General features: G+C 33.6%; 42 protein-coding genes and 1 pseudogene (1 of these 43 running past the window's edge). 34 read left to right on the top strand and 9 right to left on the bottom strand.

From position 1 onward, the window contains the following. Window positions 1–184: 184 nt before the first annotated feature. Window positions 185–1,657, bottom strand: coding sequence for a methyl-accepting chemotaxis protein (locus DW1_RS00160; protein ID WP_074348400.1), 1,473 nt, complete (start codon window positions 1,655–1,657; stop codon window positions 185–187). A gap of 227 nt (window positions 1,658–1,884) precedes the next feature. On the opposite strand from DW1_RS00160, the gene DW1_RS00165 reads away from it, so the two are divergent. The 7 genes from DW1_RS00165 (at window position 1,885) to DW1_RS00195 (ending at window position 12,131) form a co-directional block, all read left to right on the top strand. Then, window positions 1,885–3,627: an ABC transporter ATP-binding protein gene (locus DW1_RS00165; protein ID WP_074348402.1), complete on the top strand. Its 1,743-nt coding sequence runs from the start codon at window positions 1,885–1,887 to the stop codon at window positions 3,625–3,627. After that, the gene (locus DW1_RS00170; protein ID WP_074348637.1) at window positions 3,620–5,461 is read left to right on the top strand and encodes an ABC transporter ATP-binding protein; all 1,842 of its coding nucleotides are present in this window, start codon (window positions 3,620–3,622) and stop codon (window positions 5,459–5,461) included. Before DW1_RS00165 ends, DW1_RS00170 begins: the two co-directional genes overlap by 8 nt. 318 nt (window positions 5,462–5,779) lie before the next feature. Continuing rightward, window positions 5,780–7,186 carry an MATE family efflux transporter gene (locus tag DW1_RS00175; RefSeq protein ID WP_074348404.1) on the top strand — a complete coding sequence of 469 codons (1,407 nt, stop codon included), beginning with the start codon at window positions 5,780–5,782 and terminating at the stop codon, window positions 7,184–7,186. A gap of 201 nt (window positions 7,187–7,387) precedes the next feature. After that, window positions 7,388–8,611: a GGDEF domain-containing protein gene (locus DW1_RS00180; RefSeq protein ID WP_074348406.1), complete on the top strand. Its 1,224-nt coding sequence runs from the start codon at window positions 7,388–7,390 to the stop codon at window positions 8,609–8,611. A 266-nt stretch (window positions 8,612–8,877) separates the two neighbouring features. After that, on the top strand, window positions 8,878–10,212 hold the full coding sequence (locus DW1_RS00185) for an SPFH domain-containing protein (protein ID WP_074348407.1): 1,335 nt from the start codon (window positions 8,878–8,880) through the stop codon (window positions 10,210–10,212). A gap of 21 nt (window positions 10,213–10,233) precedes the next feature. Then, window positions 10,234–11,295: a TFIIB-type zinc ribbon-containing protein gene (locus DW1_RS00190; RefSeq protein WP_074348409.1), complete on the top strand. Its 1,062-nt coding sequence runs from the start codon at window positions 10,234–10,236 to the stop codon at window positions 11,293–11,295. After that, window positions 11,292–12,131, top strand: coding sequence for a TPM domain-containing protein (locus DW1_RS00195; RefSeq protein ID WP_074348411.1), 840 nt, complete (start codon window positions 11,292–11,294; stop codon window positions 12,129–12,131). The genes DW1_RS00190 and DW1_RS00195 overlap by 4 nt, the downstream gene beginning before the upstream one ends. Before the next feature lie 53 nt (window positions 12,132–12,184). Here the strand turns inward: DW1_RS00195 and DW1_RS00200 are convergent, their stop codons facing one another. After that, on the bottom strand, window positions 12,185–13,402 hold the full coding sequence (locus DW1_RS00200) for an NAD(P)/FAD-dependent oxidoreductase (RefSeq protein WP_074348413.1): 1,218 nt from the start codon (window positions 13,400–13,402) through the stop codon (window positions 12,185–12,187). A gap of 358 nt (window positions 13,403–13,760) precedes the next feature. Between DW1_RS00200 and DW1_RS00205 the strand changes: the two genes are divergently transcribed. Then, on the top strand, window positions 13,761–13,958 hold the full coding sequence (locus tag DW1_RS00205) for a cold-shock protein (RefSeq protein WP_074348415.1): 198 nt from the start codon (window positions 13,761–13,763) through the stop codon (window positions 13,956–13,958). 384 nt (window positions 13,959–14,342) lie between these two features. Further along, on the top strand, window positions 14,343–15,614 hold the full coding sequence (locus DW1_RS00215) for a M14 family metallopeptidase (protein ID WP_074348419.1): 1,272 nt from the start codon (window positions 14,343–14,345) through the stop codon (window positions 15,612–15,614). A gap of 210 nt (window positions 15,615–15,824) precedes the next feature. On the opposite strand, the gene DW1_RS00220 is transcribed toward DW1_RS00215, so the two are convergent. The 3 genes from DW1_RS00220 to DW1_RS00230 form a co-directional block, all read right to left on the bottom strand. Beyond that, window positions 15,825–17,003 (bottom strand): cation:proton antiporter, encoded by a 1,179-nt coding sequence (locus DW1_RS00220; RefSeq protein ID WP_074348421.1) that lies wholly within the window; start codon window positions 17,001–17,003, stop codon window positions 15,825–15,827. A gap of 19 nt (window positions 17,004–17,022) precedes the next feature. After that, on the bottom strand, window positions 17,023–17,361 hold the full coding sequence (locus DW1_RS00225; protein WP_074348422.1) for a hypothetical protein: 339 nt from the start codon (window positions 17,359–17,361) through the stop codon (window positions 17,023–17,025). A gap of 318 nt (window positions 17,362–17,679) precedes the next feature. Next, window positions 17,680–18,288: an FMN-dependent NADH-azoreductase gene (locus DW1_RS00230; protein WP_074348424.1), complete on the bottom strand. Its 609-nt coding sequence runs from the start codon at window positions 18,286–18,288 to the stop codon at window positions 17,680–17,682. Window positions 18,289–18,622: 334 nt separating this feature from the next. Here DW1_RS00230 and DW1_RS00235 point away from each other — a divergent pair, with 334 nt between their 5' ends. The 10 genes from DW1_RS00235 (at window position 18,623) to polC (ending at window position 34,841) form a co-directional block, all read left to right on the top strand. Continuing rightward, window positions 18,623–19,954, top strand: a complete 1,332-nt coding sequence (locus DW1_RS00235) for a tetratricopeptide repeat protein (RefSeq protein ID WP_159433526.1) — start codon at window positions 18,623–18,625, stop codon at window positions 19,952–19,954. 3 nt (window positions 19,955–19,957) lie between these two features. Next, on the top strand, window positions 19,958–20,092 hold the full coding sequence (locus DW1_RS15855) for a hypothetical protein (protein ID WP_278335710.1): 135 nt from the start codon (window positions 19,958–19,960) through the stop codon (window positions 20,090–20,092). Window positions 20,093–20,372: 280 nt separating this feature from the next. After that, the gene (locus DW1_RS00240) at window positions 20,373–22,145 is read left to right on the top strand and encodes an ABC transporter ATP-binding protein (protein WP_074348437.1); all 1,773 of its coding nucleotides are present in this window, start codon (window positions 20,373–20,375) and stop codon (window positions 22,143–22,145) included. Next, window positions 22,132–23,865, top strand: a complete 1,734-nt coding sequence (locus tag DW1_RS00245; protein ID WP_074348438.1) for an ABC transporter ATP-binding protein — start codon at window positions 22,132–22,134, stop codon at window positions 23,863–23,865. The genes DW1_RS00240 and DW1_RS00245 overlap by 14 nt, the downstream gene beginning before the upstream one ends. A gap of 206 nt (window positions 23,866–24,071) precedes the next feature. Then, window positions 24,072–25,679, top strand: a complete 1,608-nt coding sequence (locus tag DW1_RS00250; protein WP_074348439.1) for a potassium/proton antiporter — start codon at window positions 24,072–24,074, stop codon at window positions 25,677–25,679. A 201-nt stretch (window positions 25,680–25,880) separates the two neighbouring features. Then, on the top strand, window positions 25,881–27,353 hold the full coding sequence (locus DW1_RS00255; protein WP_074348440.1) for a DUF1538 domain-containing protein: 1,473 nt from the start codon (window positions 25,881–25,883) through the stop codon (window positions 27,351–27,353). Window positions 27,354–27,359: 6 nt separating this feature from the next. Then, on the top strand, window positions 27,360–28,037 hold the full coding sequence (locus DW1_RS00260) for a P-II family nitrogen regulator (protein WP_083605427.1): 678 nt from the start codon (window positions 27,360–27,362) through the stop codon (window positions 28,035–28,037). A 141-nt stretch (window positions 28,038–28,178) separates the two neighbouring features. After that, window positions 28,179–29,516 carry a D-serine ammonia-lyase gene (gene dsdA, locus DW1_RS00265; RefSeq protein WP_074348441.1) on the top strand — a complete coding sequence of 446 codons (1,338 nt, stop codon included), beginning with the start codon at window positions 28,179–28,181 and terminating at the stop codon, window positions 29,514–29,516. Between the two features lie 199 nt (window positions 29,517–29,715). After that, entirely contained in the window at window positions 29,716–30,459 is a 744-nt protein-coding gene (locus tag DW1_RS00270) for a SagB/ThcOx family dehydrogenase (RefSeq protein WP_074348442.1), read from the top strand. Window positions 30,460–30,485: 26 nt separating this feature from the next. Beyond that, window positions 30,486–34,841, top strand: coding sequence for a DNA polymerase III subunit alpha (gene polC / locus DW1_RS00275; RefSeq protein ID WP_278335711.1), 4,356 nt, complete (start codon window positions 30,486–30,488; stop codon window positions 34,839–34,841). A 71-nt stretch (window positions 34,842–34,912) separates the two neighbouring features. Here polC and grxC read toward each other — a convergent pair whose 3' ends face one another. Continuing rightward, entirely contained in the window at window positions 34,913–35,170 is a 258-nt protein-coding gene (grxC, locus tag DW1_RS00280; protein ID WP_074348446.1) for a glutaredoxin 3, read from the bottom strand. Window positions 35,171–35,790: 620 nt separating this feature from the next. Between grxC and DW1_RS00285 the strand changes: the two genes are divergently transcribed. Both DW1_RS00285 and recQ read left to right on the top strand, forming a co-directional pair. Next, entirely contained in the window at window positions 35,791–37,749 is a 1,959-nt protein-coding gene (locus tag DW1_RS00285; protein ID WP_074348448.1) for an HD domain-containing phosphohydrolase, read from the top strand. A 154-nt stretch (window positions 37,750–37,903) separates the two neighbouring features. Then, window positions 37,904–40,090: a DNA helicase RecQ gene (gene recQ, locus DW1_RS00290; RefSeq protein WP_074348450.1), complete on the top strand. Its 2,187-nt coding sequence runs from the start codon at window positions 37,904–37,906 to the stop codon at window positions 40,088–40,090. 115 nt (window positions 40,091–40,205) lie between these two features. Here recQ and DW1_RS00295 read toward each other — a convergent pair whose 3' ends face one another. Together DW1_RS00295 and DW1_RS00300 are read right to left on the bottom strand one after the other, a co-directional pair. Next, the gene (locus tag DW1_RS00295; RefSeq protein WP_074348452.1) at window positions 40,206–41,006 is read right to left on the bottom strand and encodes an ABC transporter permease subunit; all 801 of its coding nucleotides are present in this window, start codon (window positions 41,004–41,006) and stop codon (window positions 40,206–40,208) included. A 1-nt stretch (window position 41,007) separates the two neighbouring features. Continuing rightward, the gene (locus DW1_RS00300; RefSeq protein WP_074348453.1) at window positions 41,008–41,889 is read right to left on the bottom strand and encodes an ABC transporter ATP-binding protein; all 882 of its coding nucleotides are present in this window, start codon (window positions 41,887–41,889) and stop codon (window positions 41,008–41,010) included. A 324-nt stretch (window positions 41,890–42,213) separates the two neighbouring features. Between DW1_RS00300 and DW1_RS15715 the strand changes: the two are divergent. The 12 genes and pseudogenes from DW1_RS15715 (at window position 42,214) to DW1_RS00360 (ending at window position 56,195) form a co-directional block, all read left to right on the top strand. Further along, window positions 42,214–42,669, top strand: a pseudogene (locus DW1_RS15715) (ABC transporter ATP-binding protein). Window positions 42,670–43,470: 801 nt separating this feature from the next. Next, window positions 43,471–44,817, top strand: coding sequence for a uracil-xanthine permease family protein (locus DW1_RS00310; protein ID WP_074348455.1), 1,347 nt, complete (start codon window positions 43,471–43,473; stop codon window positions 44,815–44,817). A gap of 137 nt (window positions 44,818–44,954) precedes the next feature. Continuing rightward, window positions 44,955–45,713 (top strand): GntR family transcriptional regulator, encoded by a 759-nt coding sequence (locus tag DW1_RS00315; protein ID WP_074348457.1) that lies wholly within the window; start codon window positions 44,955–44,957, stop codon window positions 45,711–45,713. 39 nt (window positions 45,714–45,752) lie between these two features. Further along, window positions 45,753–46,547: an FAD binding domain-containing protein gene (locus DW1_RS00320; RefSeq protein WP_074348459.1), complete on the top strand. Its 795-nt coding sequence runs from the start codon at window positions 45,753–45,755 to the stop codon at window positions 46,545–46,547. Continuing rightward, complete coding sequence (locus DW1_RS00325; RefSeq protein ID WP_074348461.1) at window positions 46,544–46,993, top strand: (2Fe-2S)-binding protein; 450 nt, start codon at window positions 46,544–46,546, stop codon at window positions 46,991–46,993. Before DW1_RS00320 ends, DW1_RS00325 begins: the two co-directional genes overlap by 4 nt. Further along, on the top strand, window positions 46,993–49,317 hold the full coding sequence (locus DW1_RS00330) for a xanthine dehydrogenase family protein molybdopterin-binding subunit (protein WP_074348463.1): 2,325 nt from the start codon (window positions 46,993–46,995) through the stop codon (window positions 49,315–49,317). The genes DW1_RS00325 and DW1_RS00330 overlap by 1 nt, the downstream gene beginning before the upstream one ends. A gap of 250 nt (window positions 49,318–49,567) precedes the next feature. After that, on the top strand, window positions 49,568–51,094 hold the full coding sequence (locus DW1_RS00335) for an ABC transporter ATP-binding protein (protein WP_074348465.1): 1,527 nt from the start codon (window positions 49,568–49,570) through the stop codon (window positions 51,092–51,094). Window positions 51,095–51,134: 40 nt separating this feature from the next. Next, window positions 51,135–52,238, top strand: coding sequence for an ABC transporter permease (locus DW1_RS00340; protein ID WP_159433527.1), 1,104 nt, complete (start codon window positions 51,135–51,137; stop codon window positions 52,236–52,238). A gap of 1 nt (window position 52,239) precedes the next feature. Continuing rightward, entirely contained in the window at window positions 52,240–53,172 is a 933-nt protein-coding gene (locus tag DW1_RS00345) for an ABC transporter permease (RefSeq protein WP_074348466.1), read from the top strand. A gap of 98 nt (window positions 53,173–53,270) precedes the next feature. Continuing rightward, window positions 53,271–54,329: a BMP family protein gene (locus tag DW1_RS00350; RefSeq protein WP_074348468.1), complete on the top strand. Its 1,059-nt coding sequence runs from the start codon at window positions 53,271–53,273 to the stop codon at window positions 54,327–54,329. 258 nt (window positions 54,330–54,587) lie between these two features. Then, window positions 54,588–55,139 carry a sigma-70 family RNA polymerase sigma factor gene (locus DW1_RS00355; protein WP_074348470.1) on the top strand — a complete coding sequence of 184 codons (552 nt, stop codon included), beginning with the start codon at window positions 54,588–54,590 and terminating at the stop codon, window positions 55,137–55,139. Further along, complete coding sequence (locus tag DW1_RS00360) at window positions 55,140–56,195, top strand: DUF4179 domain-containing protein (RefSeq protein WP_074348471.1); 1,056 nt, start codon at window positions 55,140–55,142, stop codon at window positions 56,193–56,195. It begins immediately after the preceding gene. A 56-nt stretch (window positions 56,196–56,251) separates the two neighbouring features. Here the strand turns inward: DW1_RS00360 and DW1_RS00365 are convergent, their stop codons facing one another. Continuing rightward, window positions 56,252–56,884 (bottom strand): glycerol-3-phosphate acyltransferase, encoded by a 633-nt coding sequence (locus DW1_RS00365; protein WP_074348473.1) that lies wholly within the window; start codon window positions 56,882–56,884, stop codon window positions 56,252–56,254. A 309-nt stretch (window positions 56,885–57,193) separates the two neighbouring features. Here DW1_RS00365 and DW1_RS00370 point away from each other — a divergent pair, with 309 nt between their 5' ends. Further along, on the top strand, window positions 57,194–57,671 hold the 5' portion of the coding sequence (locus tag DW1_RS00370; protein WP_074348475.1) for a glycosyltransferase family 4 protein. It continues 704 nt past the right edge of the window; 478 of the gene's 1,182 nt are visible here — the first part of the coding sequence; the start codon lies at window positions 57,194–57,196; the stop codon falls past the right edge of the window.

The raw sequence follows: 57,671 nt of genomic DNA on the forward strand, positions 1-57,671 counted from the left end.
AACCAATAAGAAAGCTTTACTTTGAAGTCCTTATAATCAATAATTTGACCTAATAAATTTTAGGCAGATTGGCGAGAACTTTTATTTCGTGCAAGTCACTTATATAGTAGCTCAAGAAAATTTCCTTTACTCTAATTCTTCATATAGAAGACATTCTTAGCAAAAGTAAGCACAACTTATGCTATTATACAAATATTTTTTCGCCTTGTCTTGATAAGTCGATGATCTTACTATTAACTTTTTCTAATAAACCAAGCATTTGTCTTGAAAGGTCTTCAGCTTCACTATAAAACTTTTGTGCTCTAGCTTTATCATTTTGCTTAACTGCATCAATAACCTTATCTCCAATACTATGGAAGTTATGATGTACGCTGTGTATTTGTTGCCATTCTTCCACTAATGAAGGATGATTTATTTGAATAGCATTATAAAAATGTCCAAAGGCACATCTATTGGAGTCTGTTTGAATAGGATATATACGCATTTCATCTACTATTTTCTTAAGAGCATCCATCCACTTTACATGAGCTCCCATTGCTTTTTTTATGGCATCCATTAATTCGTCATTTGTAATGGCATGGATAGTGCCATCAAGGCTTTCGATCATATTTTGAACTATTAAAGAAAGCTGATTGTCAATTTCAGATATCTGGCCTGCATAATTTATGCTATCTACTGCATTTTTATGTATGTTTTGAGTCATATAACTAAGCTTTTCTGCATCACTACTTGATGCTTCCATAGCTTGGGTGATTTCATTAGCTGATATTTTAATACCTTCCATAGAATTGCGAATTACACCTACATTTGAAATTACACTATTAAGCATTCCAACATTTTTAGAAACTGTTTCAGACACCATTTCAATCATTTCACTCATATGACTAGTTGATGATATGGTATTATTCAAACTTTCTTTTCCGTCATTGGCAGCTGAATGAATACTGCCTACAAAATTTCTCATTCCTTCTAGATTTTGCTTTGTGTCATCAGCTAATTTTCGTACCTCTTGAGCTACGACAGCAAATCCACGACCATGCTCCCCTGCTCTTGCTGCTTCTATTGCTGCATTTAGTGCCAGAAGATTTGTTTGTTCAGCAATAGCTTGTACACTATCAACTATTTTTCCAACCTCCTCTGCAAGCTCAACTAATTGCTGAATTTTTTTACTCATGTCCTCAGTGTCTTGTATAACATTATCCTTAATTAATTGCACTTCTTTAAGCAGTTCTATACTCTCATCATTTTTATGTACTAATAATTCGGATTCTTTTGTCAAGCTATTTAAGGTTTCCGCAGTTGTTTCTATAGTTTCACTTACCTGACTCATACTTGCAGATGTCTGTTCAACAACAGCAAGGTTTGACTCACTTACAATTGACATTTCCGCTGCAAAATCCTTTAATTGATGTGACATATGGGTCATGCCTACATCAAAGCTACTTAGAGAGCTAGCAATATCGAGTATTTCCTTTGCAGATGAAGACATTATTGCTTCATTATCAAGTAGTTTTTCAAAATGAGAAAGTAACTTATTGTGAATAGGATATTTCACATTAAGTCCAGCGACTCTTTTGCCTTTTAATGCATCTTCTACATACTTTATTATACATTCTGCCTCTTCACATGGTGCCTTACGAAAAAAATTATTAATCATTAGAGTTCACTCCCTTAACTGTAAGTTTTATATGACAGTTCCTAAATATAATATACTTCAAATTATAATAAAAGTTAGGCCTTTTAGGCAATAGCTAATAAAATTCTAAACAGTTTTGCAATACAAATTACTTGCTTCTATGAATATAATAGTTTATGATGCCACTTGTATTTCGGGTGTCTAAATAATATAATAATATTATATATTATAGTAAGGAGAGCCTAAGTATGAACTTTAGCTATTTAAGTAAATACATAAGTAGATATAAAAAACAGTTCTTAACAGCGCTTATCTTTTTAACCCTTGAAGCCATAGGAGATTTAATCCAACCAACTATCATGTCTAAGATAATCGACAATGGAGTAACTAAGGGAGATATGAATTATGTGCTTAAGCTAGGAGGACTTATGCTTTTAATGACTGGCTTTGGTGCTACTTGTGCCGTCATTAGAAATGTAGTGTCTTCTAAGGTATCCCAAAGCTTTGGAGCAGACTTAAGGGAAGATTTATATATTAAGATTCAGGGATTTTCCTTCGATAATATTGATCAGTTTCAAGATGCATCACTGATTACCAGACTTACAAATGATATTAATCAAATCCAAAACTTTTCCCATGGAATGATGAGAGTATTTGTAAAGGCTCCTATATTAGGAGTAGGAGCTATAATAATGGCATTTATATTAAATCCTAAAATGTCACTGATACTTTTAGGAGTAGTTCCAGTAGTAGGTACAATCATAGGTTTAAATCTTAAAATATCCTACCCTATTTTTACAAGTATTCAAAAGGCATTAGATAGAGTCAATAGCGTAATGAGAGAATACTTGGCCGGTATTAGAGTAGTGAAGGCTTTTAATAGATTTAAATATGAAAGAGAACGCTTTAAAATAGTAAATAGAGATTTAAAAGATGTTACTCTAAAAGGTATGAAAATAGTTGCTGTCTTTCATCCATTAGTGGCATTATCAGTAAATATTGGCATAGTATTAGTTTTATGGATTGGAGGATTAAATGTTAATATAGGTGACATGGAAGTTGGTAAAATCATGGCATTTATTAACTATATGACTCAGGTTTTATTTGCTCTCATGATAATGACTAGGGTATTAAATATGTTTATTAGAGCAAAGGCATCAGCAGAGAGAATAGGAGAAGTTTTTGAAGCAGAGAATACCCTTTTAATAAAGGATGAACCTGTTCAAATAGATAAAGCAAAGGGACACATAGAGTTTGAAAATGTATACTTCAAATATCATTCTGACAGCGGATATGTACTAGAGGATATTTGTTTTTCTATTAACCCTGGGGAAACTTTAGCAGTTATAGGCTCTACAGGCTCAGGTAAGTCTACTTTAGTCAATCTAATACCAAGATTTTATGATGTAGTTAAAGGGAAAGTAAAGATTGATGGTATAGATGTGAAAGATGTTAGTCTTAGTAATTTAAGAGAAAAAATAGCCATAGTTCCCCAAAAGGTTCTACTGTTTACAGGTAGCATCAAAGATAATATAAGATGGGGAGATGAAAATGCAACAGATAAAGAAATAGAAAGAGTTGCTAAAATAGCTCAAGCCCATGACTTTATTATATCATTCAATGAAGGTTATGATACTTACTTAGGACAAGGTGGGGTAAATTTATCAGGGGGTCAAAAGCAAAGAGTGTCCATAGCCAGAGCTCTTATAAAGAGGCCAGCAATACTTATTTTAGATGATAGCACATCTGCAGTAGACTTAATAACTGAGAAGAAAATAAGAAAAGGCTTAAAGGAATTTTTAAAAGATACTACAACTATATTAATAGCTCAAAGAATTACCTCTGTAATGGATGCAGATAAAATTATTGTGATGGATAAAGGAAGAATAGTAGGCATGGGAACTCATGAAAAGCTTCTAAAGACCTGTGAAGTATATCAGGACATCTACCATTCTCAGATAGGAAAGGGGGTAGTAAGCCTTGATGCCTAGACAAACGCAAAGAGGACCAACAGGTATTGCAGGAGGAAGAGGCATTATCATGCCTGCAAAGAAAGCAAAGGATGTTAGACATACTATAAAAAGGTTATGGGAATTGTTTAAGAGTGAAAAAAGACAACTTATTTTAGCTTTTTTATTAATATTGACATCAGGATTATTGGGGCTGTCTGTGCCATTCCTTATTGGTAAAGCAATAGATGCCATATCCATATATCCTGGGAAGGCTCTAGTTGAATTTGACAGGCTAAGATTTATAGTGTTGGTGTTATTAACAGTGTATATATCAGATAACATTCTGGTTTTTTTACAAGAGTACACTGTAGCAGGAATTGCTCAAAGAGTAGTATTTAATTTAAGGGAGAAGCTATTTGAAAAGCTTCAGTCCTTGCCAATTATATTTTTTGATAGACACACTCATGGAGAGATAATGAGCAGAGTATCTAATGATATAGATAATGTAAGCACTACTATATCTCAATCAACTGTACAGTTCATGTCGTCAGCAGTGAATATTTTAGGCTCATTGGTAATGATGCTGTATTTAAGCCCACTTATGACTTTGGCAAGTATGATTACCATTCCTATGGTGTTCTTTTTGACTAGATTTATAGCAAAGAAGACGAGACTATTATTTAGAGAGCAGCAAAAGACTTTAGGGAGGTTAAATGGACACATTGAGGAATCAATAGCAGGAATACATGTAGTAAAAGCATTCAATAATGAAGAAAAGGTAATAGCTGAATTTAAAGCTCAAAACGATATACTAAGAGATGTGGGAGTAAAGGCTCAGATTTGGTCTGGATTCATAATGCCTCTTATGAATGTAATTAACAACTTTGGGTTTGGTGTTATAGCTGTTTTCGGAGGAAGCTTAGCAGTAAAAGGTATTATTTCAGTAGGAGTGATTGCCAGCTTTATATCTTATTCAAAGCAATTTACAAGACCATTAAATGAGCTTGCAAATACATTTAATACATTGCAGTCAGGTGTAGCAGGAGCAGAGAGGGTATTTGAAATACTGGATGAAGTGGAAGAAAGAAAAGACAGCCATAATGCCATAGCTAAGGATAACGTTAGGGGAGAAGTGGAGTTTAAGGATGTAACTTTTGAATACAAGAAAGATGAGCCAGTACTAAAAGACATATCATTTAAAGTAGCTCCTGGAACTAACATAGCTTTAGTAGGACCTACTGGGGCAGGAAAAACTACTATAGTAAACTTACTGACTGGATTTTATGAGATAAACAAAGGAGAAATATTAATAGATGCAATCAATATAAAGGACTATCAGAAAAATAGTTTGAGGAAAATATTTGGAATGGTGCTCCAAGATACCTATCTATTTTCCGGAACTGTAAAAGAAAACATAAAGTATGGAAATCTAGAGGCAACAGATGAAGACATAGTTAAAGCAGCTATTTTAGCAAGAGCAGATGATTTTATAAATAAGCTACCTCAAGGCTATGATACATTTTTAACTGAAGGAGGAACTAATCTGAGCCAAGGGCAAAGACAGCTATTAGCTATATCTAGAGCAATTTTAGCTAATCCATCTATACTAATATTAGATGAAGCTACTTCCTCAGTAGATACTAGAACAGAATTGAAAATCCAAGAAGCCATGGTAAAGCTTATGGAGAATAGAACGACATTCATCATTGCTCATAGGCTATCTACTATTAAGGATGCAGATGTTATTATGGTAATAGATCATGGTGAAATAGTTGAAAAAGGTAGTCATGAAGAACTTCTAGATAAGAAAGGTCATTATTATAATCTTCATCAAAGTCAATTTGCTAATGTGGATATACCTTTGCAAAAATGAAAACCGCCTATTAGAGTATTCTACTTTTATGAAAACACACAGAAAATGAATTTAAATTATCTAAAATGTAATAGCGAAAGGTGCTGTTGCACTAGCAAGTTTTATTTTCTAGTGTAACAGCACCTTTTTATTGTTATATGAGTATGAGGCTATAAAACTTAAAGTACTTAGATATCTAAAGAAATAATTAGATAATTTGGTCTATTCATTAATTAACCGAGTTGATTAATATAAAAGGGACTTACTCTTTGTTAAAAATAATAAAAGTTATGATATAATATTTAGTGTCCCTAAATTATTATAGAAAGAAGAGATATAATGACTAGTACTGAATACGAAAAAAATGATAAGAAAACAAAAGTACTTAATTGGTTTAAAAACCCCACGAGATCTAGCGTTATTAATATTGCCTGGCCTGTTCTTGTGGAGCTACTTCTAGGCTCACTTTTTGGTATGATAGATATGATGATGCTTGGAAGAATGAGAGATAATTCATTGTCAGCTGCTTCTGTTGCTGCAGTCGGTATGACAAACCAACCCTTATTCATAGGCCTATCCTTGGTTCAAGCTTTAAATGTTGGCGGAACTGCTATGGTTGCCAGGTATTATGGTTCTGGTCAGAAGGACAAAATAGAGACTACATTAAAGCATGTAATGTTGCTGAGTCTGTTCATGCTTGCAATTCCTTTATCAACACTTGGAATAATATTTACAGATTCTATTTTAAGCTTTATGGGGGCAGAAGCGGATGCACTGCAGGCAGGAAGAATGTATTTTAAAGTTATTATGGTTGGATTTATATTCCAGTCCTTAAATATGTCTATATCTGCAGCCTTAAGAGGCATAGGACAGACTAAAATACCTATGAGAATTAACTTATTTTCTAATCTTTTTAATGTTTTTGGAAATGCGATTCTTATATATGGACTTTTAGGTTTTCCTGAACTTGGGGTCACTGGTGCTGGTATATCAACTGCTATTTCAAATGTAATTGCATGTGTGCTTTTATTTTGTTATGTAATAAAAGGTAAAAGTGTTGTTAGGTTAAATCTTAAAAACAGGTTTAAGTTTCAGAAGGATATCATATATAATTTGATAAAAATTGGACTACCCGCATCACTGGAACAAATGGCTATGAGAACAGGAGTGCTTATTTTTGTGAAAATAGTAGCAGGCTTAGGTACTGTTGTATATGCATCACATCAGATAGCTTTAAATATATTGGGACTATCATTTCAACCAGGTCAAGCCTTTGGTATTGCAGCTTCATCGCTAGTTGGAAGAAGTTTGGGAGCTCATGAGCATTCGAAGGCTGAAGACTATGCAAAAGAGACACGAAAGATTGGTTCAATGATATCTACTTTAATGGCAGTAGTATTTTTCTTTTTTGGACCACAGCTTGTAGGTTTATATTCTAATGATCCGATTGTTATTGAAAATGCTTCGCTAGCATTGAAGATAATTGCCCTAGTTCAACCCTTTCAATCCTCTCAGCTTATTTTAGCAGGAGGACTAAGAGGAGCGGGAGATACCTTTTGGCCTTTGGTGAGTACATTTACTGGTGTTCTAATGATTAGAGTTGGTTTAGCACACATATTTGTTAGAGTTCTAGGATATGGGTTAGCAGGAGCATGGATGGCAGTATTTGTAGACCAGTTTGTCAGATGGATCTTCGTATATGCAAGATTTAGAACAGGAAAATGGAAGTATGCAAAACTAAGATAGTAGTGGATTTTTATAGAGAATCTTTTCTGTATGCACAGAAGAGATTTTTTATGCAAATTACTAAGTCTATGTCCTTTAGCGACAGTTTCCATATATTTATGATAATATTGACTAAGACTACTTCTTTAGATACTACTTAACTATAGTTAAGTTATAGTCGATAACATTTTTAGACATCAAAGTTAGGAGGGGTCATGAACATTGAAGAACAGATTCAAAGCAATTTTTAACATTTCTATACCATTTATAATAATTATTTTAGGATATTTTCTTTATAAAAAGGCTATAGTGATGACCGCTCAACAATTGCAGATAATTGAGATTATCCCTTATTTTACTTTCCTTATTGGGCTGATTATCTCATTTAAATTTAATCGCAGTCGTGAATTTTTTATGTTTATCATCCTTGCATTGTCATTTGTTTTGCTTAATTATATCCGTAAAAACACTGGAGAATCAGGAAGTGCTTTAGATTTATACCTAGTCATATGTCTATTGATTCCTACAAATATCCTTGTATTTTCGATATTAAGTGAAAGAGGAGTATTGAGTTTATGGGGTGGAATTCGAATAGGTCTTATAGCTTTGCAATTATTATTCGCAAACTGGATAATTAATGCTGAGGGAAGAGAACTACTTGTTTTATTTAAAAAAGATTTAATACCAATAGAGCTGGAGAAAATGACTCCCATAACTGAAATTGCTCTATTAGTTTTTCTGATAGCCTTTATTTTGCTCATAATCAGGCAAGCTTTACGCAAAACAATGCATGATGTCTACTATGTAGGAGTACTATTTTCACTATTTCTTATTCTCCACAATTATAAAAACCAAATATTTTATTTAGTATTTTTCTTCACTTCAGGAGTTATTCTAGTAGTTTCAGTAATTCAGTACTCATATTCAGTTGCTTTTTATGATGAGCTTACAGGTTTACCATCTCGTAGAGCTTTAAAGCAAGATATGATGAAACTAGGAATTAACTATTCAATTGCTATGCTAGACATTGACTTTTTTAAAAAATTCAATGATACATATGGGCATGATACAGGAGATGAAGTCTTAAAGCTAGTAGCTTCTATTATAAAGGATGTTACTGGAGGGGGAAAATCATATAGATATGGAGGAGAAGAATTTACAATACTCTTTCCAAGTAGGAGCATAGGTGAGGTGTTACCACATCTGGAAGAGCTTAGGGAAAAAATATCAAAACGTGGATTCTATGTACGTAGCAAAAACAGACCAAAAAAGAAGCCTAGAAAGTCTACTAGCAGTTCTAGAGCCTCAAAGCCTATTCGTATTACAGTGAGCATAGGGGTAGCACAAAAAAATGAAAAGAATAAAACCCCAGATGCTGTTTTAAAATCTGCTGATTCAGCCTTGTATCGTGCAAAGAAAAAGGGGAGAAATTGTGTTAGTAAGTAGATAATCTGTCAAACTAGTCAAAATGGTTTCTAAATTTAATAAAAATACACTTGAAAAAGTACAAAAATGTTATAAAATCAAAATATCTAAGATTGCTGAGTCTATTTAAAATTGCTTAGGGTAAATTTAATTTAATATGAAGGGTTAAAGAACAGAATAGGACTCTAATAATTATGAATTTTGCTTTTGCTGAACTAAATATATTAGTCTAAACACAATTGCTTTGAAATAAGTATAAAATACAATATTCTTTGAGGAGGGATTCCATGGGAATTATTAAAGCAGCCTTTAATTCTATAGGTGGAGGGTTTGCAGATCAGTGGTTAGAGGTTATTGAGCCTCAGGAAATGAGTGACACTACAGTTATGACACCTGGCGTCAAAGTAAGAGCAAAGGACAAACGTAATTCTAATAGAAAGGGCACTGATAACACAGTTTCAAATGGTTCTATTATTCATGTTTATCCTAATCAATTTATGATACTAGTTGATGGTGGTAGAATAGTAGATTATACAGCAGAAGAGGGATATTACCAAGTAAATAATTCAACTCTGCCTTCAATGTTTAATGGTCAATTTGAAGATTCATTAGTAGAGACATTTAATCGTGTAAAGTTTGGAGGAGTGACACCTTCTGCGCAAAAGGTGTACTACATAAACCTTCAGGAAATTAAGGGAATAAAGTTTGGTACACGTAATCCTGTTAACTACTTTGATAGCTTTTATAATGCTGAACTCTTCCTAAGGGCACATGGGACATATTCTATTAAGATTATAGATCCACTTAAGTTCTATATGGAGGCAATTCCAAGAGACAAGTCTCAAGTGAATATTAATGATATAAATGAACAATATTTATCAGAATTTCTTACAGCATTGCAGGCAGCTATTAATCAGATGTCTGCTGATGGGATGAGAATCTCTCTTGTGACTTCAAGAAGCATGGAACTAGCAAAATACATGGCAAATGTCCTTGACAATGATTGGAGCCAAATGCGTGGTATGGAAATTCAGTCTGTAGGTATTTCTAGTATTTCCTATGACGAAGAATCCCAGAAGCTAATAAACATGAGAAATCAAGGTGCCATGCTGTCAGATGCTACTATTAGAGAAGGTTATGTTCAAGGTTCTATTGCAAGAGGAATAGAGGCTGCTGGTTCCAACGCAAATGGTGCCATGACAGGTTTTATGGGAGTTGGCATGGGCATGCAAGGAGCAGGAGGTTTTATGGAGGCTGCTTCTCAAACTAATAGACAACAGATGCAGCAACAAGAGCAGAATAGAGCTCAAAGCAAACAAGAAATAACATCTACTGGTACTCCTTTAGGACAAGGCTGGAAATGTGAATGTGGTCATCACAACACAAGTCGCTTTTGTTCAGAATGTGGCAAGCCTAAGCCAAGTGAAGAGAAAAATACTTGGAACTGCAAATGTGGCTCAGTAAACACAGGAAACTTCTGTCCTGAATGTGGTTCAAAAAGACCAGAAGCTCCAAAAAAATTTAAATGCAACAAATGCGGTTTTGAACCTAAAGACTTTGACCAATTACCGAAGTTTTGTCCTGAATGCGGAGATCCTTTTAACGAGGACGATATAATTTAATTTTAGAAGAAGGTGACATTGGTGGCGGCCATAACATATAAATGTCCAAACTGTGGAGGAGCGCTGGAGTTTAATGCCGAATCCCAAGATTGGAAATGTGAGTTTTGCTTAAGCAATTTCAATAATGAAGATGTAAAATCCTTTGAAGACAATTTGAATACTAATGACAACTCTTTTGACCAAGATACAATTAAAGAAGATGCTGAATTTGCAGAAAAAGCGAGAGTATACACCTGTAATAGCTGTGGTGCAGAGATAGTAACTGATGATACAACCGCTGCAACCTTTTGCTACTATTGTCACAATCCTGCTATTATACCTGGTCAGCTATCAGGGGAATATAGGCCTGCCAAGGTAATTCCTTTTAAGTTTAACAAGGAAGCTGCTAGGGATATGTTCGTAAAATGGTGTAAAAAGAAACCCCTATTATCAAGGCAATTTACATCTAACTCCCAGTTAGAGCTACTATCAGGTGTATATATTCCATTCTGGTTATTTGATTGTGATACAAGAGGAAGAATAATTGCAGAGGGAAGAAAGATTCGTACATGGGTAAGCGGAAATAAGAAATACACAGAAACTAAGTATTATGATATTACTAGGGCTGCTACTGCCAGCTTCAATGGAATACCAGCAGATGGATCAAAAAAGGCAGATGATAGACTTATGGAAACCTTAGAGCCCTATGATTATAGTCAAATGGTGGACTTTTCTATGTCTTATCTATCAGGATACATGGCAGAGAAGTATGATGTAGATAAAGGGGATGTGTTTGGAAGAATATCAGAAAGGGTCAATGAATATACTAGTACACTGCTTCGCAATACCATACAAGGCTATAGTAGTATAACAGTAAGAAACAGCGATATAGATATATATAAATCTCAAGCAACCTATGTACTTTTGCCTGCTTGGATATTTACTTATAATTATAGGGGTAAGACATATATGTTTGCAATGAATGGTCAGACAGGAAAAATTGCAGGAAGTCTTCCTATAAGTATGGGCAGAATGGCTGCATGGTTTGGAATTATTTCTGGGATTACATTTGGTATTCTTTCTATAGGAGGTATGCTCCTATGAGAAAAGAGTTAAAAACTATTACTATAATTACAATGGTGTTAATAATCCTGATTGGTGTAAATGTCTATGCTATAGACCAAAAGATTTATGATGAAGCAGATTTGTTTACTCAAACTGAAGAAGACGCATTACAAGCTAAAGCCTTTGAACTAAGTGAAAGATTAAATCTAGATACAGTTATCCTTACAATTCAGGACAGTAAAGGAAAATCTTCTCGTGCCTATGCTGATGACTTCTATGATGAAAATGGTTTTGGCTACGGAGAAAGCTACGATGGCTTGATTCTACTTATAAACATGGATGACCGTGAAGTATATATTTCTACATGTGGTAAAGCAATCGATTATTTTACAGATGCAAGAATAGAAAGTATTTTAGATAAGGTTTATATTTATCTTACAGAGGGGAATTATAGCTTAGGAGCAGAAGCCTTTCTAACTGAGGTAGAGTATTATTTTCAAAAGGGTATTCCTTCTAACCAATATACCTATGATGAGGATACTGGGATTTCAAGCAAAGGAAATGCAGAAGTTTTCCAAAAAAAGGATTTAGCAAGTAGATTATTAATTTTTTTCCTAATTTCTATTGGAGTAGGAGGAATATCAGTAGGAATTATGGCTATTAATAACAAAGGAAGAGTCTCTACTAATCAAGGCACCTATTTAGATAGAAACTCATTTAATCTTATAAATAGTCAGGACCGCCATGTAAATACAAGAGTAACTTTTGTGAATATTAATACTGAATCCAAATCTAGTGCAGGTAAAGCTGGGAGAAGTACTGTTCATAGATCAAGTAGCGGCAGAAGCCATGGTGGTGGCGGACGTAAGTTTTAACTATGTAGTCCCTGTGACGTAAATTAGGTCACAGGGACCTTTTCATATAAAGGTTATCTGTTGCTTTTTAATACTTGAATAAGCTCGTCAAATGAGGTGTTTTTATAATCCATACCCTTAAGGCTAGTTTCTTTTTCAATTGCAGACTTTAGAGCTGGAGATACCTTTATATTTCCTACAACAATGGCTCCTATTATTTTATCGTTGCTAATAAGGACTTTATTGTAAATACCTTCTTGTGACCTATCATCAATAATAATGTTTGTTGCCTTACTTTCGTCTACTATTCCCATAGAAAATAATGAGAGATTAAATGCATTTAGTGTTGTCACTGGGATAATATGCTCATATATACTATCCTTGCCTATGATATTATAACCAGCAACTTTTCCCTGTCCAATTGCAATATTCCATAATCCATAAGTTTGATTATTATATTCGGCTACATCTCCTGCAGCATAAATACCGTCAATATTTGTTTCCATTTTCTTATTTACAATAATTCCATTATTAGTTTTGATAGGAGTATTATCTAAAATATCAATATTGGGCTTCGTTCCAACTGAATATATTATAGTGTCACATTCATATGAATTCCCGTTTGTAGTCATAAAACCTTCCACATTGCCATTGCCTTTAATTTCACTTACCTGAGTACTGAAAAGAATTTGAATGTTACTTGCTAAAACAGCCTTTTCTAATATCTTTGCAGCTTTTTCATCTAATTGTGCTCTCATAAATCTTGGCGACCTATGTGAAAGGATAACTTTTTTGCCAGCTTGAGCCATTATCCAAGCTGTTTCTAGCCCCTGTATTCCTCCTCCAATGATTAAAACTACCTGAGCATCCTTAAGTCTATCTATGATATCCCAGGCGTCCTGCAGTGTCTTTAAGGTATATACTCCATGCTTTTTGATTCCAGATATGAGCGGTGTAACATTATGAGATCCATTTGCCAATAATAACTTTGTGTAGTCTATTATATTTCCATCTGATAATCCTATGACTTTTTTATTTGTATCAACAGAGATTACCTTCTTATCTAAGTACAAAATTACATCATTTTCCTTATACCATTCCTTTTTTTGAAGCAAAATTTTATTTTCCTCAAGTCCGCTAAGCAAACCCTTTGATAGACGAACACGATTATAAGGATAGAACCTTTCTTCTCCAATTAAATGTATTTTACTTGCTTTGTCTATTTCTCTTATGGATTTTATAGCACTAATTGCAGCTATGCCATTGCCAACGATTACTATGCTTTCAGTCATTCTAATGCTCCTTTCGTAGGTATTATTCTTAGTTTTTTACAAAGTTAATCTAATAATACATCCTTATAGATAATACATATTTAAGGGAAAAACAGGAAATTACGAAGAAAAAATTGCTTATAAATAAAAAAAATTGCAAAATTATTAAAAAATAATTAAAAAAACACTTGTAATATTTTTTATATAGGATATACTAATAGAGAACCTTAATTCAAAAGTAAAATGATTAGTATGAATATTTTTCGAATTATCTAACTTAACAAGTTTTTAATATATAGATTTTCGAAATTTTTATTAGTATTTAATTTATCATTTTTTACGGAGAATTAAAGGAATAAAAATTTCGGAGGTATATAACATGAATGGTACAGTAAAATGGTTTAATTCAGAAAAAGGATTTGGATTCATCACTACAGAAGAAGGAAATGACGTATTTGCTCATTTTTCACAAATCAACAAAGAAGGATTCAAAACTTTAGAAGAAGGCCAAAAAGTAACTTTTGATGTTGTTAATGGAGCAAAAGGCCCACAAGCTGAAAACATTACAATATTATAATTACTAAGCTAACAAGAAACCTAGAGATAACTCTCTAGGTTTTTTTATGACCTAACCCGATTCTTTCGGATGCTTTTCCGAAAGAATCGCAGGTAGGTCAAACGCAACGAGAACCAAATCTGCACGACCGAGGGGAGTGAGCAGATTTGTGTTTCGAGACTGCGGCGAATGGTCTAACCCGATTCTTTCGGATGCTTTTCCGAAAGAATCGCAGGTAGGTCAAACTGGGCGAGTACCAAATTTATGCGAGGGATGGCGAGCAAATAAATTTGTATGGCTGATGCTAAGCGTAAGCGTATATTTCCATTATATTTCCCTATGGACAGCCACTTTTTTATTATAAAGCAATAAAATGTTAGTAAAAGATAAAAAGGTGGGATAAAAATGGAGACTTTAAGACTAGGTTCAAGAGGTCCAAACGTAAAACTAATACAGAGTCTTTTAAATAGAATTGGTTACAATGCAGGGACAGTAGATGGGGTATTTGGAGCACAGACTCAGCGGGCAGTTATTGCATTCCAAAGGGATAATGGACTAACTCCTGATGGAATAGTGGGGCTTGCAACATGGAGAGAATTTAATAGGCTTCTTTCAGGTTATGATACCTATACTATTAGGGCAGGAGACACCTTATACAGCATAGCTACTAGATATTATACAACAGTTAATGCCATACTAACTGCTAATCCAGGCATTGATCCTAATGCACTGGCCATAGGTCAGCAAATAGTAGTTCCCTATGGAATTGATATAGTTTTTACTGATATAGACTATACTTACGAAATCATGGAAAGACAGATAACTGGATTAAAGGTAAGATATCCATTTCTTGAAGTAGGCACTATTGGAAGTAGCGTCATGGGTAAGGACTTATATTATATAAGGCTTGGGATAGGTCCTAATGAAGTTACCTATAATGCATCTCATCATGCGAATGAATGGATTACTACACCTTTATTAATGAAATTCATAGAAAACTTTTCTAAGGCATATGCAAATAGAACAAGTATAAGAGGATATAATGTCCCAAGTATATGGGAAAGTAGCAGTATATATATTATTCCAATGGTTAACCCCGACGGAGTGGATTTGGTGACATATTGGCCTAATTATCCTAATCCAATCTACCAGCAAGCTTCTCGTATAAACACAACAGGCTTGCCATTGCCTAGAGTATGGAAGGCTAATATTAGAGGAGTTGATTTGAACTCCAATTATCCAGCAGATTGGGAGCTAGATAGACAACTGAAAGCTGCAATGGGTATAACAGGACCTACTCCTAGAGACTGGGGGGGACCTGCGCCATTATCTGAACCAGAATCAAGAGCTATGGCAAACTTCACTTCGCAGCATAATTTTAGGCTAGTTATTGCATATCACACACAAGGGCAGGTAATATTTTATCAATATCAAAACTTGGCTCCACCTGTATCACGAACAATTGCAGAGATGTTTTCAAGAGCCAGTGGATATAGCATAGCAGAAGGACCAGCAGAAGTATCATATGCAGGATATAAGGATTGGTTTATCCAAGATTTTAGAAGACCAGGCTATACAATAGAAGCTGGTATTGGAGTGAATCCATTGCCGCTATCTCAGTTTCCAGCTATATATAATCAGAATGAAGAGATAATGCTATTGGCTGCTATAGTATAGAGATTAATTTAGAAAAGAGATATATTTAGCTGCAAATTATTTAAATATGCTTATCTTTTTAAAAGAAGAAGAGGATGAGATTATGCTCTTAAACTAAGTAATAGTAAAATATATGAACATATTAAATACTGATTTAATAGCAAAGGAGCTATCAGTTTAAACTAATAGCTCCTAATATATTGATACCAGTGGTTCTAAAGTGGTATAAAACTAAGCTGTCTTAATTTCACCTGCAAGAATCAAAGCTTTTTTAGTAATTAATGGGCCTATAAGCTCATAGATAAAAGTTGCTGCAAGTACTATGGTTCTAATTCGTGTACCATAAGAAGCAGGTAAAATATTTTGAGCGATTATAGATAAACCAATAGCTACCCCTGCCTGTGGTATTAAGGTATATCCTAAATATTTTCTAATTGTTTCTGGAGCGCCTGATATTTTTGCTCCTAAATAAGAACCAAATACCTTTCCGATAACTCTAGATATAACATAGGCTATTCCTATTAATCCAACGCTTTTTAATATAGAAAGGTCTAGCTCAATGCCGGCTATTGTAAAGAAAGCAACATATATAGCAGGAGTAAATCTTTCTACAGAAGAAAAAACCTTCTTATTATTTGGAATAATATTTGTCAATGTAGAGCCTACCATCATACATGATAAAAGAGATGATAGATTAAACTTAATAGAAATTGCGGCAGTTGCAAAGATAGCAGCAATAACTATACATAATAGCTCATCTTCACCCTTAATTCTCTTAGTTATTAAAACAAGGATTATGCCCATAAATAGTCCTAGAACTAGCGCGCCTAGAATTTCTACTATAGGAAGTAGAATTAAGTTAGTAATAGAGATAGTGCCTGTGCTATTGATTAAGGTTGATGCGATAGAAGTAGATATACCAAAAGCCATTATACAAACTGCATCATCCATAGCTACTACTGGTAAAAGAGTATCTACTAAAGGCCCCTTAGCTTTATATTGTCTAACTACCATTAAAGTAGCAGCTGGAGCTGTGGCAGCTCCTATAGCACCTAAAATAATACTAAATGTAAAAGGCTGTTTGAAAAAAAGTATCATAGTTAGGACCACAAATAACATAGCCATTAGAGCCTGTACAAAGGTAATTACTATAATGCCTTTACTCATTTGCTTTAAATGTGCAAAGTTTAATTCGCTACCTATGTTGTATGCTATGAAGGCTAAGGCAACCTCTGAAACTACTGAAAAATCGCCTACTATTTCTTTAGGAATTATTCCTAAAATTGAAGGACCGATTAACAGGCCTGCTACAAGATATCCTGTTACGTTTGGCAACTTAACTTTATCTAGTATTCTTGCCATGAATAGTCCTGAAGCTATTATAATGGCTAAGTAAAATAATATACTCATTTTGACAATTCCATCTCCTTTATTTTGTTAAACCTTCCACATGATTTACTGGTAATGTAAACATAATGCCAACGCCTTCTTCGTTAATGTTACCCACTACTTTTCTTACACAATTCATTGCTATAGGTACCTTTTCATCTGATAAAACCATAAAAATAGTTTTGTTAAGAGGTCTATTCTCGCCTAATAAAGCTTTTAACGAGCCAAACAATGGTATATCAGAATGTTCGTCTGCCAGGGCCCTAACCATACCCATGCTATCTATAATAGTTCCACCTCTAATACCATTGCTATTGAGCTCCATTAATAAATTATCCAGCTTTTCAATCTTATTAAGAACAACAACTAATATTTGCATTAAAGTCACCTCCACTATTAATAATACTCCTATAAATTTTGATTTTCAATCGGCTTCAAAAGTAACAGTAAAAATAATTGAATAATTTAGGGTAGATGAGGTTTTGAAAATATACTTGTCTATATAAAGAATATTTAAATTTTTAAATTACAGAAATATGTCAATATTAGGTGGACTGATTAGTGCATCAAGAAATGAAGAAGTAACATTATTGGTTGCTGTAGTATAAGAATTTAATTTTAATATAAATGAGGATTATGAAGGGTGAAACCTTTAACTTTAAATGTTTCACCCTTCATTAATATATATCATAATTTTCTAGAAACTTTTAGCCTTCTCTTGTACATCTTTTATTGCATTAGCAACCACTGCTTCAACATCTGTTCCACTGCGATCCATGTTATCTACTGCAAATGTACTAGTATCATATACTCCAAAGAGGCCTAGGATTGTTTTTATATATCTTTCACCCAATTCATACTCTGAAAGAGGTGGTGCAGAATAATCTCCACCTCTTGTAGTGATATGAATTGCTTTTTTACCTTCTAGCATTCCCTCTACACCGCCGCCTGAAGTATATCTAAATGTTATTCCAACTACGCTGACATAATCAAAGTATAACTTAACAATTCCCGGGACACTTAAATTCCATAATGGTGTGGCAATAACATACTTATCAGCTTCTGCAAATTGATAAGCGTACTTTAAAACTGGATGTTTTCTACTACTTTCAGTTTTAGGACTATAGATAGCACCTATATCATCTTTTGTTATTGGAGCTATGTTCTCTTTATATAAGTCTAGGGTTATTATTTGATCATTGGGGTGGTTTTGCCTATAGGCATCAATAAAACTATCAGAGATTCTAAAGGTTCTAGAAGCTCCTTCAGGCTTTGCATTTGCTTTAATATAAAGAATAGTACTCATCTTATGTTCCTCCTGTAACTGTTTATTTTATAACTAACAAGTTTTCTCATATTCATTATTTGCAAAATATCATTAAATTATTTTGATAATCATTTTACCGAAACAGTGCTTCTGATAATTCTGTAATATCCAGTTGATTGATTATTGTTTGTCATATCTAATGCAATCTGTTATTTTGTAAGATTAAATGCAACCACCTTGACTCAATAAGGTTGCATTTAACTTGTCAATTGACCTAATATTAAAAATCAAAAACTATTGTAAAGTCCTTTACAATTATTTCTATATATGATATTATTATCTATAGAAAAGTAAATATATTTAATTTGAAAGGTTGATTGTTTTGGAAGAGCATTTTGAAATTACTGTAGGTCAAAATCTAAAAAGAATAAGAAAGGATTTGAATCTAAGACAACATCAGATTGCTGGTGACGATATTACTAGAAACCTAATTAGTCTTATTGAAAACGATAAGGCTACATTATATGATACTGCAGCTAATATAATGGCTAGAAATATTAATAAAATCATGAGTGAAAGAAACTTAAATATTTTCATTAAGCCAGAAGATTTACTTAACCCTGAAAGATACGATGCAAGAAAAAAGGCAGATACATATATTGAAAGACTAAAAAATGACTTAGCTAATAAAAAATTTGACATTGAATTGGACGAGCTTAATGAAATCGAAGCTTTTTTAAATGAGTGGGATTTAACTGATAAAAAAGTAAAAATATATGAATTATTAGGCAATATCTTCTATGAGTCTAATAACTTAAGCAAGGAATACTACTACTATTTTAAAGCACTAGAAGCTTCTTATGATTTGCCAAATATGAAAAAACGATATAAGATTGCTTTGAAATTAGTAAGTAATTGCATAGTTACAGGTAAATGTGAAGAGGCTATTAGTTTGTGTAAATATATGTTAATTAGTCAAGATGATTTATCTACTAAATCAAAAGGTATTTTCTATTATAACATTGCTTTAGCTCTTAAAAAACTAAAGAATTTTGATAAATGTCTTAGAACTTTAAATAAAGCAAAACTCTTTTTTGATAAAAGTGATCATAAAAACTTAAAAAGTATTTTTATGTTAGAAGGAGTTTGTTTTTATAGGCTTGGTGATTATAATAATGCATTACAGTCTTATAGCAAAATAATAGAAATTTCAGATAAAAAAAATAACCTTGATGAGATATGTGTTACATACATTAATATAATCTTGATTTACATGAAGAGAAATGATAAGGAAAGCGTAATAAAATATCTTGATAAGGTCATGGACAAGCTACCTTATGTCAATGAAGATTCTTTCTACCTAACTGAAATTTATTTTGAAATTTCAAATGTTTTACTATATTTAAAAAGATATGATGCCTGTGAGGAATATTTAAATATTGCTTTAGTTTTAGCAAATAAAAATAGTAAACAGGGTTCATATAGAAAGTATCTAGGCAACTTAATGGAACTATACATTGAAGCGAACTATACTGATAAGCTATCAAGCCTACTAAAAACTATAGAGGATGAAATTAGCAACATTAAGTTAAACGAAGAGTCTTTACTAGTGCTTAAGCTTCTACACTACTTCATAAAACAAAATAGAATTGAAGTTGCAGCAGACTTTATGGAAAGTTTAATTCATAATGAAAAGGGGGTATAGTGAATGAAAAAGAAAATATTAGTCCTAATATTAGCTTTAACTATCTTTACAAGCATAAGCAACATAGCATTTGCTGAAATTGATCCAGCACCAATTAGAGAAGAAACTTATAGTATTGTTAATATTTTAGAATATTAAGGAATTCGTTAAAGAAAGCACCTTATTTTTTAATTTATTTCTCGAGATTATGAAATAGTACACCTACCTACATTGAAGCAAGAGATTTTAATTTCACTTGGAGTGAGCCTAGTATATTAGGCTCATTCCTTTTTATTTGTGGTTCTTTATCAATAGTTGGAATGAGTATTAGCTATTCTGCTTTTTATCTACTGTAAGTTGTAGTAAAATACAAGTAATTATGCTATAATATTTAGGGCGTCTAAATATTGTCTGACGGAAGGTGTGAGAATAGGACAGAATGAATAGGAAAGATAAGGTTAGAGTAATAAGTGATTTTTTGAAAAAACACTGGATTCATTATATAGTAGGAGTTGTATTTTTAGTACTTACAACATTTGTGCAGAATCTGGCTCCTAGACTTTTGGGGATGATTATAGACGCATTAAGGATAGAAAATGTAGATAAAGAAAAGATATTAATTTATCTAGGGATGATGATAGGAGTTGCCATAGTAGCATTTATTACAAGATACATTTGGAGGTATTTTATTATAGGAAATTCTAGAAATCTTGAGTGTTACTTAAGGGAGAGGCTATTTCAACACTTTCAGACTCTCCCAGTGCAATTCTACCACCAAAGAAAAACTGGGGACTTGCTAGCCTACGCTATTAACGATATATCTGCAGTGAGGATGTCATTTGGCCCAGGCCTGGCTCATATTGTAAATGCCATTGGAGTGTGTACAGTATCTATTTTAGCTATGGCTCAAACAGTTAGCTTTAAGCTTACTACACTGTCTCTTTTACCTATTCCAATAATTATTTTCCTTATGATTAAAATAGGAGGCTTAGTCAGAAAAAGATTCAGAATTGTTCAAGAAAATTTTGCAGCTATATCGGATAGGGTGCAGGAAAACATTTCAGGGATTAGAGTTATAAAATCCTATGTACAGGAAAAGGAAGAAGTTCTTAAATTTGATGAATTAAATGAGAAGATGAGAGAATCAAACATTAGAATGATAAGAGTATCTTCAATGCTCTCTCCTATGATTGAGTTATGCTTTGGAGTGAGCTTTATGATTAGTCTTATCTATGGCAGTAGCTTGGTGAAAAATAATGTGATAACATTAGGGGACTTTGTAGCATTTAACGGATATCTTACTATGATTATAAAGCCTGTGACCTCTATTGGTAGAGTTATTAACATTATTCAAAAGGGAATGGCTTCTTTTAGGAGATTAGGAGAGATTTTTAAAGTTCGTTCTGATATAACAGATGAGTCAAGTGATAGCTCTTTAACTGCTATAAATGGCGACATAGAACTAAAGGATTTAACCTTTAGTTATCCAGGTTCAGAAGAGGCTGCCCTAAAGAATATAAACATAAAACTTAGTAAAGGAAAGACACTAGGCATCATTGGAAAAACTGGCAGTGGAAAGACTACATTAGTTAATCTTCTTTTAAGATTATATAATGTGGAAAGAGGAAAGATTCTCATTGATGGAAGAGACATTAATGACTATCCCTTAAAAACCCTGAGAGAACACATAGGATATGTTCCCCAGGATAACTTCCTGTTTTCAGCTACAGTTAGAGAGAATATACACTTTTTTAATGATATGTATTCAGATGAAGAAATTGAAAAGTCTGCTAAGCTAAGTTGTATCTATGATAATATAATGGACTTTACTCAGGGCTTTGACACCATGGTTGGAGAGAGGGGAACTAATCTTTCAGGTGGACAGAAACAAAGGATTTCTATAGCTAGAGCAATTATTAAAAATCCAGCTATTCTCATTTTAGATGATGCACTATCTGCTGTTGATACAAAAACAGAGGAAAAAATTATAGAACATTTCAACAGTATTTTAAATGGGAAAACAGGCATAATTATTGCCCATCGTATTTCTGCTATTAAGCATGCTGATGAAATTATAGTAATGGATCATGGAGAGATTATAGAAAGAGGTAATCATGAAGAACTTCTAGGTAAAAAAGGAATATACTATGACATATTTCACGAGCAGTTTAGAGAAGAAATGAGAAAGAAGGTAGACAATGAAGCACCATAGTATTACGAGATTACTAAAATTAATGATTCCGCATAGGAAAGCAGTGATACTTGCTGCATTAAGCGTTCTACTAGTAAATGGAGCAGAGCTTATGAAGCCTATTATCTTAAAAATAGTCATTGATGATTTTCTTATTCTTAAAAAACCAGAAGTTGGGCTTTATTCTATTAAATTTATGGGTATTTTATATATGGCTATTGTAATTTTAGGCTCATTTTTTACATTTGCCCAAATAAATCTTATGAATCATGTTGGACAACAGATTATTAGTGGTTTAAGGAAAAGAGTATTCAACCACATACAACACCTACCCTTGTCTTTCTTAGATAAGTATTCTACAGGAAGACTCATAACTAGAGCTACTAATGATGTGGAAGCACTAAACGAAATGTATACAGATGTTTTGATTAATCTATTTAGAGACATTTTTTTATTAATAGGAATAGTATTTACAATGTTCAGCATGAACTTTAGCTTAGCTTTGATTAGCCTTGTCGCATTACCAGTGATTGTATTAGTGACCTTTTATTTTAAAGGCAAGATTAAAGAGAACTTCAAAGTCATGAAGAGTTTAATTGGTTACATAAATGGTTTTGTGGCAGAAAATATATCAGGAATGAAATTGGTTCAGGTTTTTAATAGAGACCTAGAAAAACTTAAAGAATTTAAAGAACTAAATGCAAAGTATCATGAAACAACCTTATTTCAAATAAAGATGAACAGCCTTCTAAGACCTATTATAGAAATTTTGCAAACTTTGACTATTGCAGTATTAGTATGGTATGGTATGGGAAGGGTAATGAATCAGACACTAGAGCTAGGGGTTTTATATGCATTCACAAACTATGTAAAGCAGTTCTTTGCACCTATTAATGATATGGCAGAAAACTATAATACTGTTCAATCAGCAGTTGTATCTGCAGATCGTATATTTGAGCTACTAGACCAGAATGATATACTAGAAGACTTAGATTCAGGCTTGCCTGTAGATAAATTTAGAGGAGAAGTTGAGTTTAAGAATGTATGGTTTGCTTATAGAGAGAATGAATGGGTTCTAAAGGATGTAAGCTTTAAAATAGCCCCTGGAGAAACTGTTGCTTTTGTGGGGGCAACTGGAGCTGGGAAAACTACTATTATTAACTTAATATCTAGATTTTATGAAATACAAAAAGGTGAGATACTAATAGATGGGGTAAATATTAAGGAATATAAGCTTAGGGACTTGAGAAGAAATGTGGCTGTGGTTTTACAGGATGTATTTCTTTTTTCAGGAGATATTAAGAGCAATATTCGTTTGAATTCTAATATTTCTGATGAGAAAATAAATGAGGCATTACAATTATCCTATTCAGAGGAGTTTATACAAGAGTTACCAGCAGGAATTAATGAGCCTGTAAGAGAAAGGGGAAGTACATTTTCTGCAGGACAGCGTCAGCTATTATCTTTTGCACGAGCTATCGCCCATAATCCTTCAATTCTTGTATTAGATGAGGCTACTGCAAACATTGATACAAAAACAGAGCTATTAATTCAGAAGTCTATTGAAAATGTTTCTAGTAATCGTACTACACTAATCATAGCCCATAGACTATCTACAATACGAAATGCAGATAAAATTATTATGCTAAGTAAGAGTAAAATACTTGAGGTAGGAAATCATGACGAGCTTATGAAAAGGGGCGGGTATTATAAGGAGCTTTACGAGGCACAATATGCTTAAGCAATGCAGATGATTAAAAGTTGTAGTAATAGGATGAAAGAAGATTTTACCACAGGTCAATTTGTATTAGAAACAGTTGAACTTTACAAGATTTATGATAACATGATAATTGGTTCAAAAATTAGATAATGTTGACAATAGATTCAAATTTAACAATCTTTTTTGGATTTTTATAATCATGTGTTGTTAGAAAGGGGAGTATATACATGAATTATTTGATGATAGGCATTATTTTTATCCTTGCACTCTTTGCTATCCGCTTTTCTAATAGGCATGGGATACCTGCATTATTACTATTTATTGTGCTTGGTATGGCCTTTGGTGCAATAGGACTTGAATTTGAGGACTACGAGTTTGCTGATAGTTTTGCAACATTGGCACTTATGGTCATTATGTTTTATGGTGGTTTTGGTACTAATTGGAGAATGGCTAAACCGGTGGCAAGAGAAGCCATTGTACTTAGTTCCTTGGGTGTAGTTGCTACTGCCTTAATTACAGGTTTATTCTGTTATTATGTTTTAGGTTTTAAGTTATTAGAAGGTATGCTCATTGGTTCTATTGTGGGTTCCACTGACTATGCCAGTGTTTCAAATATTTTACGTTCGAAAAATTTGAACTTGAAGTACAATACAGCATCCCTACTTGAACTTGAAAGTGGTTCAAACGACCCGGCGGCTTATACAATGACTATGGTATTTTTGTCTATAATTATAGGCTCAAAAGTGTCTATTCCGGCTATGATTTTATTTCAGGTAGCTCTTGGAGTTATTATGGGTTTTGTCTTTGCATTTATTATTGGAAAATTGCTTAAAAATTTTCCTTTGGGAGCAGACGGACTTTATGCCGTATTTATGGCTGCTATCATGCTAATTACTTATGCTGCCACAGGGCTTCTCGGCGGTAATGGTTACTTAGCTTTATATATTCTAGGTATTTGTCTAGGCAATATGGAATTCAGAGGTAAGCGTGACATTGTATTTTTCTTTGACGGTTTTACCGAAATAATGCAGATTGGTTTATTCTTCATACTGGGCCTATTGTCCAACTTCACAAAATTTGTTGAGAATTTACCAATAGCACTTGCTATTATGGTATTTATGACCATCATTGCTCGCCCAGTAACTGTTTATGGACTTATGCTACCATTTCGACTAAAACGAAACCAATTGAACATAATTTCTTTGGCGGGTATTCGTGGTGCTGCTGCTATTGCCTTTGCAATTATGGCTGTGAATAGTGGTGCCGTTGTCTCCGTTGACATTTATCATATAGTATTTGGTATATGTGTACTCTCATCATTAGTTCAAGGTTACTTAATGCCACCTGCATCAAAACGATGGGATATGCTAGACCCTAATGATACTGTCTTAAAGACCTTCAACCATTATCAAACTAAAGCAGAAATTGGTTTCTTAGAAACAAGAATCCACCCCAATAGTAGCTTAATTGGTAGTCAGGTGAAGGATTTGAACCTAGTATTTGACTTTATAGTTGCCAAGATCGAACGAAATGGAAAAACAATTGTTCCTAGAGGACATGTAACTATAGAAGAAAATGATTTAATTGTTTTAGGTGGTGAAGTACATTTTGATGAAAGTGGACAAGACCTTATTGAATTCACCATTCCAAGTGGCCACCAATGGGAAAACCAATACATTAAAGACTTAGAATTGCCATCTGACCGGCTTATCATTATGGTTCAGCGAAAAGATAGTGAGATCATTGTTCCAGTTGGAGATACTTTACTATTAGAAGATGATAAGGTAATTATGTTGAAGGTTGACCATGACCTTGAATTTCCTAGGGCTGATTAAACCGTTTTGAAACAAAAATCCTGAAACTCAAGTACTTAAAATGAGTTCAGGATTTTTTGTTTTCTCTATTAGAGTAAGTGCAAAGGTCTAGGAACTTATCATGCTTTCCCTTAAAATAAAACCTTTTATGGTTTACATTGGATTATTTACTATATTATAATAGTAGTATATAAACTAAGGGGGAAAGGTTGGCGATACTATTTGAACATTTTAACACAGAAAATTAAAGAAGTAATGCTATCTATACTTCCAGTTACTCTTATTGTACTAGTACTCAATTTTACTATAACACCTATTGGTTCAAATATGATTCTTAGATTTATTATTGGAGCTATTTTTATAACACTTGGACTGGCCATATTTTTACTTGGAGTTGATATAGGAGTACAGCCAATAGGTAGTCTCATGGGTTCATCCATTACAAGAAGAAAGAATCTATGGATGATAATCATATTTGGATTTGTTCTTGGATTTTTAATAAATGTTGCTGAACCGGATTTATTAGTATTAGCAAGACAGGTAGATAGAGTAACATCTGGGGTATTATCGCAAACAAGTGTAGTAATTGTAGTTTCTATTGGGGTGGGATTATTAGTTGCTGTAGGTTTGTTGAGAATAGTATTTAAGATACCATTACACAAGCTTTTTACCTTATTATATGGGCTAATATTTTTACTTGTAATATTAGCGCCAGGAGAATTTCTAGGGATAGCCTTTGATTCAGGCGGAGCAACTACAGGGTCCATGACAGTACCTTTTATTCTTGCACTAGGTATAGGTATGTCTTCAACACAGGGGGGAAAAGCTTCTGAAGAAGATAGCTTCGGCTTAGTTGGAATAGCATCTACTGGCCCTATGATAGCAGTTCTTATTATGAGCTTGCTTTCAGGTTTGAAATCGTTAACAGGAAGCTTACCATATGAAGCAGTTAACACATCAGGAGTTTTTGTTCATTTCATTAGAGAATTACCATCAATGGCTTTTGAGGTACTAATGGCTATGGTTCCATTAATAGTATTGTTTCTTATTTTCCAAGTGCTATTTTTTAAGCTATCAAAGAAACAGTTAATGAAAATCTTTAAAGGTTTGATATATACTTTTATAGGTTTTGTGTTATTTCTTACTGGAGTAAATGCAGGCTTTATGGAGGCTGGAAGTGCAATAGGCTATGCTCTTGCATCACTATCAAGTAAATGGGTTATTGTGTTTGTAGGTTTTATTCTTGGATTTACAGTAATATTAGCAGAACCAGCTGTATATGTATTAAATGAGCAAATACAAGAGGTTACAAGTGGACATATTAAAAAGAAGGCAATCTTGTACACACTATCAATAGGGGTGGCTATTGCCGTATCTCTTTCTATGATTAGGATATTAGTACCTAGCCTTAAGCTTTGGCATCTACTAGTGCCTGGATATCTTATAGCAGTAACTTTATCACATTTTACACCTAAGTTATTTGTCGGAATTGCTTTTGACTCTGGAGGAGTAGCTTCAGGACCTATGACTGCTACATTTATCTTGGCCTTTGCCCAAGGTGTAGCAGATGCAATAGAGGGAGCAGATGTACTTATGGATGCTTTTGGCGTAATCGCTATGGTAGCATTGACACCTCTTATTGCTATACAGATTTTGGGAATACTATATGAACGGAAATCTGCTAAAAGGAGTTGATATAACTTGGTTATAGGAAATATTAATTTAGAACCAGTTTTGTCAGTTGTAGTTGTAGACATGGGAATGGGAAGTAAAATTTTAAATGAATCTAAGAAAATAGGAATTAAAGGCGGAACTATTTTCTTAGGTAGAGGTACAGTTAAGAAACCTATTTTAGAGTTATTAGGACTTGACGAAGTAAAGAAGGAAATAGTATTCATGGTTTCTGATAAAAAACTTGAAACCCGATTACATGAAGAATTGACAGAAAAGTTTCATTTAGATAAGCCTAATAAAGGAATTATATTTTCTTCACCTGTAAATAGAATTATTGGTATGAGCAACAATGGGGATGTTGATGATTCAAGAATAGGAGGGAAAGAGGACATGGATTATGAGGTATTATTTACTATAGTTGAGAGAGGGGTTGGCCAAGAGGTTGTAGACACTGCTACTGCAGCAGGTTCAAGGGGGGCAACTATAATAAATGCAAGGGGCTCAGGTGCTCATGAAAAGGAAATGTTTTTTTCAATGAATATTGAACCAGAAAAAGAGATAGTTATGATGATAATTGAAAAAGAAAAATCAGATAAAATAATTAAGGCTATAAAAGAAGCTATGCATATAGATGAACCAGGTAAGGGAGTTATGTTTGCTATGGATGTAAGTAAAACATCAGGTTTAGTTAGGGATGACAAATAGATAATTATTCAAAAATGCAAGGGATAGAGGTTCCATTACATTTCTTTATAAGGAAAAAGAAAGTTCTACTTTAGTATTTGGGTTATTATCTATTTTTGTGTTGCTTTTAGAAGGACTATAAGTTAAGAAGGGATGATGTAAATGGATAGACTTATTTTAGGTCATGCAATAGAAGAATGGATAGACAAGTATCCTTTATTAGATACCATGATTAAATTAGAAGAAATGCTTTGGTTAAATCCAAAGTACTCTTCATATAAGTCTGTAGAAAATAAATTATCCATAGGAGAAGATGACATAGAAGCTGCAGAAGAAAGATTGAATCGATTCGCACCTTTAATAGCTAAACTTTTCCCTGAAACAGAAAAATCAAGAGGAATTATAGAATCACCCTTAGTACAAATATCTAAAATGAGATATGAGCTAATTAAATTGTATGGCGATATAAGGGGAAAACTAATGCTAAAAAAAGATAGTCATTTACCTATATCAGGTTCAATAAAGGCTAGAGGTGGGATTTACGAAGTATTGAAGCATACAGAAGATTTAGCATTAGAAAATGGGCTGATTTCCTTAGAGGATGACTATTCTAAGTTAGCAGATGATAAATATAAAGAGTTTTTTAGTCAATATACTATACAAGTAGGTTCTACTGGAAACTTAGGTCTTAGTATTGGCATGATGGGTACACAGATTGGTTTCAAAGTTATTGTGCATGTGTCATCAGATGCTATGGAGTGGAAAAAAGACCTTCTAAGAAGCAAGGGTGTAACAGTTATAGAATATGAATCAGACTACAATAAAGCAGTTGAAGAAGGAAGAAAGCTATCTGATAGAAGTGAGAAGAGCTACTTTGTAGATGATGAAAATTCTAAGAGTCTTTTCTTAGGATATAGCGTGGCAGCAAAGAGATTAAAAAAACAGCTAGATGAGATGAACATAAAGGTAGATGAAGAGCATCCATTATTTGTTTATCTGCCCTGTGGAGTAGGTGGAGGACCAGGGGGAATTGCTTATGGGTTAAAGCTAATATATAAAGACTATGTGCATTGTTTCTTTGCAGAACCAACTCATTCGCCATGTATGCTTCTAGGCATGTACACTGAAAAACATGATAAGGTTTGTGTACAGGATTTTGGTATAGATAATAAGACTATGGCAGATGGGTTAGCTGTTGGAAGAGCATCAGGATTTGTAGGAAAGACTCTTGAAGATCTCTTAAGTGGAATTTATACAATAGATGATAAGAGACTATATAAATATTTAAAGATATTAGCAGATACAGAAAGCATTTACCTAGAGCCTTCAGCATGTGCAGGATTTCTAGGACCTATTTTCATTAATAGTGAGCAAGGACAAAAATATTTAGAAGAGCATAATCTACAGAATAAAATGCAGAATTCAACTCATATAGTTTGGGCAACAGGTGGTAGCTTAGTACCAAAGGATGTGATGGGGGATTATTACAACCTAGGCTGAAAAGCAAATAATGGGCTGGTTTGATATTAATCAAGAAACTACAAAAAATGATATAAAAAGGTAATGAGAGGTAATAGGACAAGAATGCACTCTGCACTCTTGTCCTATTATTTTGAAGTGTTGAAGTATTAGTGAAATGTTATTGAATATATTATATAATGTTTAATAAATAGATTATAGTAAATAAGGAGATGAGAATTTGAGCCAAAGTATCGGAAAAGAATTCATGGAAAAGACTAAATATAAGTATGCTGAAGCATCTGCCCAAGAAAAGGGATTGCCACAGCCACCATTAGAGCTAGAATGGGATGAGAATGCAGTATTGATTGACTTACCATCTGTAGACAAGTTAGAAGTGATGAACATGGATCTTAGGGAAGCCATAGAGACTAGAAAAAGTCTTAGAAAATATGCTGATACTCCTTTAACTTTAGATGAACTATCTTATCTTCTATGGTGCACACAAGGAGTGAAGCAAGTTGTTTCTAGACCTGCAACCTTAAGAACTGTTCCATCAGCAGGGGCTAGACATGCATTTGAGACATTTTTACTTGTAAATAATGTTGAGGGAATAAAGCCTGGTCTATATAGATACATAGCGCTTTCTCACAAACTTATGGAAATAACTACAGAGTCTGGAATAGCCCAAAAAGTAACTATTGCTTGTAATGAACAGGAATTTATTAATAGTAGTGCAGTAACTTTTATATGGAGCGCTGTAGTGGATAGAATGAAATGGAGATATGGTGAGAGAGGATATAGGTACCTTCATTTAGATGCAGGTCATATATGTCAAAATCTTTATTTAACAGCGGAATCTATTGATAGCGGGGTTTGTGCCATAGGAGCATATGATGACGATGCAATCAATAACCTGCTTGGCTTAGATGGAGAAAACCAATTTGTAATATATGCTGCTACAGTAGGTAAGAGAATACATTAAAAATATACAAAAAACACAAGAAGGTAATGAGTGCTATGAAGAAAATTAATGAAATCTTTAGTGATTACAAGGAGTTAGGAAATATAAATACTGCAATTGTAGAAGGGGTAATTTTGAGAAAAAACACTAGAACCCTTGAACTGAAACTTCGTTCTGATAAGCATATAGGAGCAGAAGAAATTCAACTCTTTGATAAGTATATAAAAGAGAGATTTACATTAGAAGCTTGCAGGATAGATGTAGAATATACGGAGTGTTTAGTAGAGAGACCTTTAGAAGAAAACTTAAAAGACATAGTAAATTCTATGGCCCAAAAATATCCAAGTATAAATGGGATATTAGACAACTATGAATTTGAGTTAGCAGAAGATACTATAAATTTCAAGTTTAAGGTTGTAGTATCTGGACTTTTAAGGGCTAATGGATACGATAGGAAAATTGTTAAGGCTTTAAAGAGCCTGTATGGTAAAGAATACAAAATAAATTTTATTGATGATGTAAGCACTGAAGAGCTTATGAAACTACAAGAGGATACCCTGGATGAAGAAGCCAAGCTGGCTCAAGAGGTAGTTAAAGCTGCATTGAGTAATGGTTCCAATGCTTCTAAAAATACTAACACATTTGTAGATAAAAATCAGAATGGAAAAGCTGAATCTAACGGGAAAGGTGACCCAGCGTTAATATTAGGTAGAAGCTCTAAAATAAAAGAGCCTATCATAAAAATTACTGATATTACACCAGACGAGGGAAGGGTAGCCATAGAAGGTGAAATATCTAATATAGAATCAAAGGAGTTAAAAAGTGGGAAAACACTAGTTTCATTTGATTTATATGACGGCTCAAGCTCTATTACCTGCAAGGCTTTTATAAAAGCTGGCGAGGAAGGAGAGGTTCTATCTAAACTAAACAAAGCCAATGCTATAAGGCTTTCTGGTAATGCAGGACAAAGTAATTTTTCGGGGGAAATTGAGATTATAGCCAATACTATAGTGGAAGTAGAAGGCCTAAAGAAGGCTAAAAGGCAAGATAATGCAGAAGTAAAACGGGTGGAACTCCATATGCATACACAGATGAGTCAAATGGATGCTGTAACAAGTGCCACTGATTTAATCAAAAGAGCAATGAACTGGGGCATGAAGTCCATTGCTATAACTGATCATGGGGTGGTTCAGGCATTTCCAGAAGCCCATAATTTATTGGGAAGAGATAATCCAGACATGAAGGTCATATATGGAGTAGAGGCATATTTGGCACCAGATAAAAAGCCATCTGTCACAAACTCTAAGGGACAGTCTATAGATACTAGCTACTGTGTACTGGATTTAGAAACTACAGGTTTTTCACCGACAACAGAAAAAATTACTGAAATAGGTATTATGAAGCTTAAGGACGGAAAGGTAATTGATAAGTTTAGTTGTTTTGTAAATCCTGAAAAACCTATTCCTGCAAGGGTTGTAGAGGTTACTAACATAACTGATGATATGGTTAAGGATGCAGAAACCATAGATAAGGTATTTCCTAAAATGCTGGACTTTATTAAAGACAGCGTATTAGTAGCCCATAATGCAAGCTTTGATATTAACTTTCTAAAGTATAATGCAAAAGTACTAGGCTATGAGTTTGACTTTACTTATATAGATACCCTGTCACTAGCACAAGGACTTTTTCCTGATTATAAAAGCTATAAATTAGGAAGAATTGCTAAAAATCTTGGCATAAAGGTAGAGGTTGCTCATAGAGCCTTAGACGATGTAGATACAACTGTCAAGGTATTTAACATAATGCTAGAAATGTTAATTGAAAGAGGAGTAAAGACCATTGATGATATAGATAAATACAGCTCTGATGAAGAGGCTAAAAAAGAAGAGTACAAAAAGCTTAAGACCTATCATGCAATAATACTTGCAAGGAATTATGAGGGGTTGAAGAACTTATATAAGCTTGTATCTTATTCTCATTTAGATTATTTTTATAAAAGGCCACGTATATTAAAGAGCCTTTATAAAAAATATTCAGAAGGATTAATTATTGGTAGTGGTTGTAGTGAAGGAGAGCTTTACCAAGCAATCTTACTTGGAAAATCTGATGATGAAATTGAAGCCATAGCAGAAGACTATGACTATTTAGAGATTCAACCTTTAGGCAATAACGACTATTTAGTAAGGCAAGAGCAGGTGCCTAATAGGGAATATCTAAAGGAAATTAATAGAAAAATTGTAGCTTTAGGAGAGAAGCTAAACAAGCCTGTAGTAGCCACAGGTGATGTTCACTTCATGGACCCTGAGGATGAAATCTACAGACGTATATTAGAAGCAGGCCAGGGATATAAGGATGCAGATAATCAAGCTCCTTTATACTTAAGAACTACTGAGGAGATGCTCGAAGAATTTTCATATTTAGGAGAAGAAAAAGCCTATGAAGTAGTAGTGACAAATACTAACATGATAGCAGATATGTGTGAGCAGATTAGTCCTATTTCATCTGAAAAAGCTACACCACATATAGATGGGTGTGAACAGACTATTAGAGACATTACTTATGGGAAGGCTCATGAGCTATATGGAGATCCACTTCCTCAGCTTGTTCAAGAAAGACTGGATAAAGAATTAGATTCAATAATTAAAAATGGTTTCTCAGTAATGTATATAATAGCTCAAAAGCTAGTATGGAAGTCAAATGAAGACGGATATCTAGTAGGTTCTAGAGGTTCAGTAGGTTCCTCTGTTGTAGCATATATGACTGGAATTACAGAGGTTAATGCTTTACCTCCACATTATAGATGTCCAAGCTGTAAATATTCTGACTTTGAGGATTATGGCTGTCAAATAGGATTTGACCTTCCAGATAAAGTATGCCCTGTATGTGGAGAAAATTTAGTCAAGGATGGTATTGATATACCCTTTGAAACTTTTTTAGGCTTCAATGGGGATAAAGAGCCTGATATAGACTTGAACTTTTCAGGTGAATATCAAGCAAAGGCACACAAGTATACAGAAGTTATATTTGGAAAGGGTACAACATTTAAGGCAGGTACCATAGGTACTATTGCAGACAAAACAGCCTTTGGATATGTTAAGAAGTATTTCGAAGAGAAAAACATTACAGTTAATAAAGCAGAAATCGTTAGACTTGCAAAAGGTTGTACAGGTGTAAAAAGAACTACAGGGCAACATCCTGGCGGAATCATAGTAGTACCTAAAGGTAGAGAAATATTCGAGTTCTGTCCAGTACAGCATCCTGCAGATGACCCTAACTCAGATATTATTACAACGCATTTTGACTATCACTCCATAGATCAAAACTTATTAAAGTTAGATATACTAGGTCATGATGACCCCACAGTTATAAGGATGCTTCAAGATATAACTGGAGTAGACCCTAAGACTATACCTATGGATGATAAGGAGACTATGTCTATATTTTCATCTACAGATGCTTTAGGTGTGACACCTGAGCAAATAAATTCTAAGGTAGGAACCTTTGGCGTACCTGAATTCGGAACAAGGTTTGTTAGGGGAATGCTTTTAGATACAAAGCCTAAAACTTTTTCTGATTTAATATGTATATCAGGACTATCTCATGGGACAGACGTATGGCTAGGAAATGCCAAGGACTTGATTGACCAAGGAATAGTTACCAGCATAAGTGAAGCCGTATGTACCAGAGATGACATCATGGTCTATCTTATTAAAAAGGGTCTTCCACCAAATAGTGCCTTCAAGATAATGGAGTTGGTCCGTAAAGGAAAGGCATTAAAGGATCCAAAATGGCCAGAGTATGAGGCAATGATGAGAGAGCACGATGTACCAGAATGGTATATAGATTCCTGTAGAAAGATAAAGTACATGTTCCCAAAGGCCCATGCAGCAGCTTATGTAATGATGGCTTTTAGGATTGCATGGTTCAAGGTTCATATTCCTCAAGCTTATTATGCAGCCTATTTTTCAATTAGAGCAAAAGCCTTTGATGCAGAATATATGATATTTGGAAAAGAAAAGGTTAAGGCAAAGATGAAGGAAATAGAGATGATGGGGAATCAAGCAGCGCCTAAGGATAAGGATATGTATGATGACCTTGAGCTAGTTTTAGAGATGTATGAGAGAGGATTTAAGTTCTTAAATATTGATCTATATAAATCTCATGCTACAAAGTTTCTGTTAGAGGAGGATGGCATAAGACCACCTTTAAACAGTATAGCTGGCATGGGAACTGTAGCAGCAGAGGGCATATACAATGCAGCTAGGGAAGAACCCTTTAACTCCATAGAGGACTTAAAGAAACGTGCTAAAGTAGGAAATGCTACTATAGATTTACTAAGGAAGTTTGATTGCTTAGAAGGTCTTCCGGAAAGTGACCAAATGAGTTTCTTTGATATTATTTAGTGTAAGATAATGGGATACTGCCAAAAGAAGCAGTATCCCATTATCTTTTCTTATTAAAAGAATTAAGTATACTATTCACCGAATACTTTAGGGAATTCTTTATTTCTATATAATTCATATAGATCATCGCATCCGCCGATAAAGTTTCCATCTACAAAAATCTGTGGAACAGTGCCTACTCCAGTCTTCTTTTCAAGGTCATTTAACTTGTCTTCATCATTAGTAATATCAACTTCTTGGAATTCAATATTGTTTCTGGACAAAAGTCTCTTAGCTCTAATGCAGTATGGACAAGTCTCAAAAGTATAAATTAGCACATTTTTGCTCATGGTATCCCTCCCAAAGTATCTATTACTTAATTTTACCCATTAATATATAACATATCAATAATTATGAACTAAGTTTTTATAGAAATTTTGATAATAAACTCTAAAAAAGTCATAAATTAAGTAATAGATGTTAAGTTCGAAGGGTTAATTAGGAATGGCCAATGGGTATAATTAAATAAATCATGTTAGGAGGAAAATGTGAGCACTACTTTGTCAGTTATCATTAATGATTATTATTCTGCTTGGCATTTTACTGTAATAGCTGTCACCATTTATAGGATTATTACAAATAATAGTTGACGAACAGCCGAGACATATGTTAAATTAAAAGTAAATTATCACTAATACTTATAGGTAAGAAGGATTGTTGGCTCTGTATTCATAGACTTTGCTAGAATAAGAGCCTATTTTTTATAACGAATAGGAAAGTTCTATTATCATGTTCTTACGTAAAAGAACTTTCTGTCAATGAATTTCAAGAAAAGCTTCCTTAGTTTTAGTTTATAACGGGTCGATAGAAATTTTTCCAAGCAAAAGATAAGCTAAATATCTATTTATTATGATTAAATAAATCCACAATGGAAAGACAATATGTTTTTGTAGATTGGTAGGTGGGAAGCATGAAATGGATAGTCGCTTCCATTATGTTGGCTAGTGATATTGCAAAGACAAGTCAGTTTAGCAATAAGGAAAGAGTCATAATTAGCGCATTATTAATCGTGGTTTTATTTTTATTAGTAGTTACTTTTCTATTATACAAGAAGTATAAAGAGATAAAAGTTCAAAACAAAAAAATTAATATTATAAATGAATCAAAACAGGCCTTTCTTGATGCAGATCGCAATATGATATTCCTAAAAGATGAAAATCTAAAATATGTTTTTATTAATAATAAATTTGATAAGGTTTATAATACAGGTTCAACTCAAGTTATTGGGCGTGATGATTTTGATTTAAATGAGGAATATGCTGCTCTTTATCGGGATACTGATCTTGAGGTGTTGAATAAAAAAACTGTTATTATAAGTGAGATGGAATGGGGAGATAGAATTCATAGGACAACAAAGTTTCCAGTAAAGCTTCTAAATGGCAAATATGGTGTAGGTGCTTACGTAGAAGATGTAACTGAAGAGTACAACAATAAAAGAAAGCTGGAGCAAATGAATGATATGCTTAACAAATCTAATAATCTTTTGTTGGCCATTTTTGAAAGCTCTCCAGATGTGATTGTCTTTGCACTAGACACCAATTATTGCTATTTATCTTTTAATAAGAAATACAAGAATACAATTAAAAAGATATGGGGAAAAGAAATTGAAATTGGTATGAGTGCATTAGAGTTCATTGATAATCATGAAGATTATATAAAATTTGAGGAAGAGTTCGATAGAGCTTTAAGTGGAGAGAATTTTAGTTCAATTGAAGACTTCGGTGCTGAAAAACCTTCAAGACTCATTTGGAAAAATTACTATTTCCCAATATATTCAGATGACAATGAGATAATAGGATTAACATGCTTTGCACTGAATATCACTGATCGTATAAAGGCAGAAGAAGAGATTATCTACTTGAGCTATCACGATTCCTTAACAGGGCTTTACAATAGGAGATTTTTTGCTGAGGAGTTGTCTAGATTAGATGTTGAAAGGAATTTACCTATTTCAATTATTGTGGGAGATATGAATGAATTAAAGCTAGTAAATGATATTTTTGGCCATGCCTTAGGCGATTTGCTTATAAAAAAAACAGCAGAGGTCTTAAAAAAGGTTTGCAGGGCTGATGATATAATTGCTCGTGTAGGAGGAGATGAGTTTACAATTCTTCTCCCAAAAACAAAACCAGAAGAAGCAGAAGGAATTATTTCAAGGATAAAAAGTGAATTTGAAAAAGTGAAAGTTAAATCTATTAGAGGCAGCATATCTATGGGATATGCTACAAAGACACATGTAGAAGAAAACATTATGCAAGTACTAGAAAGCGCAGAAGACAATATGTACTCTATAAAAGTAATTGAGAGAGATAGCTCTAAGCGCACAACTATTAAGACAATTATTGAAGCATTACACAGAGATAGTAACATAGAAGAGAAACATTCAAAAAATGTTAGAAAAATATGCGAAGACATTGGTAAAGCAATGGGATTATCTGAAGTTGATATAAGAAGATTAAAAGAAGCGGCCTTTCTTCATGATATAGGTAAGATTGCCCTAGATAGTAGTTTACTAAATAAGAAGAGGACCGCTACAGACGAGGAGAAGAAGGGAATAAAACAACATGCTGTTGTAGGATATAGAATCTTAAATTCCTTTGATGCAACAATAGATTTAGCTGAAATTGTATTAGCACATCATGAGAGATGGGATGGTACTGGATATCCAAAAGGACTAAAGGGTTCGGAGATTCCAATTCTGGCAAGAGTCATAGCCGTAGCTGAGAACTACGATTTTATGATAAATAGAAAAGAAATGAGTAAAGAGGAAGCTATCCAAGAACTCAGGAAGTACTCTGGCCTTAAATTTGATCCAGAGGTTGTAGGTATTTTTATTGAGATGTTTGAAAAAAATGAAGAATTATTTTAATAAAAGTTGAAAAATCAAATAAAGTTAAGATGAGAGAAATAGGAGATATGATTAGCTAAGGGACAGGAAGTCTAGACTTTCTGTCTCTTTATTGTTAGGATGTATATAAGTAATTAATTTACAGATAAGCCTTAGAATTTTAGGGGGAAAATAGATGGATATTTATAGTGCCTTAAAGATTTATTTTGGATACGATAAGTTTAAGTCAGGTCAAGAAAAGCTAATAAAAGGAGTAGTGAATGGTAGTGATGTACTAGGAATAATGCCTACTGGTGGAGGAAAATCTCTTTGCTATCAATTACCTGCTGTCATTTTAGATGGTGTGACAATAGTGATATCACCCTTGATTTCTCTCATGAAAGACCAAGTTGACTCATTAAGTGAAATGGGAATATGGGCAACATTTATTAATAGTACCCTTGAACAAGATGAGCTCATAGATAGACTTAAGGACATAAGAGAAAATAGATACAAGATAGTATATGTAGCACCAGAGCGTTTAAATACAAGTCTATTTAAGGATTTAGCAGAAGATATAAAAATATCCTTAGTTGCCATTGATGAAGCTCATTGTATTAGCCAGTGGGGACATGATTTCAGACCTAGCTATTTAGAAATACCAGCTTTTATAGATTCACTAGAAGAAAGACCAGTAGTTGCTGCTTTTACAGCAACTGCTACTAAAGAAGTAATTGAAGAAATTAAGCACTTAATTAAGTTAAATAATCCTATAGAATCTGTAGTTGGATTTGATAGACCAAATCTATTTTATCAGGTTGTAAAGGTTAGTGATAAGTTTTCATATTTACTTGATTATGTAAAAAACAACTTCCAGGATGAATCAGGAATAATATATTGTGCTACTAGGAAAACAGTTGAGTCATTAACAAAAAAGCTTAGAGAAGAAGGCCTATCTGCTATTTCATACCATGGTGGAATGGAGTCAGATGAGCGTCAGAATAATCAAGATGACTTTATATTTAACAGGACGAGAATAATTGTAGCAACTAATGCCTTTGGCATGGGAATAGACAAGCCTGATGTTAGATTTGTGATTCATTACAATATGCCTAAAAACATGGAGGCATATTATCAAGAAGCAGGAAGAGCAGGTAGAGATGGAGAAAAAAGCCACTGTATTTTAATGTACTCACCATCAGATATAGTAAAGCAAAAACTTATAATACAAAATGATGCACTATCACATGAACGGGAAGAAATATTATACAAGAATCTTCAATATTTAGTTGATTACTGTCATACAAATGAGTGTTTAAGGAGCTTTATACTTGCTTACTTTGGTGAGGAAGGAGAAAACTCTAATTGTAAGAATTGTGGGAATTGCTTAGACCAATCAGAAATGATTGATGTAACAGTAGAGGCGCAGAAGATATTATCTTGTATATATCGGACAGGGGGAAGATATGGTTTGACTACTATAATACAGGTGCTGAGAGGCTCAAGGAATAAAAAACTTTTAGAGTTTAATCTTGATAAGGTCTCTACTTACGGATTAATGACAGACTATAGTGATACAGCAGTGAGAGAAATTGCAATGACATTGGTTTCTAAGGAATATATATACATAACCCCTGATAAATACCCTATTCTAAAGTTAACTTCCAAATCCAGAGAAGTATTGAGAGGACAAGTAAAGGTTTATCATAAAAGAGAGCTGATTGAGAGAAAGGATTTAACAAAGGAAAAAGAGGAGCAAAGAAAAGTAGAAGGGAATCATAATTACGATAATGAGCTATTTAACAAGCTTAAAGAGCTAAGATATGAAATATCAAAGGAAAAGAAAATGCCTCCATTTATGATTTTCCATGATTCAACATTAAAGGCAATGGCATCATATTACCCTCAAAGCAAGGATGAACTTTTAACAATAAGTGGTGTAGGTATAAAGAAATATGAGAGTTATGGAGAGCTTTTCATAGGTTTAATAAATGCGTATTGTAATGAAAAGAGAATAAATGTGCATGAAATTAGAAAAAAAGAAATATTACAATCAAAACCAGAGAGAGCTAAGAGAGACAACACAGAAGATAGGTATAAAGAAACCTACAAATCTTATCTAGAAGGCTTGTCGCTAGTAGAGATAGCAAAGAAAAGAAATTTTACTGTCAATACTATAATTGAGCACCTAATAAAATGTGATAAAAATGGACAGCTAATCGGTTGGTCCATATTTATTGACGACCCCTCAAAAGAAGAAAAAATCTTAAATGCAATAGAGAAAGTAGGGCTAGAGAGATTAAAACCCATTAAAGAAGCACTGCCAGAAGATATTAGCTATGAAGATATAAAAATAGTAATTGCTAAAAATAGATTAAATTAAGGCTCCATATATAATCAATAGTGAATTTTGCTATAAAGGATAAATAGCGGGCGTTTCAACTGTTTCTAAAATAGGACAATTGAAGCACCCGTTAAAGTAACTATAGAGACTTACTCTAAAGAGAAAAATCTCTTTTATTAAAAATTACTATTGAACAAGTGTAGAGAATGGCTGCAAGGATGACAAATGAAATCATACCTATATAAGCAAAGCTATGACCTGCTATTAGTTTATCTAGATCATATAGTGAATATAATGATAAATTTCCAATCCAGCTAAGTTTATCTCCAACATTTCCAAGCATATGAAATACCAGAAATACTAAGGGAATGCCTATCCCTATACCAAGACTGGTTTTGCTTTCACTAGATATACAGGAAGCCAAAAATCCAATCCCTCCAATTGTGTAATACATTAATAGGGCATATATATTTATCAAAATAAACTTCCCGATTTCTAGCTGGCCAGGAAACATACTTTCACAGACTAATATTGAGAATATTGTTGATACTATAAACAGCATTGTTATTGAAGCCAAGCTGAATATTGCCTGAGTTATAGCGATTTTTATACGAGAATTAGGAGTTGCTAATAAATATGCCAAGCTTCCCTTATCAATGTGACTACCAATTATTTTATGGTTTACTACAATAGACACTACCATAGGCATTAACAGTACTAGGAATCCATAGATGTAGCTAGTAATAAAGGCTAATAGATTTGTCCCTATCTCTTTCATACCAAGAGCATTAATAAGTGCTTCAGGAAATGTTTCTAGCACTTCATTTAGTGCATCAGCTCCTGCTGGATCGAACATTGATATTACTATTGCAAGGTAAAAACAGAAAATACAGGTCATAATAATCCATATAGTACGAATATCTTTTATGTTAGCCTTAAATAAGATCCAAGACATATTATTCTTCCCCCTTGCCATAGTATTGAATAAATATTTGCTCAAGAGTCTGAGTAGATACGTCAAGATTTGTAACCTTGCAGGAAGCAAGAGTTGATAGCATATCATTATAATTATTACTGATGAAGATTTCAACTGCATTATCATCGATGACTTGATAGTCCAAATTACTAGTTTTAATTTTTTCTATATCAGAATTACTAGCCACAGTAACTACATAGCTTTTGCGAAGAGAGGACTTAATGGAATTGATATCTTCTATTGCAACTATTCTTCCTTCACGAATAATTGCAACACGTTCACAGGTTCTATCTACCTCGTCAAATATATGAGATGACATTAAAATAGTTTTACCACGTTGCTTCTCTTCAATAATGAGTTCAATAAAGCGTTTTTGCATAAGTGGATCAAGACCGCTTGTAGGCTCGTCAAGAATTATAACTGAGGGATCATGCATAAGAGCAGTAATGAGTCCTAATTTTTGCTTCATTCCCTTTGACATTTTGCGTATTTTTCGATGGCTTTCAAGTTCAAATCGTTCAATTAAGCTATCGCGGCGTTTTGTGTCATTTATGCCTCGCATATCAGCAATGAATTTCATGAATTGCATTCCGGTCATATTATCAAAAAATGATATTTCTCCTGGCACATATCCAAGTGTTTTTTGAATTTCGGCAGCACTTTTTCTACAATCTAGTCCATTAATACTACAGCTGCCACTTGTTGGGTTCGTAAACCCCAGTAAATTACGTATCGTAGTCGTTTTACCAGCTCCATTTGGACCTAGAAATCCAAAGGCTTCACCCTCTGGCACCTTAAAATTAATCTCAAAAATACCTTTTCCATTGGAATAGATTTTTGAGAGTTTTTTTACTTCTATCATTTTAATCCCCCTTGATTATATTCATAGAAAAGCTTTCGTTTTTAACTGTAATTATGAAATCCTCCTATTTATAAGTCCATAGTATAACTATAATATGTCCTTGTCAACAAGGGTTAGAACCCAGTGTTTATTTGATTAAAGCTATATTAGCACGTTTTTACACCAAAATATTCTTTGACTTAATAGAAAAAGAAGGGTGATATAAAACCATAGACCACATGTTCTAGACTGGATGGTCTGTGACTATTTTTTTAATATAGCTAATTTTGCAAAAAAGTAAGTAGAAAATTAAAGGGGTGAACTGCTTTGTTTAAGGTAGATAATTTGACTTTTAAGTATCCTAAAAATAAGGAAAATACCATCAAAGGAATCTCTTTTGAAATAAGAGACGGTGAAATTTTCGGGCTATTGGGGCCTAGCGGAGTAGGTAAGAGCACAACTCAGAAAATACTAATAAAGCTTCTAGACAAATACAAAGGTGAAGTAATCTACAAAGGAAAGGATTTAAGATCATATGGCAAGGATTTTTATGAAGAAATAGGTGTGGGATTTGAAATGCCAGTACATTTTTAAAAATTAACTGCACAAGAAAACCTAGACTTTTTTAAAAAGCTATACAAGTCCAATGCTAATACGGACCAACTTCTAAAAAGAGTAGGATTGTACGAGGACAGAAATAAAAGAGTTGCAGAGTATTCTAAAGGGATGAAGAGTAGGTTGAATTTTGTTAAGGCATTATTAAATAATCCAAAGGTCCTTTTACTGCTCTGTTTTTCGTAGATGATTTTGAGCCGGCTTTATACTACTTACTTGAAATTTTAAAAAATGGACTCAGTAAATAAACTGGGTCCTTTTGTTTTTATTCATTCTTTTATTTACAATATTTTTTTAGATAAATATTATGAATGAAATCTTTTGTGCAGTTTATACATTGTGAATATCTTACAATGATTTGGCGGACTTAATGGAAATGCAGTGAAAGTTTTGTAAAAGGGTTCTAAAAACCGTTTTTTTACTAAGAAAAAAGAGCCTAAAAATGATTGCCTATAAGAAAAAATAATAATAAAACAAAGGCAGAGTTGTTAATAATCACCTAAAGGATTTTATAAAATTTTATAGAAATACTTATCAACTTATCAGATATGTTTACAACTATCAGGCAATATTCCAAGCAACTATAATCTGTAATATTTCCCAAAACACACTTTTTTAACAACTTGAAGACTTACTCATTAAACCCTTGTAAACTAAACTAGTATTCAGAGAGGGGGGAGGCCTTTTCTGAATACTGTGTTTAGCAACAGTTCTTTTACTTAAGGCTCTACTAGCTATCTAGCTTATATTGTTAAATGAGCAAGGTGGGTTATTTGCTATAAGCAAGGTTTGTTAAATAGCAAATAACAAATACCATCAAAAAAGAGGGGAGGGATATGAAGAAGAGAGACATTAGAGAAAGACTTGCAAAAGAAAAGAAACCATACAGTTTAGGAAAACGTTTGCAAAAATTATTTAAATTAGCATCTTGTCTTTATTTTTTATCATAGCTTTAACATTCAAAAAATCTATTTTGGGAGGGGTAGTATGTTAAAACTACTGGGTTATAATGAAAAAGAAATAAGTAGGTCTAAATACGAAATTGACGGTATACCGCCATTAAGCGAAGCTATACCATTGGGGTTACAGCATATTTTTGCAATGTTTGCAAGTAATATTGCTGTAGGTATGATAGTTGCAGGAGTGGCGGGTATTTCGGGATCGGATTTGACCATTATGGTTCAATGTGCTATGTTCATTGCAGGTATAGCTACACTGAATCAATGTTATCCCCTTTGGAGATGCGGAGGAAAGCTTCCTATAGTAATGGGTACAAGTTTTGGATTCCTTCCAACTAATATTGCTATAGCTAGTGGATACGGTATTTCAGGATTATTAGGAGCTACTTTAGTAGGAGGGTTATTTGGGGCGGTATTAGGATTTTTCTTAAAGCCATTAAGAAGATTTTTCCCTCCAATAGTGACTGGTACTGTTGTACTTACTATAGGATTGTCTTTACTTCCAACAGGTATTACATCAATGGCTGGTGGTAGCGGCTCTCCGACCTTTGGTTCTCCAAAGAACTGGATAGTTGGAATCATAGTGTTATTAGTAGTTTTAGCTTTGAATCAATTTACAAAGGGCTTTACTAAAACATCTTCAATCTTGATTGGAATTATAGTTGGCTATATAATTTGTATACCACTGGGGATGGTTAACTTTGATGCAGTAAAAGAAGCAAGCTGGTTTGCTCTACCAAAACCATTCCATTTCCCAATAGAGTTTAAGTGGGGGGCTATAGCACCTATGCTAATAATGTTTATAGTTACTACAGTTGAAACCGTTGGAGACGTTTCTGCTATAACTATGGGTGGTGCTGGCAGAGAGGCAACAGATAGGGAATTATCAGGTTCAATTATAAATAACGGACTAAGTAGTGTATTTGCAGCAATATTCAATGGACTACCAACTACTTCTTTCAGCCAAAATGTTGGAATGATAGCTTTTACAAAAATAATGAGTAGATTTGTTGTGGCGATAGGTGCTATATTTCTAGTACTTGCTGGTTTAGTGCCTAAACTAGGAGCATTAGTATCTACTATTCCATCAAGTGTTATAGGGGGAGCCTGTCTTGTGATATTCTCTCAAATAACTCTCACTGGTATAGATATGTTAACATCTAATCCACTAACCAGTAGAGATAAGGTAATTATTGGATTATCACTTGCATTTGGTATTGGTTTAACTCAAGTACAAGGTGCAATGGATAACTTTCCACAATTTCTAAAACTAATATTTGGTGGTTCTGGTATAGTTATAGCTTGTGTAATAGCAATTATTTTAAATATTGCAATGCCACAAAAAGAGGACGAAGAAGTAAAAGAAGCTGCTTAATGTAAAACACAATCAACTTATATAAAACTAATGACCAGCGATGGATATCAAAAGATATCCGTTGCTGGTTTCATAACATATACATATATCTATAGAATTACTGACAATTATGATAAGCAATAGAGGTGAGAACATCCATGAATGAAAATACTTTACCCAAAATTCAAAAACACACTGCTGTTCAGCAAGTTATAGATTATCTAAGAAACTATATTTTAACCATCAATAATAATGAAATAACAAAGCTGCCATCGGAAGCCAAGCTTGCTAGGGGAATGGGGGTTAGCAGATTAACCATAAGAGAAGCCCTTACTGCACTGGAAAACGAGGGACTCATTACAAGGAGTCAGGGAAGTAGTACAATGATCACTACTTTTGCTAGAAGGCTATCAGAAGGAATAGATTATGCTGGAGAGCTAGGAAGATTCATAAATGATTGTGGCTATGAGTCTACAGTTGATATTATTTCACATTCATGGGAGTATTGTGGAGATGAAACTTCAAATAAATTAGAAATCGAAGCAGGAGATGAGATATTAGTAGTCAAGAAAAAATTTTTAGCAGATGGTGAACCTGCTGCTTATTGCGTAAATAGAATACCAAAAAAATTCTTAGCCAATATAGAAATAGATGAGAAAGATTTAGGAAAATCCATGTTTGATTTTGTTGAAGAGAGCTGTAACTGCCAGCTTAGTCACGATTTTATGGAGATAATACCTAGTTTAGTTACCAGAGAAATAGCAGACATACTGAAACTAGAGAAAAACTCTCCTATTTTACGTGTTGATGTTATAAAATATTCAATTGAAGGCTATCCTGTAATGTACAATACAGAGTACTATGTAGATAAGCTTATAAGGTTTACCGCATGTAGAACTAGATCCTTTATTAAGTAATGTGTGTTCACTTTGAAATGATATGTGGGAGTGATAAAATTGATAACTTTTGGAGATTATATAAGGCCAAAAAGTGTAGAGGAAGCATATGAAAATTTAAAGTCAAAGAAAAATGCTACCTTAATAGGTGGTGGTTGTTATATTAGGATGGGAAATAGGAGAATCGGACTAGCAATTGATTTATGTGATGCTGGTCTTAATTTTATAAATGAATATGAAGATACAGTAGAAATAGGTGCAATGACGACTTTAAGAGAGTTAGAAACTAGTGAAATACTAGCTAATAGCTTTGGCAAAATGATTTCAAATTCTGTAAAACATATTATAGGAGTTCAGCTAAGAAATATAGCTACTATTGGTGCTACAGTATTTTCTAAGTACGGTTTTTCAGATCCTATAACAGCCCTATTAGCACTTGATGCGGAGCTAGTCCTATATAATAGCGGGAAAATAAAGCTTGAAGAATATCTTAAAGAAGAATGTAGAAGAAGGGATATTCTTGAAAAAATAATACTTAATAAAGGTATAGATAATGCTGCTTTTAAGTCATTAAGAAATTCTCAAGTAGACTATGCCATATTAAATGCAGCTGTTTCAAAGCAGGATGGAAAATATAGAATAGCAGTTGGAGCAAGACCAAGAACTGCGGCTCTAGCATATAAGGCTATGGAGTATATTAATAGCAATGAAATCAATGAGGAAAGTGCATATAAAGCAGGGGAAATAGCCTCAGAGGAGCTAGTTTTTGGAAGCAATACTAGAGGCTCTGCAGAATATAGAAGAGAATTATGCAAGGTTCTTGTAAAGAGGGCAATCATGGAGGTGGAAGCATGATTATTAAGGTTAATATTAATGAAGTAAATAAAGCCTTTGATATAGAGCCTCATGAGTTTCTAATAGATGTTCTTAGAAGAAATGGATATTTAAGTGTGAAAAGAGGCTGTGATACTGGAGCTTGCGGAGTATGCACAGTATTAATAGAAGGCGCCCCTACCTTATCTTGTTCTTTTTTAGCAGCAAGGGCTGATGGGAAAAAGATATTAACTATTGAAGGTGTACAAGAACAGGCTAAGGAAGTAGGAAGCTATTTAGTATCAGAGGGAGTAGATCAATGTGGATACTGTAGTCCCGGCCTAATACTGACTACTATATCAATGAAATCTCAGCTAGAGAACCCAACAGAGGAATCTATTAAGCATTACTTAGCAGGTAATCTCTGTAGATGTACTGGCTATGTAGGTCAGCTTAGAGCAATTAAGAAATATATGGGGGTGGAATAATGAATAATAATTATTCTGTAGGTAGTTTTATACCTAAAGTAGATGGTATGCAGCTAGTAACAGGTAAGCCTGTGTATACTGATGACATAGCCCCTAAAGATTCCTTAATAATAAAGATATTGAGAAGCCCTTATGCTTTTGCAAAAATTAAGAGTATAAATAAGGAAAAGGCTGAGAAAATTCCTGGAGTAGAGTGTATACTAACCCATGAAGACCTGCCTAAAAAGTTATTTACTAGGGCTGGTCAATCATACCCTGAACCATCTACTTATGACAAATACATACTAGACGAGTATGTAAGATATATTGGAGATGAGGTGGCTATAGTAGCAGCTGTAAGCGAAGATATAGCTCTAAAGGCGCTTAAGTTAATAAAAGTAGAATACGAGGTATATGAGCCAGTATTGGATATGGAACAAGCAGAGACTCACCCATCTAAAATTCATTTTAGAGATAAATGCCATTCAAATATAAACATAGGATTTGACCCTGAAAAGAATATTGCAGCTGTTTATAACTTTGGTTATGGTAAAGTTGATGAAGTATTAGAAAAATGTGATGTAGTAGTTAAGGGAACTTATCGTTCACAGGCACAGGCACATGCTATGATGGAGACATATAGGGCATTTTCATATATAGACCAATATGGAAAACTAGTCATAGTATCTTCTACTCAGATACCATTCCATGTTAGAAGAATGGTTGCAAATGCACTTGATTTACCTATTAGCAAGGTAAGAGTAATTAAGCCCCGTATAGGAGGCGGATTTGGAGGAAAGCAGACTGCTCAGGTAGAATTTTATACTGCTGCAGTTACTTTGAAGACTGGAAAACCTTCAAAAATAATATATACAAGGAAAGAAACCTTCGAATCTACTACAACAAGGCAGCCTATGAAAATAAGTGTAACAATTGGTGCCGATAAAGATGGAAATATTAAGGCAATAGATATGGAAGCTCTCTCTGATACTGGGGCATATGGCGAACATGCCTATACAGTACTTGGTGCGGCTGGATACAAAACACTGCCGTTATATAATAAGGCGGAAGCAGCTAGATTTAGAGGTAAGGCTGTGTATACAAACCGTACTCCAGGAGGAGCATTAAGAGGATATGGTGTAACCCAAGGTACTTTTGCTTTAGAATCAGCTATTAATGAATTAGCTCATAAGCTAAACATGGATCCTACTGAGTTAAGAGAGAAAAATATGCTCAGAAAAGGTGAAACGTCAGAAATTTTTAACATGACTACTGTAGGAGCAGGGATAGAACCTATAATTATGAATAGTTGTGAGCTAGAATACTGTGTAAAAAGAGGTAAGGACCTAATAGACTGGGATAATAAATATCCAAGGAGAGAAATATCTCCTAACAGGATTCGTGGAATAGGTATGTCTATAGCTATGCAAGGTTCAGGAATACCAGGCATAGATACTGCAACTGCAACTATAAAGCTAGAGGATAATGGATGTTTTACACTACTTTTAGGTGCTACAGATATAGGTACTGGAAGTGATACTATACTAAGGCAGATTGCAGCAGAGGCTCTAGGAGTGGAGAATGAAACTATTAGTGTATACTCTTCAGACACTGATTTGACTCCTTTCGATGTGGGTGCATATGCTTCTGGGACTACTTATTTTTCAGGAAATGCTGTTAAGAAGGCAGCTATCAAAATGAAGGAGTTAATAGAGCAGGAGGGAGCAAGACACTTAAAGTTAAATGTAGAGGATGTAATCTTTGATGGAAAAGAAATTAGAAATAAATCTGGGGATGAAAGAGTTAGCCTCGCTGATTTAAGCAATAGATTAATTTATAAAAACCCAACTAATCAGTTAACATCTACAGCATCCTTTGGGACTAGTGATGTTGCTCCACCTTTTGTATCAGGCTTTGCTGAAGTAGAGGTGGACATTGAAACTGGAAAGGTGGAGCTAATAAACTATGTAACAGTAGTAGATAGTGGGACTATAATCAATCCTACTCTAGCAAGGATACAAACAGAGGGAGGAGTAGTTCAAGGTATAGGAATGGCGCTTTTTGAAGAGGTAAGAGAAGATAGTAGAGGTAGAATGATAACTAATGAATTGATGGAATACAAGATACCTTCAAGACTAGATATCAATAATATAATTGTAGACTTTGCAGAAAGCTATGAGCCTACTGGACCTTTTGGTGCCAAGTCAATAGGAGAAGTAGTGACAAATACACCTTGTCCTGCAATTGCAGATGCCATTTATAATGCAGTTGGAGTTAGAGTTAGAGACTTACCTATAACACCAGAAAAAGTAAAGATGCTATTAAAAAATCAAAACCAATGCTAGAAGCAACTGCTTTTAGCATTGGTTTTGATTTATAAAAAACCATGAAAAGGGCATAGTTAAAATATTAACGATAGTTCAATATAATTAATTAACAAAAATGCTATATTTTTTATACAAATTTAAAAATGAGATTTATAGTAATGTAACAAAGGGAAAATACAAATTTTTAGAGAAGTCTTATTATTAAGACAATATTAATAATTTTGACTAGTTATACAGCTTTAATAACAAACAAGATAGGAGGGATAGTATGGAGCCAATTTTGAAGATGGTCTCAATTTCAAAATATTTTGGGACATTTGCAGCCAATGAAGACGTTAGTCTTGAGGTGCAAAAAGGTGAGATTCACTCTCTATTAGGAGAAAATGGAGCTGGAAAATCTACTTTGATGAATGTGCTATACGGATTATATAAGCCTGAAAAAGGTGAGATATTTTTTGAAGGGAATAAACTGAATCTTAATTCTTCTAAAGATGCAATAGATGTGGGCATAGGTATGATTCATCAACATTTTATGCTAATACCTGTTCATACAGTTCTGGAAAACGTTATCATGGGCATGGGTAAGGAAAAAGGGTTCATAATAGATGAGGAAAGGCTAGAGAAGGAAATACTAGAGATTGCTGATAAGTATGGTATGGAAATCTCTCTTCATTCCAAAGTTTCTGATCTTTCAGTAGGAGAACAGCAAAGAGTTGAAATAGTTAAAGCTCTGTATAGAGGTGCTAAGCTTCTTATTATGGATGAGCCTACTGCGGTATTGACTCCTCAAGAAACTGAAGAACTATTTACCACACTAAGGAAGATGGCAGATGGCGGCATGTCAATAATACTCATCACTCATAAGCTTAACGAAGTAATGGCAGTTTGTGATAAAGTTACTGTACTTAGAGATGGAAAGGTAACAGGTCGAATAGATATTAAAGATACGAATGAACTTGAACTGACAAAGGCAATGATAGGAAGAGAGCTTTCGCCAGTATGTAAGGATAATACATGTACTAAAGGTGAAAAGATTCTAGAACTTAAAGATGTTTCTTATGAAGATGCTAAAGGAGTACAAACCTTAAAGAATATAAACCTAAGTATTTGCTCTGGTGAAGTATTAGGTATAGCAGGAGTAGACGGCAATGGACAAAAGGAGCTTGCTGAAGTAATTGCGGGGCTAATACATGCTACTTCAGGACAAGTTATCTTAGGAGATGAAGAGATTACAAACAAATCTATTTTGGAAATAATCAATATGGGGGTAGGTTACATTCCTGAAGACAGGCATAAAAGAGGGCTAGTACTTGACTTTTCAATTAGTGAAAATCTTATATTAAAGGATTATTGTAATAAACCTTATAGGAAAAAAGTATTCTTTGATTTTAATATGATTAATAAGCACGCAGATGAGATGATTAAAAAGTATTCTATAAAAACCCAAAGTAGAAACGATGAGGCAAGAAAACTTTCAGGAGGTAACCAACAAAAGATAGTTGTAGCTAGAGAGGTTGACAAGCAACCTAGGCTGCTGATAGCTGTTCAACCTACAAGAGGAGTAGATATAGGAGCAATAGAATTTATACATAAGCAAATTATAAAGGCTAAGGAGCAGGGAACTGCTGTGTTACTAATATCGACAGAACTTTCAGAAATTAACTCCCTATCAGATAGAATAGCCGTCATATATAAAGGAAGTATCGTTGGTGAAATTGACCAAAGCGAGTTTGAAGAAAGCAAAATAGGTTTAATGATGGCAGGCATACCTAAGGAGAAAGCTATGCAGTCATAGCAGGAGTTATTATATTTTAATGAGTAAGGGGGAAAAAATAGTGAATAAGCTAAGCGAAGACTCTTTAGAAAAGAAGGCCTCACGTGTAACCATCAATAGAGACAAGCTAATTTCTGGTTCAGTCCCTATTATTGCAGTGTTGTTAGCATTGCTGCTAGGAAGTATTCTATTGATATTTATTAATGTTAATCCATTGGAAGCATATAAATACTTAATTTTTGCTAACTTTTCAAGTACATACAATTTTGCAGAAATCTTTGTGAAAGCAACACCTATTATATTAACTGGTCTTGCCTTTACATTTGCCTTTAGAACAGGACTATTTAATATAGGTGGAGAGGGTCAGATGTTTGTTGGAGCAATAGCTGCAGTGTTTGTCGGTTTAAAGACAGGACATCTTAGCCCATTTATTACAATTCCACTTTGTCTAATGGCAGCCATTATTGCAGGTGCAATTTGGGGAATTATACCGGGTATATTGAAGGCAGTATTTGGCTCTAGTGAAATTATCGTTACCATAATGTTTAACTATGTGGCTCTTTATCTAGTTAGCTATGTAGTAGATAAGCCTTTAAGGGAGGCAAGTGGTTTCTATCCACAAACTGATTTAATTGGGGAAAACGCATTCCTGCCGTATATAATACCAAAAACAAGACTCCATATAGGATTTTTGATAGCAGGTTTATTAGTACTGGCTGTATATTTGATACTATGGAAAACTCCATTTGGTTTTAGACTTAGGGCAGTAGGGTTTAATCCTGATGGAGCTGAGTATTCAGGTATAAACATTAAGAAGAATATTATTATTTCCTTAGCAATAAGTGGTGCTTTAGCAGGTGTTGCAGGATTTACTGAAATAGGTGGTATTCACCACAGACTACTTGATAACTTTTCAAGAGACGTAGGCTTCGACGGAATAGCTGCAGCATTGCTAGGCGGTGCAAATCCATTTGGTGTTTTTATAGCATCACTCCTACTAGGTATGCTTAAGACAGGTGCCAATGCCATGCAAAGAGGTGTGGGAGTTCCAGCTAATATCGTAAATATAATACAAGCACTTATTATTATTCTTGTATTAGCAGGAAATATGCTAAGACCTAAAATCTTGATGATGCTTAAGCGTAAAGAAAGGGGGCTAGAGTAAGATGGATAATATTTTAAATATAACTTTTATTACAGCACTTTTATCTGCTTCCCTTAGACTTTCAGTCCCAATACTATTTGCTGCCCTTGGAGGAATGTACTCAGAGAGGTCGGGAGTAAACAATATAGGACTAGAAGGGATGATGTTAGTAGGAGCATTTGCAGGGGTAGTGGGCTCATATTTTTCAGGAAGTCAATGGATAGGAGCTTTGGTTGCGATATTAAGTGGACTACTAATGGGAGCACTATTTGCCTTAACAACAGTAAAGATAAAAATAAATCAAATAGTATGCGGTGTAGCTATAAACTTGCTGGCAGTAGGACTTACAAGTTTTTTCTATAGAGCTTTATTTGGAATAACTACTACACCTATTACTGTTAAAGCCTTTGAACCCATTAACATACCATTTCTTTCTGATATACCAGTTATAGGGAAGATATTCTTTAGCCAAACAATACTAGTATACATAGCATTTTTACTTGTACCAGTGTCATCCTTCATATTGTATAGAACGTCTTGGGGATTAAGTATTAGAACTGTAGGAGAACATCCTATGGCAGCAGATACTGTAGGCATACCTGTAAATAAAGTGAGAACCATATGTGTCATAATAAGCGGAGCATTAGCAGGACTTGGAGGATGCTTCTTATCTTTAGGACAGTTTAACATGTTTGTTGACAATATGGTATCAGGAAGAGGTTTTATAGCAGTGGCAGCAGTTATATTTGGAAAATGGAATCCAAAGGGAGTTCTTATGGCATCTCTAATATTTGGAGTAGCTGATGCACTGCAAATAAGACTACAGACTGCTGGAGTAGCCATACCATATCAATTCTTATTAATGTTCCCATATGTACTTACTGTAATAGCAGTTACAGGAATAGTTGGTAAAACAGTATCACCAGCAGCCTTAGGAAAACCTTATGAAAAATAGCTTTTAAATAAATAGGTATTATTTGAGGAGGTGATAAGCACATAATCCAAAATATTTTAATGCTGTTAAGATAACACAAATTTAAAGGAGGAAAGAAAATGTTTAATAAGAAAAAATTTTTTGCATCTCTTTTAGTAGCAGTGCTTTTAATTTCCACATTAGTAGGATGCTCAACAGAAACAACTAACACAGGAAATACAGGAAATACTGGAAACACAGAAAGTACGGGAAATGCAGATAATAAAGATAATAACTCCGATGAAAAGAAAGACTATAAAATAGTTCTAGTACTACCAGGACCTATAAATGATCAAGGTTGGAATGCTACAGCTTATGAAGGACTACAATTAGTAGAAAAAGATTTAGGAATCAAGATGGAATATATTGAAAGTGTACAACAAGCTGACTTCGAAGCTGTGTTTACAGACTATGGTGAAAGGAAGTATGATTTAGTATTTGCTCATGGAACTCAATTCTATGATGCAGCTATAAAGGTAGCTCCAAACTATCCTGACACATTTTACATGGTAATTAATAGTGAAACAGGACAAGCACCAAATGTTGGCGGTATAGGCGTTAGAGAGTGGGAAGGTGGATATGTTGCAGGTGCATTAGCTGCTCATTATACAGAAACTAAGCAAATGGGAGCTATAGGTTCATTCCCATTCCCAGTTATTGCAGGAACACTTGATGCATTTGAAGCTGCTGCACAAGAATACGATCCTTCAATAAAAGTTACTAAAACATATGTTAACTCTTGGGAAGACATTCAAAAAGGTAAGGAAACAGGGCTTGCAATGGCAGAAGCAGGGGCAGACGTTATATTCTGTAGTGCAAACCAAGTTGGTTTAGGTTCAATAGATGCTGCAAAAGAGAAGGGAGTAAAAGCTGTTGGATATATATCACCACAAAATGATGTAGCACCTGAGACAGTTATATCAAGTGTTACATACAACAATGCAGTATTATTTAAAGCTACAGTTGAACAATTAGTAGCTGGAACTCTTAAACCAGAAGGAACTTCATTAGGATGGGCTGATGGTATCCTTGATATGCAATGGGCAGATGGTGTAAGTGATGAAGTTAAAGACTATGTAAACCAAACTATAGAAAGACTTAAAAATGGTGAAATAGAAAACCCATATAAGGGAGAATAATATTAGGTATAGATAAAAAAGACGAATCAGTGTCATATGACGCTGATTTGTCTTTTTTATCATTAACCCATGACTTCATGTTTATTAAGTTGAATAAAGACATTTTATACTATAGGATTGATATTAGAATATTTATTACTACTTTTTAGAAAAAAGTAAAATTTATTGATAGATTTATACGTATCATTACGAAGTATCAAGTGAAGGGATAAATAAACATTCTACATGTAGAAATAAAGGCTAAAGAAGGTGGTATTATTGAAAATATCAGAAGATAACTTCATTGAGCAATTAAAGGACAAAAATGAGAAAGCTCTAGAATTTGTTATAGACAATTATGCTTGGATACTTAAAACAGTAATAAAAAAACATCTTTTTCATCTTATGGACTTTTATGAGGAGTGCATGAATGACTGTTTACTTGCAATTTGGGAGAATATTAACTACTATAATCCAGAAAAGTCTAGTTTTAAGAACTGGATAGGAGGAATAGCAAAATATAAATCTATCGATTATATAAGAAAATATTTAAAGAACTCAGAGAATGAAAATATTGAAGATTTAGTTATTCCAATAGAAGACAATTCTCTTAAAGAGATTTTAGAAGCTGAAGTTAGGGAAGAAGTTGAGAAAATGCTGCATAATCTATCAGAGGAAGATAGGGTGATTTTTAGAGAGTTGTATTTTGAAAATAAAAATATAAGTGAAATATCTAAGGACACTGGATTAAGTAAAGAAGTTCTGTATAACAGACTCTCAAGAGGGAAAAAGAAAATCCGTAGCAAAATCAAAACTAAGGAGGTTCTGTAAATGAAAAATTCTAAAAATATATATGAATTATTAAATCAAGTGGAGTTTAATATAGATGACTATGAGAAGGTGGAATTAAGTGATATAGAAAAGAAAAAATTGAAACAAAGATTTAAAGAAGGTAGAAGAAAAAGACTTGACTTTAAAAAACTAGGAGCAATAACTGCTGCTTTAGCACTAACTATTGGTGTTTTTAGTCAAACTAGTGTTGGAAAGAGTGTCTATGCTTCAGCTCAATCTAAAATCACAGAGATATCGTATTCTATAGGTAGGGCACTAGGAATTGAGAGAAATATTGAGCCCTATGAAAATATAGTTAATCAGATAGTAGAAAATAAGGGAGTAGAAATCAAGTTAACTGGAGTAATCATTGATAAAGATGAATTAATATTATCTACAATTGTAAATACAAATAAACCTGTAGATGGATTTTTCTTCGATTATGATATCTATATAAATGGTAAAAAGTTAAGAGATTATGGAATGACTGGAAGTAGTGGAGCAATTGATGACTCTAAAACAATATTCTTTACTGCTAACTCTTTTGATGTTAAAGGCATTGATTTATATGAGACTCTAGATATAAAAGTTGTTCTAAAGAATCTACATTACTATCTTGTAGGTGAATCCGATGAAGAAATAAAGGGTAAATGGGAGTTTGAATTTACTGCAAGTGGTAATGAACTGGCAACAACATCCTATACACTACCATTAGATTACTCATTTGATATAGATAATACAACCTACATCCTAGAAGAATTTAGATATAATCCTGTGAATCAAAAAATATTTGGTAAGCTTAAAAACCAATCAACAGATTCCTACCAAGTTGATTTACGTGGGCATGATAACCTAGGAAACGAAGTAATATTTTTCCTTACAAGCGTATCTGGTGAGGAGTTAGTATTTAAATATGAAAATATATATGGTGATTTAGCAGATGAAATCACATCTATTACACTGACACCATATGCTGCGAAGTTACCAGAGGAAAGTGGAAGGATGAGTAATGATTACAAGCAAGTTGGAGAAGAGTTTACTATAATATTAAAATAAAAGTTGATAAATCAAAACTACCCATTAAGTGGGTAGTTTTGATTTGTATACCATTATTATGCAGTTTCCTTTTTTTTCATGGTGCTTCTTAAACCAGTTTCTTTCTTTTGAATAATGTTTACTATATTCTTTCTATGATTATATATGCTTAAAACTGCTAATATAATAGCAATAACTATACAGCCCTTACTGTACCCAAAATAAAAAGTAGATACTACAAATAGTACAACCAGGCTAATAGCACCTAAAGCAATATAATCAGTGGTAAGTGTAATAGCTACAATAGCTGCTATTCCCAGGATAGCAATTCGATAATCAATAGCGGAAAGCATACCAATTAGTGAAGCAGTGCCTTTTCCACCCTTAAAGCCCATATAAAAAGGATAATTATGCCCTAAAATAACAGAAAGACCATTTAAATAGAGGAAAAAAGGCGTTTGCTCTGGCGAGAGAATATTTCTTAATAATAATTTAATAACAATAATAGACATTATCGCCTTGCCTATATCTAATAGACCTACTGCAACCCCATATTTCCATCCAAATACTACTACAGTGTTCGAAGCTCCTGCATTTCCATTTCCTAAGGTACGTATGTCAACTTTTTTTAGCAACATTCCAAGGATATAGGATGCCTGCAAACAACCGAATAAATAACCAAGCAACGTTACGACAACATAGTTTTCCATATCTAATCTCCTCCAAAACTATATGATTTATTATATCAGAAAACTAGAGATTAATATATCTTTATATCATATTTGATTATTTTCTGAAGCTGTAAAACCATAATAAACTATTGAAGTAATAAACTTATATAATGAGACTAAAGAAGAGGAGTCAAAACTATTGGAGGATTAATAACAAATTCTATTAAAATATGGTAAAATAAGCTTGCACAATCATAAATTTGGATATAACTGATATAAAACTTTTGACCTAGGATTTACTTATGTAAATTTATAATATTAGGATTTTAGAAAAACAGGAGTGAGGACATGAGGATATTATTGACTACAGATACTTTTAGTCCCTCTATAAATGGAGTAGTTATTTCCATAAGTAATCTGTATAAAGAATTAGTTAAGAGAGGACACGAGGTTAGAATACTAACACTTTCATTTAAAGGCTATTCATATAAGGAAGGAGATATTTACTATCTAAAGTCTTTTAATGCTAGAATATACCCAGGTGCGAGGGGTACCCTTTCATATAAAAACAGTTTCATAAAAGAAATTATAGAATGGTCACCTGATATAGTCCATTCCCATACAGAGTTTTGCACACTAATACATGCTAAGTATATAAGAAAGACCCTCAGAATTCCACACATACACACTTATCATACTATGTATGAGGATTATTTATGTTATGTTTTCAAGGGAATGTTAATATCTAAAAGAAGAGCTATGAAAATAATCAAAAGGTTAATAGGCTCAGTTGACGAGATCATAACACCAACCCAAAAAGCTAAGA

Origin of the sequence: Proteiniborus sp. DW1, assembly GCF_900095305.1 — a bacterium.
Taxonomy (GTDB): domain Bacteria; phylum Bacillota; class Clostridia; order Tissierellales; family Proteiniboraceae; genus Proteiniborus.

What these genes read in the sequence shown, in the direction of transcription:
- DW1_RS00160 (WP_074348400.1), bottom strand. Translation starts at nt 1,657, where the DNA reads ATGATTAATAATTTTTTTCGTAAGGCACCATGTGAAGAGGCAGAATGT.
- DW1_RS00165 (WP_074348402.1), top strand. Translation starts at nt 1,885, where the DNA reads ATGAACTTTAGCTATTTAAGTAAATACATAAGTAGATATAAAAAACAG.
- DW1_RS00170 (WP_074348637.1), top strand. Translation starts at nt 3,620, where the DNA reads ATGCCTAGACAAACGCAAAGAGGACCAACAGGTATTGCAGGAGGAAGA.
- DW1_RS00175 (WP_074348404.1), top strand. Translation starts at nt 5,780, where the DNA reads ATGACTAGTACTGAATACGAAAAAAATGATAAGAAAACAAAAGTACTT.
- DW1_RS00185 (WP_074348407.1), top strand. Translation starts at nt 8,878, where the DNA reads ATGGGAATTATTAAAGCAGCCTTTAATTCTATAGGTGGAGGGTTTGCA.
- DW1_RS00195 (WP_074348411.1), top strand. Translation starts at nt 11,292, where the DNA reads ATGAGAAAAGAGTTAAAAACTATTACTATAATTACAATGGTGTTAATA.
- DW1_RS00200 (WP_074348413.1), bottom strand. Translation starts at nt 13,402, where the DNA reads ATGACTGAAAGCATAGTAATCGTTGGCAATGGCATAGCTGCAATTAGT.
- DW1_RS00205 (WP_074348415.1), top strand. Translation starts at nt 13,761, where the DNA reads ATGAATGGTACAGTAAAATGGTTTAATTCAGAAAAAGGATTTGGATTC.
- DW1_RS00215 (WP_074348419.1), top strand. Translation starts at nt 14,343, where the DNA reads ATGGAGACTTTAAGACTAGGTTCAAGAGGTCCAAACGTAAAACTAATA.
- DW1_RS00220 (WP_074348421.1), bottom strand. Translation starts at nt 17,003, where the DNA reads ATGAGTATATTATTTTACTTAGCCATTATAATAGCTTCAGGACTATTC.
- DW1_RS00225 (WP_074348422.1), bottom strand. Translation starts at nt 17,361, where the DNA reads ATGCAAATATTAGTTGTTGTTCTTAATAAGATTGAAAAGCTGGATAAT.
- DW1_RS00230 (WP_074348424.1), bottom strand. Translation starts at nt 18,288, where the DNA reads ATGAGTACTATTCTTTATATTAAAGCAAATGCAAAGCCTGAAGGAGCT.
- DW1_RS15855 (WP_278335710.1), top strand. Translation starts at nt 19,958, where the DNA reads ATGAAAAAGAAAATATTAGTCCTAATATTAGCTTTAACTATCTTTACA.
- DW1_RS00240 (WP_074348437.1), top strand. Translation starts at nt 20,373, where the DNA reads ATGAATAGGAAAGATAAGGTTAGAGTAATAAGTGATTTTTTGAAAAAA.
- DW1_RS00245 (WP_074348438.1), top strand. Translation starts at nt 22,132, where the DNA reads ATGAAGCACCATAGTATTACGAGATTACTAAAATTAATGATTCCGCAT.
- DW1_RS00250 (WP_074348439.1), top strand. Translation starts at nt 24,072, where the DNA reads ATGAATTATTTGATGATAGGCATTATTTTTATCCTTGCACTCTTTGCT.
- dsdA (WP_074348441.1), top strand. Translation starts at nt 28,179, where the DNA reads ATGGATAGACTTATTTTAGGTCATGCAATAGAAGAATGGATAGACAAG.
- polC (WP_278335711.1), top strand. Translation starts at nt 30,486, where the DNA reads ATGAGTGCTATGAAGAAAATTAATGAAATCTTTAGTGATTACAAGGAG.
- grxC (WP_074348446.1), bottom strand. Translation starts at nt 35,170, where the DNA reads ATGAGCAAAAATGTGCTAATTTATACTTTTGAGACTTGTCCATACTGC.
- DW1_RS00285 (WP_074348448.1), top strand. Translation starts at nt 35,791, where the DNA reads ATGAAATGGATAGTCGCTTCCATTATGTTGGCTAGTGATATTGCAAAG.
- recQ (WP_074348450.1), top strand. Translation starts at nt 37,904, where the DNA reads ATGGATATTTATAGTGCCTTAAAGATTTATTTTGGATACGATAAGTTT.
- DW1_RS00295 (WP_074348452.1), bottom strand. Translation starts at nt 41,006, where the DNA reads ATGTCTTGGATCTTATTTAAGGCTAACATAAAAGATATTCGTACTATA.
- DW1_RS00300 (WP_074348453.1), bottom strand. Translation starts at nt 41,889, where the DNA reads ATGATAGAAGTAAAAAAACTCTCAAAAATCTATTCCAATGGAAAAGGT.
- DW1_RS00310 (WP_074348455.1), top strand. Translation starts at nt 43,471, where the DNA reads ATGTTAAAACTACTGGGTTATAATGAAAAAGAAATAAGTAGGTCTAAA.
- DW1_RS00315 (WP_074348457.1), top strand. Translation starts at nt 44,955, where the DNA reads ATGAATGAAAATACTTTACCCAAAATTCAAAAACACACTGCTGTTCAG.
- DW1_RS00325 (WP_074348461.1), top strand. Translation starts at nt 46,544, where the DNA reads ATGATTATTAAGGTTAATATTAATGAAGTAAATAAAGCCTTTGATATA.
- DW1_RS00330 (WP_074348463.1), top strand. Translation starts at nt 46,993, where the DNA reads ATGAATAATAATTATTCTGTAGGTAGTTTTATACCTAAAGTAGATGGT.
- DW1_RS00335 (WP_074348465.1), top strand. Translation starts at nt 49,568, where the DNA reads ATGGAGCCAATTTTGAAGATGGTCTCAATTTCAAAATATTTTGGGACA.
- DW1_RS00345 (WP_074348466.1), top strand. Translation starts at nt 52,240, where the DNA reads ATGGATAATATTTTAAATATAACTTTTATTACAGCACTTTTATCTGCT.
- DW1_RS00350 (WP_074348468.1), top strand. Translation starts at nt 53,271, where the DNA reads ATGTTTAATAAGAAAAAATTTTTTGCATCTCTTTTAGTAGCAGTGCTT.
- DW1_RS00360 (WP_074348471.1), top strand. Translation starts at nt 55,140, where the DNA reads ATGAAAAATTCTAAAAATATATATGAATTATTAAATCAAGTGGAGTTT.
- DW1_RS00365 (WP_074348473.1), bottom strand. Translation starts at nt 56,884, where the DNA reads ATGGAAAACTATGTTGTCGTAACGTTGCTTGGTTATTTATTCGGTTGT.